At 27.4% G+C, this 57,671-nt stretch carries 62 protein-coding genes and 1 pseudogene (2 of these 63 running past the window's edge); 32 read left to right on the plus strand and 31 right to left on the minus strand.

Annotated features, from left to right (window positions below; translation table 11 throughout):
* The 4 genes from gcvT to ABJG40_RS01995 all read left to right on the plus strand — a co-directional run.
* A protein-coding gene (gene gcvT / locus ABJG40_RS01980) for a glycine cleavage system aminomethyltransferase GcvT (protein ID WP_348022905.1) crosses the window boundary here: on the plus strand, positions 1-579 show its 3' portion. 507 nt of this gene lie to the left of the window's left edge; the window shows 579 of its 1,086 coding nt (coding positions 508-1,086); its start codon lies off the left edge, out of view; its stop codon occupies positions 577-579.
* Between the two features lie 101 nt (positions 580-680).
* Positions 681-1,796, plus strand: a complete 1,116-nt coding sequence (locus ABJG40_RS01985; protein WP_348022906.1) for an SDR family oxidoreductase — start codon at positions 681-683, stop codon at positions 1,794-1,796.
* An 8-nt stretch (positions 1,797-1,804) separates the two neighbouring features.
* Positions 1,805-2,803, plus strand: coding sequence for a metal-dependent hydrolase (locus ABJG40_RS01990; RefSeq protein ID WP_348022907.1), 999 nt, complete (start codon positions 1,805-1,807; stop codon positions 2,801-2,803).
* A gap of 65 nt (positions 2,804-2,868) precedes the next feature.
* A complete protein-coding gene (locus ABJG40_RS01995) occupies positions 2,869-3,654 on the plus strand; it encodes a hypothetical protein (protein WP_348022908.1) in 786 nt (261 codons plus the stop codon).
* A 540-nt stretch (positions 3,655-4,194) separates the two neighbouring features.
* Here ABJG40_RS01995 and ABJG40_RS02000 read toward each other — a convergent pair.
* Together ABJG40_RS02000 and ABJG40_RS02005 are read right to left on the minus strand one after the other, a co-directional pair.
* A complete protein-coding gene (locus tag ABJG40_RS02000; RefSeq protein ID WP_348022909.1) occupies positions 4,195-4,674 on the minus strand; it encodes a winged helix-turn-helix transcriptional regulator in 480 nt (159 codons plus the stop codon).
* Positions 4,675-4,750: 76 nt separating this feature from the next.
* Positions 4,751-5,809: a M14 family zinc carboxypeptidase gene (locus ABJG40_RS02005; RefSeq protein WP_348022910.1), complete on the minus strand. Its 1,059-nt coding sequence runs from the start codon at positions 5,807-5,809 to the stop codon at positions 4,751-4,753.
* Positions 5,810-6,316: 507 nt separating this feature from the next.
* On the opposite strand from ABJG40_RS02005, the gene ABJG40_RS02010 reads away from it, so the two are divergent.
* Both ABJG40_RS02010 and ABJG40_RS02015 read left to right on the plus strand, forming a co-directional pair.
* Positions 6,317-6,667, plus strand: coding sequence for a helix-turn-helix transcriptional regulator (locus ABJG40_RS02010; protein ID WP_348022911.1), 351 nt, complete (start codon positions 6,317-6,319; stop codon positions 6,665-6,667).
* Between the two features lie 99 nt (positions 6,668-6,766).
* A complete protein-coding gene (locus ABJG40_RS02015) occupies positions 6,767-7,282 on the plus strand; it encodes a hypothetical protein (protein ID WP_348022912.1) in 516 nt (171 codons plus the stop codon).
* A 763-nt stretch (positions 7,283-8,045) separates the two neighbouring features.
* On the opposite strand, the gene pheT is transcribed toward ABJG40_RS02015, so the two are convergent.
* From pheT to ABJG40_RS02045, 6 genes are all read right to left on the minus strand, one after another.
* Positions 8,046-10,472 carry a phenylalanine--tRNA ligase subunit beta gene (pheT, locus tag ABJG40_RS02020; protein WP_348022913.1) on the minus strand — a complete coding sequence of 809 codons (2,427 nt, stop codon included), beginning with the start codon at positions 10,470-10,472 and terminating at the stop codon, positions 8,046-8,048.
* Positions 10,473-10,719: 247 nt separating this feature from the next.
* Complete coding sequence (locus tag ABJG40_RS02025) at positions 10,720-11,280, minus strand: phosphatase PAP2 family protein (protein WP_348022914.1); 561 nt, start codon at positions 11,278-11,280, stop codon at positions 10,720-10,722.
* A 1-nt stretch (position 11,281) separates the two neighbouring features.
* Entirely contained in the window at positions 11,282-12,442 is a 1,161-nt protein-coding gene (locus ABJG40_RS02030) for a peptidylprolyl isomerase (protein ID WP_348022915.1), read from the minus strand.
* An 8-nt stretch (positions 12,443-12,450) separates the two neighbouring features.
* Positions 12,451-13,164, minus strand: coding sequence for an FKBP-type peptidyl-prolyl cis-trans isomerase (locus tag ABJG40_RS02035; RefSeq protein ID WP_348022916.1), 714 nt, complete (start codon positions 13,162-13,164; stop codon positions 12,451-12,453).
* 8 nt (positions 13,165-13,172) lie between these two features.
* Positions 13,173-13,703 carry a gliding motility-associated peptidyl-prolyl isomerase GldI gene (gene gldI, locus ABJG40_RS02040; RefSeq protein WP_348022917.1) on the minus strand — a complete coding sequence of 177 codons (531 nt, stop codon included), beginning with the start codon at positions 13,701-13,703 and terminating at the stop codon, positions 13,173-13,175.
* On the minus strand, positions 13,693-14,721 hold the full coding sequence (locus ABJG40_RS02045) for a bifunctional oligoribonuclease/PAP phosphatase NrnA (RefSeq protein WP_348022918.1): 1,029 nt from the start codon (positions 14,719-14,721) through the stop codon (positions 13,693-13,695). The genes gldI and ABJG40_RS02045 overlap by 11 nt, the downstream gene beginning before the upstream one ends.
* A gap of 89 nt (positions 14,722-14,810) precedes the next feature.
* Between ABJG40_RS02045 and ABJG40_RS02050 the strand changes: the two genes are divergently transcribed.
* Together ABJG40_RS02050 and ABJG40_RS02055 are read left to right on the plus strand one after the other, a co-directional pair.
* Entirely contained in the window at positions 14,811-15,698 is an 888-nt protein-coding gene (locus ABJG40_RS02050) for an alkaline phosphatase D family protein (RefSeq protein ID WP_348022919.1), read from the plus strand.
* A gap of 167 nt (positions 15,699-15,865) precedes the next feature.
* Entirely contained in the window at positions 15,866-16,285 is a 420-nt protein-coding gene (locus ABJG40_RS02055) for a nucleoside-diphosphate kinase (protein ID WP_348022920.1), read from the plus strand.
* 172 nt (positions 16,286-16,457) lie between these two features.
* On the opposite strand, the gene ABJG40_RS02060 is transcribed toward ABJG40_RS02055, so the two are convergent.
* Both ABJG40_RS02060 and ABJG40_RS02065 read right to left on the minus strand, forming a co-directional pair.
* Positions 16,458-16,754 (minus strand): DUF721 domain-containing protein, encoded by a 297-nt coding sequence (locus ABJG40_RS02060; RefSeq protein ID WP_348022921.1) that lies wholly within the window; start codon positions 16,752-16,754, stop codon positions 16,458-16,460.
* Positions 16,754-17,833, minus strand: coding sequence for a DNA replication/repair protein RecF (locus ABJG40_RS02065; RefSeq protein WP_348022922.1), 1,080 nt, complete (start codon positions 17,831-17,833; stop codon positions 16,754-16,756). The genes ABJG40_RS02060 and ABJG40_RS02065 overlap by 1 nt, the downstream gene beginning before the upstream one ends.
* Before the next feature lie 114 nt (positions 17,834-17,947).
* Between ABJG40_RS02065 and ABJG40_RS02070 the strand changes: the two genes are divergently transcribed.
* The 8 genes from ABJG40_RS02070 to ABJG40_RS02105 all read left to right on the plus strand — a co-directional run bounded on the left by ABJG40_RS02070 (position 17,948) and on the right by ABJG40_RS02105 (position 25,322).
* A complete protein-coding gene (locus ABJG40_RS02070) occupies positions 17,948-18,712 on the plus strand; it encodes a tetratricopeptide repeat protein (protein ID WP_348022923.1) in 765 nt (254 codons plus the stop codon).
* 82 nt (positions 18,713-18,794) lie between these two features.
* Positions 18,795-19,301: a 6,7-dimethyl-8-ribityllumazine synthase gene (ribH, locus tag ABJG40_RS02075; RefSeq protein WP_348022924.1), complete on the plus strand. Its 507-nt coding sequence runs from the start codon at positions 18,795-18,797 to the stop codon at positions 19,299-19,301.
* A gap of 148 nt (positions 19,302-19,449) precedes the next feature.
* The gene (locus tag ABJG40_RS02080) at positions 19,450-19,725 is read left to right on the plus strand and encodes a riboflavin synthase subunit beta (RefSeq protein WP_348022925.1); all 276 of its coding nucleotides are present in this window, start codon (positions 19,450-19,452) and stop codon (positions 19,723-19,725) included.
* Complete coding sequence (gene mutL, locus ABJG40_RS02085; protein ID WP_348022926.1) at positions 19,725-21,539, plus strand: DNA mismatch repair endonuclease MutL; 1,815 nt, start codon at positions 19,725-19,727, stop codon at positions 21,537-21,539. The genes ABJG40_RS02080 and mutL overlap by 1 nt, the downstream gene beginning before the upstream one ends.
* A 2-nt stretch (positions 21,540-21,541) precedes the next feature.
* Entirely contained in the window at positions 21,542-22,270 is a 729-nt protein-coding gene (locus ABJG40_RS02090) for a rhomboid family intramembrane serine protease (RefSeq protein ID WP_348022927.1), read from the plus strand.
* On the plus strand, positions 22,270-23,124 hold the full coding sequence (locus ABJG40_RS02095) for a rhomboid family intramembrane serine protease (RefSeq protein ID WP_348022928.1): 855 nt from the start codon (positions 22,270-22,272) through the stop codon (positions 23,122-23,124). The genes ABJG40_RS02090 and ABJG40_RS02095 overlap by 1 nt, the downstream gene beginning before the upstream one ends.
* A gap of 2 nt (positions 23,125-23,126) precedes the next feature.
* Complete coding sequence (locus tag ABJG40_RS02100; RefSeq protein ID WP_348022929.1) at positions 23,127-24,137, plus strand: endonuclease/exonuclease/phosphatase family protein; 1,011 nt, start codon at positions 23,127-23,129, stop codon at positions 24,135-24,137.
* Positions 24,138-24,176: 39 nt separating this feature from the next.
* Positions 24,177-25,322, plus strand: coding sequence for a geranylgeranyl reductase family protein (locus ABJG40_RS02105; protein WP_348022930.1), 1,146 nt, complete (start codon positions 24,177-24,179; stop codon positions 25,320-25,322).
* Between the two features lies 1 nt (position 25,323).
* Here the strand turns inward: ABJG40_RS02105 and ABJG40_RS02110 are convergent, their stop codons facing one another.
* Positions 25,324-25,821, minus strand: coding sequence for a GNAT family N-acetyltransferase (locus ABJG40_RS02110; RefSeq protein ID WP_348022931.1), 498 nt, complete (start codon positions 25,819-25,821; stop codon positions 25,324-25,326).
* Positions 25,822-25,860: 39 nt separating this feature from the next.
* Between ABJG40_RS02110 and mtaB the strand changes: the two genes are divergently transcribed.
* Genes mtaB through ABJG40_RS02130 form a run of 4 tightly spaced genes read left to right on the plus strand, consistent with a single transcriptional unit; the run spans position 25,861 to position 29,580 of the window.
* Positions 25,861-27,183: a tRNA (N(6)-L-threonylcarbamoyladenosine(37)-C(2))-methylthiotransferase MtaB gene (mtaB, locus tag ABJG40_RS02115; protein ID WP_348022932.1), complete on the plus strand. Its 1,323-nt coding sequence runs from the start codon at positions 25,861-25,863 to the stop codon at positions 27,181-27,183.
* Between the two features lie 16 nt (positions 27,184-27,199).
* Entirely contained in the window at positions 27,200-27,970 is a 771-nt protein-coding gene (locus tag ABJG40_RS02120) for a DUF6438 domain-containing protein (RefSeq protein ID WP_348022933.1), read from the plus strand.
* 3 nt (positions 27,971-27,973) lie between these two features.
* Entirely contained in the window at positions 27,974-28,630 is a 657-nt protein-coding gene (locus tag ABJG40_RS02125) for an alpha/beta hydrolase (protein WP_348022934.1), read from the plus strand.
* Positions 28,631-28,677: 47 nt separating this feature from the next.
* Complete coding sequence (locus tag ABJG40_RS02130) at positions 28,678-29,580, plus strand: lytic transglycosylase domain-containing protein (RefSeq protein WP_348022935.1); 903 nt, start codon at positions 28,678-28,680, stop codon at positions 29,578-29,580.
* Here the strand turns inward: ABJG40_RS02130 and ABJG40_RS02135 are convergent, their stop codons facing one another.
* The 7 genes from ABJG40_RS02135 to ABJG40_RS02165 form a co-directional block, all read right to left on the minus strand.
* The gene (locus ABJG40_RS02135; protein WP_348022936.1) at positions 29,581-29,778 is read right to left on the minus strand and encodes a YwbE family protein; all 198 of its coding nucleotides are present in this window, start codon (positions 29,776-29,778) and stop codon (positions 29,581-29,583) included.
* Between the two features lie 87 nt (positions 29,779-29,865).
* Positions 29,866-30,057, minus strand: a complete 192-nt coding sequence (locus tag ABJG40_RS02140; RefSeq protein ID WP_015480027.1) for a cold shock domain-containing protein — start codon at positions 30,055-30,057, stop codon at positions 29,866-29,868.
* Between the two features lie 116 nt (positions 30,058-30,173).
* Positions 30,174-31,115 (minus strand): nitronate monooxygenase, encoded by a 942-nt coding sequence (locus tag ABJG40_RS02145; protein WP_348022937.1) that lies wholly within the window; start codon positions 31,113-31,115, stop codon positions 30,174-30,176.
* Positions 31,115-32,797, minus strand: coding sequence for a S8 family serine peptidase (locus tag ABJG40_RS02150; protein ID WP_348022938.1), 1,683 nt, complete (start codon positions 32,795-32,797; stop codon positions 31,115-31,117). The genes ABJG40_RS02145 and ABJG40_RS02150 overlap by 1 nt, the downstream gene beginning before the upstream one ends.
* A gap of 39 nt (positions 32,798-32,836) precedes the next feature.
* Positions 32,837-34,024: a tRNA 2-thiouridine(34) synthase MnmA gene (mnmA, locus tag ABJG40_RS02155; protein ID WP_348022939.1), complete on the minus strand. Its 1,188-nt coding sequence runs from the start codon at positions 34,022-34,024 to the stop codon at positions 32,837-32,839.
* 68 nt (positions 34,025-34,092) lie between these two features.
* On the minus strand, positions 34,093-34,785 hold the full coding sequence (locus ABJG40_RS02160) for a hypothetical protein (protein ID WP_348022940.1): 693 nt from the start codon (positions 34,783-34,785) through the stop codon (positions 34,093-34,095).
* Positions 34,786-34,794: 9 nt separating this feature from the next.
* Positions 34,795-35,511 (minus strand): toxin-antitoxin system YwqK family antitoxin, encoded by a 717-nt coding sequence (locus ABJG40_RS02165; protein ID WP_348022941.1) that lies wholly within the window; start codon positions 35,509-35,511, stop codon positions 34,795-34,797.
* A 34-nt stretch (positions 35,512-35,545) separates the two neighbouring features.
* Between ABJG40_RS02165 and ABJG40_RS02170 the strand changes: the two genes are divergently transcribed.
* From ABJG40_RS02170 to ABJG40_RS02200, 7 genes are all read left to right on the plus strand, one after another.
* Positions 35,546-36,142 carry an adenylosuccinate lyase gene (locus ABJG40_RS02170; protein ID WP_348022942.1) on the plus strand — a complete coding sequence of 199 codons (597 nt, stop codon included), beginning with the start codon at positions 35,546-35,548 and terminating at the stop codon, positions 36,140-36,142.
* Positions 36,143-36,187: 45 nt separating this feature from the next.
* Complete coding sequence (gene purB, locus ABJG40_RS02175) at positions 36,188-37,531, plus strand: adenylosuccinate lyase (protein WP_348022943.1); 1,344 nt, start codon at positions 36,188-36,190, stop codon at positions 37,529-37,531.
* A gap of 62 nt (positions 37,532-37,593) precedes the next feature.
* On the plus strand, positions 37,594-38,052 hold the full coding sequence (locus ABJG40_RS02180; RefSeq protein WP_348022944.1) for a hypothetical protein: 459 nt from the start codon (positions 37,594-37,596) through the stop codon (positions 38,050-38,052).
* A complete protein-coding gene (locus tag ABJG40_RS02185) occupies positions 38,053-38,817 on the plus strand; it encodes a TerC family protein (protein WP_348022945.1) in 765 nt (254 codons plus the stop codon).
* 46 nt (positions 38,818-38,863) lie between these two features.
* On the plus strand, positions 38,864-39,133 hold the full coding sequence (locus tag ABJG40_RS02190) for a hypothetical protein (RefSeq protein WP_348022946.1): 270 nt from the start codon (positions 38,864-38,866) through the stop codon (positions 39,131-39,133).
* Between the two features lie 39 nt (positions 39,134-39,172).
* Positions 39,173-41,563 (plus strand): TonB-dependent receptor, encoded by a 2,391-nt coding sequence (locus ABJG40_RS02195; RefSeq protein ID WP_348022947.1) that lies wholly within the window; start codon positions 39,173-39,175, stop codon positions 41,561-41,563.
* 12 nt (positions 41,564-41,575) lie between these two features.
* A complete protein-coding gene (locus ABJG40_RS02200) occupies positions 41,576-42,127 on the plus strand; it encodes a type 1 periplasmic binding fold superfamily protein (RefSeq protein ID WP_348022948.1) in 552 nt (183 codons plus the stop codon).
* A gap of 55 nt (positions 42,128-42,182) precedes the next feature.
* Here the strand turns inward: ABJG40_RS02200 and ABJG40_RS02205 are convergent, their stop codons facing one another.
* Positions 42,183-43,490, minus strand: a complete 1,308-nt coding sequence (locus ABJG40_RS02205) for an MFS transporter (RefSeq protein WP_348022949.1) — start codon at positions 43,488-43,490, stop codon at positions 42,183-42,185.
* 85 nt (positions 43,491-43,575) lie between these two features.
* Positions 43,576-44,391, minus strand: a complete 816-nt coding sequence (locus ABJG40_RS02210) for a M48 family metallopeptidase (RefSeq protein WP_348022950.1) — start codon at positions 44,389-44,391, stop codon at positions 43,576-43,578.
* A 185-nt stretch (positions 44,392-44,576) separates the two neighbouring features.
* Here ABJG40_RS02210 and msrB point away from each other — a divergent pair, with 185 nt between their 5' ends.
* The 5 genes from msrB (at position 44,577) to ABJG40_RS02235 (ending at position 49,762) form a co-directional block, all read left to right on the plus strand.
* On the plus strand, positions 44,577-45,059 hold the full coding sequence (msrB, locus tag ABJG40_RS02215) for a peptide-methionine (R)-S-oxide reductase MsrB (RefSeq protein ID WP_348022951.1): 483 nt from the start codon (positions 44,577-44,579) through the stop codon (positions 45,057-45,059).
* A 243-nt stretch (positions 45,060-45,302) separates the two neighbouring features.
* Positions 45,303-46,631, plus strand: a complete 1,329-nt coding sequence (gene ffh / locus ABJG40_RS02220; protein WP_348022952.1) for a signal recognition particle protein — start codon at positions 45,303-45,305, stop codon at positions 46,629-46,631.
* A 144-nt stretch (positions 46,632-46,775) separates the two neighbouring features.
* Complete coding sequence (locus tag ABJG40_RS02225) at positions 46,776-48,104, plus strand: hypothetical protein (protein WP_348022953.1); 1,329 nt, start codon at positions 46,776-46,778, stop codon at positions 48,102-48,104.
* Complete coding sequence (gene folD, locus ABJG40_RS02230; RefSeq protein ID WP_348022954.1) at positions 48,101-48,976, plus strand: bifunctional methylenetetrahydrofolate dehydrogenase/methenyltetrahydrofolate cyclohydrolase FolD; 876 nt, start codon at positions 48,101-48,103, stop codon at positions 48,974-48,976. The genes ABJG40_RS02225 and folD overlap by 4 nt, the downstream gene beginning before the upstream one ends.
* 180 nt (positions 48,977-49,156) lie before the next feature.
* Positions 49,157-49,762 (plus strand): TIGR02206 family membrane protein, encoded by a 606-nt coding sequence (locus tag ABJG40_RS02235; protein WP_348022971.1) that lies wholly within the window; start codon positions 49,157-49,159, stop codon positions 49,760-49,762.
* Here ABJG40_RS02235 and ABJG40_RS02240 read toward each other — a convergent pair.
* From ABJG40_RS02240 to hisB, 11 genes and pseudogenes are all read right to left on the minus strand, one after another.
* On the minus strand, positions 49,759-50,127 hold the full coding sequence (locus ABJG40_RS02240; RefSeq protein WP_348022955.1) for a cupin domain-containing protein: 369 nt from the start codon (positions 50,125-50,127) through the stop codon (positions 49,759-49,761). The two genes, ABJG40_RS02235 and ABJG40_RS02240, sit on opposite strands and share 4 nt — an antisense overlap.
* A gap of 181 nt (positions 50,128-50,308) precedes the next feature.
* Positions 50,309-50,875 carry a hypothetical protein gene (locus ABJG40_RS02245; RefSeq protein ID WP_348022956.1) on the minus strand — a complete coding sequence of 189 codons (567 nt, stop codon included), beginning with the start codon at positions 50,873-50,875 and terminating at the stop codon, positions 50,309-50,311.
* A gap of 45 nt (positions 50,876-50,920) precedes the next feature.
* Positions 50,921-52,489, minus strand: coding sequence for a helicase HerA-like domain-containing protein (locus ABJG40_RS02250; RefSeq protein WP_348022957.1), 1,569 nt, complete (start codon positions 52,487-52,489; stop codon positions 50,921-50,923).
* Between the two features lie 151 nt (positions 52,490-52,640).
* Positions 52,641-53,029, minus strand: a pseudogene (locus ABJG40_RS02255) (transposase); the annotation flags it as partial.
* 304 nt (positions 53,030-53,333) lie between these two features.
* Complete coding sequence (locus ABJG40_RS02260; RefSeq protein WP_348022958.1) at positions 53,334-54,098, minus strand: polysaccharide lyase family 7 protein; 765 nt, start codon at positions 54,096-54,098, stop codon at positions 53,334-53,336.
* 153 nt (positions 54,099-54,251) lie between these two features.
* Positions 54,252-54,851 carry a bifunctional phosphoribosyl-AMP cyclohydrolase/phosphoribosyl-ATP diphosphatase HisIE gene (gene hisIE / locus ABJG40_RS02265; protein ID WP_348022959.1) on the minus strand — a complete coding sequence of 200 codons (600 nt, stop codon included), beginning with the start codon at positions 54,849-54,851 and terminating at the stop codon, positions 54,252-54,254.
* A 101-nt stretch (positions 54,852-54,952) separates the two neighbouring features.
* Complete coding sequence (hisF, locus tag ABJG40_RS02270) at positions 54,953-55,708, minus strand: imidazole glycerol phosphate synthase subunit HisF (protein WP_348022960.1); 756 nt, start codon at positions 55,706-55,708, stop codon at positions 54,953-54,955.
* Positions 55,709-55,792: 84 nt separating this feature from the next.
* Entirely contained in the window at positions 55,793-56,530 is a 738-nt protein-coding gene (hisA, locus tag ABJG40_RS02275; RefSeq protein WP_348022972.1) for a 1-(5-phosphoribosyl)-5-[(5-phosphoribosylamino)methylideneamino]imidazole-4-carboxamide isomerase, read from the minus strand.
* A 3-nt stretch (positions 56,531-56,533) separates the two neighbouring features.
* Positions 56,534-56,914, minus strand: coding sequence for a RidA family protein (locus tag ABJG40_RS02280; RefSeq protein ID WP_348022961.1), 381 nt, complete (start codon positions 56,912-56,914; stop codon positions 56,534-56,536).
* A gap of 6 nt (positions 56,915-56,920) precedes the next feature.
* Complete coding sequence (hisH, locus tag ABJG40_RS02285) at positions 56,921-57,502, minus strand: imidazole glycerol phosphate synthase subunit HisH (RefSeq protein ID WP_348022962.1); 582 nt, start codon at positions 57,500-57,502, stop codon at positions 56,921-56,923.
* On the minus strand, positions 57,503-57,671 hold the 3' portion of the coding sequence (gene hisB / locus ABJG40_RS02290; protein WP_348022963.1) for a bifunctional histidinol-phosphatase/imidazoleglycerol-phosphate dehydratase HisB. 971 nt of this gene lie beyond the right edge of the window; 169 of the gene's 1,140 nt are visible here — the last part of the coding sequence; the start codon falls outside the window, past its right edge; it ends in the stop codon at positions 57,503-57,505.

Raw genomic sequence — 57,671 nt, forward strand, 5'->3', positions numbered from 1 at the left:
AAATTTAAAATTGGAGATTTTGCAGGTATTGATAATGTAATTATTTCTGCAACTGGCTATACAGGTTCTGGTGGTTTTGAAATTTATTGTAAAAACACAGAAGTTGAACAAATTTGGGAAAAAGTTTTTGAAGCTGGTACAGATTATGGAATTAAACCAATTGGTTTAGCAGCAAGAGATACCTTGCGTTTAGAAATGGGATATTGTTTGTATGGAAATGATATTGATGATACAACATCGCCAATTGAAGCAGGTTTAAGTTGGATTACCAAGTTTACCAAAGACTTTGTAAATGCAGATGCTTTAGCAAAACAAAAAGAACAAAAACCAGAAAGAAGACTGGTTGCTTTTGAGTTGGATGAAAGAGGCATTCCAAGACATGGTTATGATATAGTTGACGGAAACGGAAAAATAATTGGAAATGTTACTTCTGGTACCATGAGCCCTTGTTTACAAAAAGGTATTGGAATGGGCTATGTACCAAGAATTTTATCTAAATCTGGTACTCAAATTCATATTCAGGTTCGTAAAAAAGCGATTCCTGCAACTATTGTAAAGCTACCTTTTTACAAAGGATAATTATACAATAATATACAAAATTGTTAAAACCTCACAATTATGTGAGGTTTCTTTATTATAAAAAGTAATTTCGCTTACTAAATTTTTATTAAACTAGAATTATGAATTGTTTATTAACGGGTGGTACTGGTATTGTTGGAAGCCATATTATGTTTGAATGGCTATACAAAGCTATTGTTGAAAAAACGGTTAATCACCTTTTTGTAATTATAAGAGATAATAATAAAACTGCACAAGAACGTTTAATAGCTATATTACAAAATGACTCTCGTCCTGAATTTTTAAACAATTTTACTTTAGAAGAATGTTTAGAGAAAATCACCGTAATTTCTAGCGATCTAGCTGCCATTTCTAAAGACATTTTAGCTAAACATAATTTTGACACAATAATACATTGTGCAGGATCTACAAACTTATTAAACACAAACGATTCTAAAGAAAAAGTACACTCTCAAAACTATTTAGTAACCAAGCAACTTTTAAATCAACTACCAGAAACTGTAACTCGTTTTTTATATATAAGTACAGCATATTCATTCGGAATTCAAGATGGTAAAGTAAATGATAGTATAGAAAACTATGAAGTTACCGATTTTAGAAATCCTTATGAGAAATCTAAATATAAGAGCGAACGTTATGTAAAAGAAACCTGTAAATTAAAAAACATTGATTCTCAGATTTTAAGACCAAGTATTATTTGTGGTCGTTTAATTGATATGCCTTTTTATGAAACACCAAAGTTTGATGTTTTTTATTCATGGGCTATATTTTTAGCTAAATATGCTAAAAAAGCAAAAGAAAGTTTTAGAATTTGGGTTGATAAAGAAAGTGGATTAAACATTGTTCCTGTAGATTTTGTTTCAAAAGCAATTTTACACGCTTTTTTAAATCCATCAATAAAAGAATTGAATATTGTAAACCCTAAACAAATTTTACATAAAAGTTATGTAGGTGATGTTTTAGAATCTTTTGATATTAACTCCTACCAATATGTTTCTGAAAAACCAGAAAACCTAAATACTTTTGAACAACTATATTACAAGAGTATTGGTAATCTTTTTGAGAAATATATTTCTATTCCAGATTTACAATTTAAGTCTGAGCAAATTCTTAAATTTATAGATCAGTTACAGTTAGATGTTACTTTGGGTGTTCATGAAAATTTTATGAACTTGATTAATTTTTCGGTAGAAAAAAAGTTTAGAGAAAGTTACTAATATATAAAATGGATTCATTAACTCAAATAATATTAGGAGCAGCAGTTGGAGAAGCTGTTTTAGGAAGAAAAATAGGCAATAAAGCTATGTTATATGGTGCTATTGCAGGTACAATTCCAGATTTAGACGTATTGGCCTCTTTTTTTACAGATACAGTAACAAGTTTAGAAATTCATAGAGGTTTTACGCATTCTGTTTTATTTACCCTACTCTTCTCTCCTATTTTAGCTTTTATCGTTTCTAAATATGAAAGGTATAAGAATGTAAAAAATTGGTTCTGGCTTTTCTTTTGGGCATTTATTACACATCCAATATTAGATGCTCAAACAACTTGGGGTACACAATTATTTTGGCCTTTAGATATTCGCTTGGCTTTTAAAAATGTATTTGTTATAGACCCTTTATACACTGTACCTTTTTTAGTTTTCTTGATACTAACAATGTTTCAAAAAAGAATGACTAAAAAAAGACGTTTGTATAATAATTTAGGATTAATCATAAGTAGTTTTTATCTATTAATTACCTTAATTTTAAAAGGGATTTCTTATCAAAATTTCACAAAAGAGCTTAACTATCAGAATATTAAATATAGATATATTGAAACAAAACCAACTCCTTTAAACACGATTCTTTGGACTGCAAATATTGAAACAAAAGATGCTTTTTTAATTGGTCATTCTTCTTTTTTTGATAAAAATCCAATTCAGTTTTCTAGTTATCCTAAGAATCATCATTTATTAGGCGATTTAGCAAATCATACCAAAACAAAACGAATGATTGCTATTTCTAAAGGTTGGTATACCATAAACAAAGTAAGTGATACGTTATATTTTAATGATTTACGTTTTGGTACTTTAAGCATACAACACAATGCAAAAAACTTTGTTTTTAAATACAAAATTTTAGTTGATAAAAACGGAACCCCATATTTTAAAGAAGAGCTTAAAGACAAACAAGAAGGAAAAAAAATGCTTTCTGAATTGTGGTTGAGAGTAAAAGGGAATTAAATTGAAAAATTTTGTAAGGTTTCTATTAAATTTTCGATTTCTTTAAAAAACCTTAAACATAAAATATGAATAAAACTATTATAACACTTTTTATAAGCCTATTAATTATTACAAGCTGCCAAAAAAAATCACCAGAAACAAAACAAACTGTAAAAGAAACTATAGCAAAAACATTTGCTCAAAAAATAGAAATTGCACATCAAAAAGAAGTTTTTTTAAAAAATGAAGCCATTCAATTTGACGCTGTTGTAGAATTTGGTGGAAACGAAATTTTTAACGCAAATATTACAATTGCCACAACTTCTGATATCGCAAAAATCACCTACAAAAACGGAGATGAAATCTATATAAGTAAAGAGAATGTTTTTGTTTCAGATAATTTAAAAGACAATCCAGGAGTACGTTTTCATGCCTATACATGGAGTTATTTTTTCTTGTATCCTTATAAATTAAGTGACAACGGAACCAAATGGGATGACAATTTTAAAACAAATGAAACAAACAATACTTTTAACACTGCTAAATTAACTTTTGAAGCAAATATAGGTGATGCACCTGATGATTGGTATATTCTTTATACAGAAAAAGAAAGCAATCGTTTAAACCATGTTGCCTATATTGTTACAGCTGGTAAAACAAAAGCAGAAGCAGAATCAGATCCTCATGCAATAAAATATACAAATTATAATACAATAAAAGGTGTTCCTTTTGCTTCTGATTGGGGATTTTATGAATGGACCCTTAACACTGGTTTAACAAACAAAATTGGTAGTGGTAAAATTACAAATATTAAGTTTGTAAATAAGTTTAGAGATAATTTTAAAATTCCAGACAATTATTTTAAAAGATAGTTTTAAAACTGTTTTATTAAAACCTCTATTAATAGTTTTAAAAAATACATTTACAGTTAAATAAGCTATTTAAGAAATAAAAATTAGAACTAAGACCCTTCTTATATATTGTATTTACTAATACACTTAGAATTATAAAAAATTATAAAGTTTATACTCTTCTCTACTTTTTTTAGCTTTTATTTTTTCTAGATGTTTATTATATACCCATATTGGTCTTAAAACTAAATGTATAATTTCTATTTTTAACCACTATTATCCGATAAAATTAAAACCGTTATTTTTATTAATAACTGAAAAAGTAAGCTCATTAGTTTTATGTAAACTCCATTTTTACTTATTGTTCTAATTTCTGCATATTAGCTTCTTTGAGATACTTTTTTAATAAAACTCTTCATATTATCATTAAAGAAAACTATTACTTCTAATTATTTTTATAAAAAAAATGTTTTTAAATCTTAACAAAGATATTTTCTTAGCAAAAAAAATCCTTACCATTTTAGTGATAAGGATGATTATAATAATATTGAAAATGAAATGCTACAATTCTTGAAAAATTGCATGCATCATTCTCTTTTTATCATTAATACTTTCTTCTAAAGCAATCATTGTTTCTGTTCTATTTACCCCAGGAATATCATCTATTCTATAAATAATATCTTTTGCATCATTTGTTCCTTTTGCTCTTACTTTACAGAAAATATTGTATTTACCTGCAGTAACATATGCTACAGTTACATTAGGAATACTTCTTAAATCTGCAATTACACTTTGAGTCATAGATGTTTTTTCTAAATATACACCAACATGCGCAATGAAAGAGTATCCCATTTTTTCATAATTTAATGTAAGAGTAGATCCTTGAATAATACCTTCATCTTCCATTTTTTTAACACGCACATGAATTGTACCTGCAGAAACTAATAATTGTTTTGCAATATCTGTAAATGGAGTTCTAGCATTCTCTATTAAAATATCTAATATTTGGTGATCGATTTCGTCTAAAATAAATTTTTTCATATTTTACGTATTATTCAAATTACAATACAAATTTATGAATTTAATTTAATTAAACAGCAATTAAACTAACAAATACTTAAACAATTTTACCCTCGAAAACGATTTCGGAGTGTCCTATTTTAGATTTTAAACGATTTTCATCTACTTTGTTTAATTTTGAAACAAACTTTCCTTCAATAATTTTATCTTCATATTGGTAGGCAACATCATTTTTAGAGTCTGAATATCTGTGAATTACATCATAGAAAATTTTATCATTGTTAGGAATTGTAAAATAAGCATCGTAATTAACAAATGATTTGGTAGTTGCAATATGATAAATACCCTGTAAAATAGAAAAGAAAGTATATTTTCTTGTTACTTCTCTTTCATAATCATTTGGGTAATGTCCAGACTCTATTAAAATAGTATTATACCCTAATTTTTGAAAGTTATCTCCTGTTGCAGTAGGATAAAACTCATCTGTATACCTACCTACAAAATTAGGAATACTATTTTGAAGCATTTTATTCATACCTACAATAACATCCATAGTTGCAATTCTTCCTTTTGTTAAAGCTCTTGTAATTTCTTCTGAAGGAGCTAAAAAAGAAATGGTTGCCGGATTTTTTGTTCCCTCTACATTAAATATTGTTCTTTGATCGTGAAGATTAAAACAAAACTGAGGGTTAAATTCTTCTAAAATCTTACGTAACAACTTACTTTCTTTAGCAACTCTACCTACAGCATCTCTATTTAAATCTATTTGATTTGCATTAACTCTTGTGTATGCTTGGGAACCATCTGGATTTAACATAGGAATAAAAACCAAAGTACATTCTTCTAAAATATGATTAAAAATCATTTCTGATGAGTTTAAAACACAATTAAAAAGATCGAACAAAGCTTTAGTACCTGTACTTTCATTACCATGCATTTGAGACCATAATAATATTTTCTTAGCTCCAGAACCTACTTTTAGTTGCATTATAGGTCTGTTTTCTTCTGATTTTCCTATTTGAGAAACTTCAAACTTAGATTTATATTTCGAAAATAAACTTTCTAAATCTTTAAATGTAATCCATTTTCCATGCAAAGAACTTTCATGTTGTTCTTCGAAAATAGACTCTAAAAATTCGATTGCTAAAGTATTCATTGTTTTATTTTAAGTAAATTTTTTCAAAAATAAAGAATTTATAAACGACATCAATCATATAAAATTCTGCCACCTGTAATTATAACACATAAATTAAAAGCGAGTTAATTTTCAACAATTTCTAGAAATCAAAAAACATCACCTCAACTTTTTTTTTAATAACTCTCAGCCATTTAAATCAACTCAAATTTATCATTTACAATTGTCACCAAACTATTAAGTTACAATTGTAAAATGTAACCGTGTTACAAATGTAAAACTAAATATTTGACACAAATGTTACGCTTGTAAACTGTAAACTTATGAATTTAAATAAAGAGACACACCTTTTACTACTTCAAGTTAATTGAGCTTTAAAATAACTTTAAAACATTTTAAATCAATTAATAACATATTTTAATTAAAGTATTTATTTAATTAAATAATTTGTGTGTTTTTTATTTACAGAATTATCCTTTGCCACTACTTCTATATTTTTTACATTTGTATAAAGCAAAAAACATTACAATGGTAAACATAGCAGAATTTACATCTCGATTAAAAAAAGTAATGGAATTTCATCAATTATCTGCCTCTATGTTTGCAGATAAAGTAGGCGTTCAACGCTCTAGTATTTCTCATATTCTCTCAGGAAGAAACAAACCAAGTTTAGATTTTATTCTAAAAGTTACCTCGGAATTTAAAGACGTAGATATGTATTGGTTATTAAATGGAACAGGTAATTTTCCTAAAAGCGAAAACAGCATACCTACTTCTACTCCATCTTTTTCTGAATCGAATTCTGAAATAAATAGAAAAAGGATTCAAAGGATTGTTGTTTTTTATGATGATGGAACTTTTGGAGAATACAAAAGGTAAAATTTCATTTTCTTATAACTTCAAAAAAAGTGAATTCTCACATTAAACCTTTAGTTAAAAACTTAGTCAAAAGCTTATCTTAATCATATTAAATTTAAAATGGCAAAAAGAAAAACTCCATTATCATTTCAAGTTAGAGTTATCCATAGATATTTAGGTTATTTCTTATCAGGAATTATGTTTGTATATGCCTTAAGTGGTATTTTAATGGTTTTTAGAAATACTGATTTTTTAAAAAAAGAAGTTATTACAGAAAGACAACTATCTCCAAACTTAACACCTAGAGATTTAGCCCCTATTTTTAAAAAAGGAGCAAAAGTATTACACTCTGAAGGAAATGTCTTATACCTTAAAAATGGAAATTATAATAAAAAAACAGGCATTGCAAATATAAAAAAAATGAAACTCCCTTTTATTTTAGATAAAATGGAAAAACTTCATAAAGCAAATACGAATAGTCCACTTTATTTTTTAAACATCTTTTTTGGCATCTCCTTGTTGTTTTTTGTTTTTTCTGCGTTTTGGATGTATACACCAAAAATGCCCGTTTTTAAAAAAGGAATGTACTTTGCAATTGGAGGTATTGTTTTAACAGTAATTTTACTGTTTATTTAAAACTTAGCAACATTATATTAATAAACGTAGAGTTCTAAGTTTAGAATGAAAACAAATAATATACTTTAACCAAATCATAATAGATTAGCCTCAATAATTTGTAGTCTCGTCTTTTATTAGCATCTGATAAAGTACTTTTATTAGGGGTAACCAAATTTATAATAACTTATTTAATTCCACATTCACATAAGAAACTACAACCAGAGTCAACCCCATAGAGCAAAAGATAATCAAGTGCTAAAAGGTATTAAAGCACTTACAATAATGGTCAGATTTATGAGATTTAGTATGTTGTTTAACTTTCTGATTAGAAATCAAATTTATAAGCTGACTAAAAATAGGCTGTCCGTAAAAAACACTATCCTTACTCATAGTTGGTTATTTGATTAGAGATTTAGTCAACTATAAGAAAAAAGCATCTATTATTAAAGCTTTTTTTTATCGGACACTAGTGTATTAAATATAAAATTAAAGTAGCTTCGCATTTTATAACTATAGGAACAACTAACAAAAAAATATAAAAAGACTTATGCTAAATTTATAGCAAAGACAAAAGGAAATTAAATTAAGAACTTTTATCTATAGCTTTATTAAAAAAACTAACTTAGCTAACCACTTATATAATGAATTAAAACTTGGTCATATATTTAATGACATTGTATGTAAATTAGCAAAATGCATATTCTTAAAACAGATTAACTAAAAATTAAACACTTAATGATTGTCACTTATGAAAAGTCTAAAAGAAAATAAAAAACTTAAATTATCTTAAAACAGCGTTTAAATTCTTTTCAAAAGATTGTTGTAATTTTTGCATTATTTTATCAATCTGTTTATCTGCTAAAGTTTTTGTTTCATCTTGTAATAAGAAACTAACTGCATAAGATTTTTTCCCTTCTGGTAACTTATCACCTTCATAAACATCAAATAAGTCTACCTCTTTTAGTAATTTTCTTTCCGATTGAAAAGCGGAGTTATACACTTCATTAAAAGATACTTTTACGTCTAATAATAAAGCTAAATCTCTTTTTACAGCAGGAAATTTAGGTAATTCACTTACTTTAATATTTTTATTACCAACTAATTTTAAAATAGTATCCCAATTAAAATCTGCAAATAAAACTTCTTGTTTAATTCCGAATTCTTTTAAAACAGAACGATTAACTACACCAAAATCGACTAATTTTATTTTTCCTAATCCAAGAGAAATTCCTTCAGAAAAAACATCTTGTTTTGTTGGAGAGGCTTTTACTTTATCAATTCCTAACCTACTTAATAAAGCAGTTATTATTCCTTTTAAATAAAAGAAATCAGATGTTTTCTTAGCTAAACTCCAAGTTTCTTTAGTTCTATTACCAGTTACAAATAAAGTTAAATGTTTGTCTTCTTGGTACTTTTCATTGTATTTATGGTAGGTTTTACCAAACTCATAAAACTGTAAAGAATTATTTTTTCTATTGATATTATAGGCAACTGATTCTAAACCACTAAATAACAAAGATTGACGTAGAACTTTTAAATCATTACTTAATGGATTTAGCATTTCTACATTAGCATCTTCGTTTATATTTTCTGATAAAGTTGCGTATTCTGGCTTTGTTAAAGAATTTGCCATAGTTTCGTTAAAACCTAAAGCACTTAATTGATTTGCAATAATATTTTCGACTTTTGTTTCTTTGTTAGAATCAAAAGAAATAGAAGTGTTAAGTTTATGAGAAAACTCAATATTATTATATCCATAAACTCTTAAAATCTCTTCAATAATATCAGCTTCACGCTGAACATCTGTTCTGTAAGAAGGTATTGTTAAGCCAAGTCCTCCATTAGTTTCACTATTAATTTTAATTTCTAGTGATGCCAAAATATTCTTAATTGTTTCTTTAGGAATTTCTTGACCTATTAACCTATAAGCGTTTTCGTATGACAAAAACACTTGGAAGTCTTCAATTTTTTCTGGATAAAAATCAGAAATATCAGAAGCCATTTTTCCGCCTGCATACTCTTCAATTAATAATGCTGCTCTTTTTAAAGCATATTTAGTTAAATTGATATCTATACCTCTTTCAAAACGGAAAGAAGCATCTGTATTTAATGCATGACGTTTTGCTGTTTTTCTTACAGAAACAGGGTTAAAATAAGCTGCTTCTAAAAAAATTGATGATGTATTTTCTGTAACTCCAGAATGTAAACCTCCAAAAACACCTGCAATACAAAGTGGGTTAGAATCTGCATCACAAATCATAATGTCTTCTGATGACAATTCTCTTTCAACTTCATCTAAAGTTGTAAACTTTGTACCTTTTTCTAATGTTTTTACAAGAATTTTATTTCCTTTAATTTTTTGAGCATCAAAAGCATGTAAAGGTTGACCTAATTCGTGTAAAACATAATTTGTAATATCTACAATATTATTTTTTGGCGATAAGCCTATGGCTTTTAATCGATTCTGGATCCATTCTGGAGAATCTTTTACTTGTATATCTGTAATTGCAATACCACAATAACGGGGCGTTAACTCTTTATTTTCTACTTCAATATCAAAACGAAGTGTTCTTTCATCTACATGGAAATTACTTACAGAAGGAGATATTAATTCTAATTTTGTTTCTTGTTGAATTAACCCTGCTCGCAAATCTCTAGCTACACCAAAATGACTCATTGCATCAGATCTATTTGGTGTTAAACCGATTTCGAAAACATAATCTGTTTCTATATTAAAAACATCTGCAGCAGGAGTACCAACTTCTAATGCTTCGTCTAAAATAAGAATTCCATCATGACTTTTGCCAAGACCTAATTCGTCTTCAGCACAGATCATTCCATGACTAACTTCTCCTCTAATTTTTCCTTTCTTTATTTTAAAACCTTCTCCTTTATCATCATATAAAGTTGTACCAACTGTTGCTACTGGTACTTTTTGACCAGCATCTACATTAGGAGCTCCACAAACAATTTGTACAGGTTCTCCAGAACCTAAATCTACTGTAGTAACTTTTAATCTATCTGCATTTGGGTGCTGTATACAAGTTAAAACTTTACCAACAACTATTCCTTTTAAACTTCCTTTTATAGATTCTTTGGTTTCAATTCCTTCTACCTCTAATCCTAAATCAGTTAACAATTCTCCTGTCTTAATAGGCGCCCAATCTACCTGTAAAAACTGCTTTAACCAATTGTATGATATTTTCATATTGTAATTTTCGGGTTTGTAAGCTGCAAATTTAATTAAAATCTACTTTTTAACGTCATTTTTCATTTTAAATCGGTTGTTTATTTTTTAATAATTCAAAATAAATATACTAAAAGACTTAAAGGTTATAAAAGTAAAACTAGATTACTACTTTTATTTATAAAAAAAGTATTGAATAATAAAGAAAGTAGCTAATTTATTAAACACTTTCTCTTGTAATAATAAATATACTAGAATTATAAGAAAACTAGGTAAACAGTTTTTTATCTAACTTTTTATATAAGAAAGCATAAATATTTGCAAAAGTAATTCCTATTATTATCCCTACTAGTATATCAATTGGAAAATGTACCCCTAAATACAATCTACTGTATGCAAAAATTAAAGGCCAAAATAAAATAAAGTATATGTATTTGTATTTGGCTCTTAAAAGTAAAACAACAAATACTGAAAAGAAAGTTGATGTTGTTGCATGACCCGACATAAAACTAAAACTTTGTGGTTCTATTAGAGTTCTTAATAAATGTTTAATTTCTGGATCGTTATTTGGGCGTAATCTTTCAAAATAATCTTTAATAAAATTAGTAAATTGATCAGAAAAAGCAACTAATAAAATCATAGAAAGAATCATAACTCCTCCTCGTTTCCACCCAAAAGCTTTTATTGTTAAATAAAAAATAAATATAAACAATGGGCTCCAATACAATTGGTTTGTAATAATTAACCAAATTGGATCCCATTGTTCACTTCCTAAATTATTAAGGAAAATTAGTATATTTTTATCAAATTGAATTAAATCTTCTAACAAATTATTTTCCTTGTTTTAATACTTCTATTTCAAAAACTAAATCAGATTTTGCTGGGAAAGGTCCATATTTAGATTCTCCATAACCTAAATAATAGGGTATAAATAACCTTACCTTTTCTCCTTCATTCATCGTTAAAACTCCTTCTTTAAAACCTGCAATCATAGGTCTTTGTTGGTCATTTAACTGGCAAACAAATGGTTTTCCTTTTGTATCTGTGGTAGATTGAATTTTTTTACCATCTGCAGTATAAAGTGTATAATTAATTGTTAATGGTTTATGATCAACTACTTTTTCTCCTTTCGTTTTTTTCAATTTTAAAATCTGTAATCCAGAAGAGGTTTTTACAGAATTAGCAACATCCATTTTGGCATAAAATTTTTCTTTTTCTACTAAATAGTTAGAATATCTTGCTTTTTCTGCTGCTGCTTCAGCTTTTTTACGGTCTTTTTCAGAATCTGAAAATTTAGCCAAATAAGTATCAAAAACTTTTGCTGCGTTAAAATTTTCTGCTTTTGAACCTAGCTTTACAATATTCATCGAAATAATTGTATCTCCTTGAACTATATTATTAACAACAGCCATTCTAGTAGAATCTACTGCTTTTTTTAATAGCAAAGAATCTTTAAATTTAGAATTTAATTCTTTTAATTGAATTGAATTAATTACAGTTTTACCAAATACAGAATGTTTACCATCTAAGTGTGGTATTGCTCTGTGAGTAATAAAAAACTGACTATTATTAGTTGTTGGCCCACCATTTGCCATAGAAAGAACACCTTTATCATCATGTCTGTACATTAAATCTCCGTCTTTTTTCTTAGGAAATTCATCACCAAAAACATATCCGAGTTTTTTTCTACCTGTTGTTGTAAAACCACCTCCTTGTATAACAAAATTATTAACAACTCTATGAAAAATAATACCTTCATAGAAGTTTTTTCCTTTTAAAGAATCTACTAACTTACTATTTGTACCTTCAATTAAAGAAACAAAGTTTGCAACTGTCATTTTTGCATCTTCTGCATATAACTCTACTAAAATATCACCTTTATTTGTTGTAATTTCAGCATATAAACCGTCTTTTAAACTTTTATATTTTTCTGATGATTTACAAGAAACAAATAGTGTAGTAAAAAACAGTAAGTATAGTAGATTTTTCATTTAAGTAATTATTTTTTAATTTCTAATAATTCTACTTCAAAAACAAGAGCCATATAAGGTTTGATAACTCCTGGTCTTGGATTTGCTCCATAAGCTAATTCTTGAGGTATAAAGAATTTATACTTAGAACCAACATTCATTAATTGTAAACCTTCTGTCCAACCTTTTATAACTTGAGTTACTCCAAATTCTGCAGGAGTTCCTTTATCTACAGAACTATCAAAAACAGTTCCGTCTAATAATGTACCATGGTAATGTACTTTTACTCTAGAAGTTGTTGTAGGTTTTTTTCCTTTTCCTTTGTTTAAAATAATATATTGTAAACCACTTGCTGTAGTAACAACTCCTTCTTTAGCTTTATTAGCTTCTAAAAAAGTAACACCTTCTTTCTTGTAAACTTCAGCTTTTGCTAATTCTGCTTTCTTTTTTTCTTCTTGCTTCTTTTTAAAATAAGTTTGAATAATTTTTTGAGTATCTTTTTCATCAATCAAAAAATTTAACGAATCTATACCATTTTTAAATCCTTGAATAAAAACATCTTTATTGACTTCTTCAAAGCCATTTTGAAATTGTCTATTCATATTAATACCTGTACTTAAACCTGCAGCATAACTAACAGAATCTATTTCTGTTTCTAAAGATTTAACTTCTTTTACTTGGTTTCCACAAGAAACCATTGATGCTACAACTGCAATTGATAAAATACTTTTTATAATTCTCATTTTTCTATTTATTTAATATTTATTAATGTTACTGTACTTATTATTGATTGATTAATTCCTATTTTATTTCCATCTCCAGAAATACCAAAAGCATTGTAAGATGGAATGACAAATGTAATGGTTTCTCCTACCTTCATCAACTTTATTCCAGATTGTAATGCAGAAATAAAGTCTTCTTTATCTACATTATATTTTTTAACTCCTAAAATTTCTTTAGAATAAATTGTTTCTCCTTTTAAATTAGATAAATTATATTCTAAAGTAACTAGGTCTCCTGTTTTTGGAGTTGGTGTGTTTTCATTTATTTTTGTATTGTATGTATACCAATACCCTTTAGGAGAAAGAATGTAATTATGTATTGAATCTTTTTTTATTAAATTACTAATTTTAGTATCTTCTACTTTATTTAATTTAATAGACTCTTTAATTGTTTCTTTTAAAATTGTTGTTGATGGTTTTGCTTCTATAGGTCTTCTAGGATTTATTTTAGTACAACCAAAACATATAAAACTAATAAAAATTATAATTTTAATTTTCATAAGACTTTTCTAATTCTTCTTTATATGTTGGTAATAAGGTAACAAATTTTGTTACTGTTTCTGTCATCGATAAATCAGATTTACCACCAGCAGCATTATCATGACCTCCTCCATTAAAATGATTTCTAGAAAACTGATTCACTGAAAATTTCCCTTTAGATCTAAAAGAAATTTTTATAATTCCTTGCTCAGCATCTTCAATAAAAATTGCTGCAAAAATAATACCTTTTAAAGAAAGTGCATAATTTACAATGCCTTCTGTATCTCCTTTCTGAAAATCGAAACGTTTTTTTTCTTCTGTAGTTATGGTTATATAAGCCGTTTTATAAGTTGGTAATATCTGTAAGTTACTTAATGCCTGACCTAATAACAACAACCTGTTGTATGAATTTGCATCATAAACATTATTATGAATTTGATCATTTTGAGCACCTTTATCAATTAAGTCTGCAATAATTCTATGTGTAGTACTTGTGGTAGATCTAAATCTAAAAGAACCTGTATCTGTCATGATACCTGTATATAAACAAGTAGCAATATCTGCATCAATTAAATCTAAATCATTATTCATTTCAATAAATTGATATACCATTTGGCAAGTAGAACAAATTGTAACATCAGAATACATATATTTTACATCATCTGGTTGTTGATGATGATCTATCATAGCAAAATCGTTGGGATATTTTTCTAAAGTATTTTGCATATCATGCCCTACTCTATGCAAAGCATTAAAATCTAAAAGAAAAATAATATCAGAACTATTTATTGCTCTTTGAGATTGCTTGTTTTGCCAATCAAAACGATATGTTGTTTTAGAACCTGGCAACCAATGTAAAAAATCTGGATATTCATTGGGCACAACAACGGTTGCTGTATGCCCTTTTTTATCTAAATATTGTTTTAAAGCCAATGTAGACCCCATAGCATCACCATCTGGATTTCTATGTCCAATAACTACAATATTTCTTGGTTTATCAAGAAAGCTTTTTAACTCTTTAAATGCTTTTAAAATCATAAGTGGCGAATATACAATTTAATAATATTGTTTAAAATATTTTTTAATTTACATTCGTAGTAAAACAAAAAAAAAAAAAAAAATCGATTATGAAAATAGTACTAAGGCTAAGTTTCTTTATTTTATTTCTACTGATAACTTCTTGCTCTTCATCAAAAAAAATTAACACCGATAAAAATATAGATTTTACAATTGCTTTTGGATCTTGTAATAAACAAAATATTAAGAATAAACTTTGGAAAGAAGTTAAAAAAAATAATCCCAATTTATGGATTTGGGGTGGAGACAATATTTATTCTGATACAGATAATATGGAGGTCTTAAAAAATGATTATAAAACACTAAAAAAACAAAAAGGGTATCTTAATCTAGTAAAAGACATACATGTAATGGCTACTTGGGATGATCATGATTATGGCATTAATGACGGAGGAATAGAATTTCATAAAAAAGATGAAGCTCAACAAATTTTTTTAGATTTTTTTAATGTTGATAAAAACAGCCCTAGACGTAAACAAAAAGGAGTCTATCAATCTAAAGTTTTTAAAACCAATAAAGGCAGTATAAAAGTATTTGTTTTAGATACTAGGTATTTTAAAACCGCCCTTACTAATGATACAGAATCTACTAAAAGATACAAACCTAATCCTTATGGAAAAGGCTCTATTTTAGGAAAAACACAATGGAATTGGTTAACTAATGAATTAAATAACTCTAAAGCAGATTTTAATATTATTGTTAGTAGTATACAAATTTTATCTGGCGAACATGGTTTTGAAACTTGGGCTAATTTTCCTCATGAAATTGATAAATTAAAAAACACAATTATAAATAATAAAGCTAAAGGAACCTTATTACTTTCTGGCGATAGACATATTTCTGAATTTTCTAAAATCAAGTTTAAAAATCTTTCTTACCCTTTAATTGATTTTACTTCTAGTGGATTAACCCACTCATATACAGAATACAGAATGTAGTTTCAGAAATAAGTTTTGGATTGTTAAAATTTGATTTTGAAAAAAAAGAAATCTCAATGCAAATGAGAGGTGAAAATAATTTATTACTTCAAGAATTTACACAAATTTACCCATAACTTGCAATTAACATTAAAAAATGTACTTTTGCAAAAATTTAAAAAAATAACATGTCAACAAATAGAACATTTACAATGCTTAAGCCAGATGCAGTAGAAAACGGACATACTGGTGCTATTCTAGAAAAAATAAATGCTGCAGGTTTTAGAATTGTAGCTTTAAAGAAAACTCAAATGACAGTAGCTGATGCTGAAACTTTTTATGCTGTGCATAATGAGCGTCCGTTTTTTGGTGAATTGGTAGAGTTTATGACAAGAGGTCCAATAGTAGCTGCAATTTTAGAAAAAGACAATGCAGTAGAAGATTTTAGAACTTTAATTGGTGCTACAAATCCTGTTGATGCTGCAGAAGGTACTATTAGAAAAATGTATGCAACTTCTATGGGAGAAAATGCTGTACATGGTTCTGATTCTGATGAAAATGCAGAAATTGAAGGAAACTTTCACTTTTCTGGTAGAGAACAATTTTAAGAATTTTAGAAATTCTTAGTAAAAAAATATGTTTAAAAAACTCACAACGAAAGTTGTGAGTTTTTTGGTTTTGAATTTAGTTTGTTTCTAAAAGAAAAAGAACTTCGCTAACGCCATTTTAAGTCATTAAAACGACCCATAATAGTCTTCAGTTAGCTAATCTTTCTAAAATCTAAACCAACATCAATTTAGAAATTATATTATCTCCAATTTCTTCATTCATCATTTTAATAATCTTGTCTTTTCCGTAACTTAATTCTTCACGCAAAACAGACGAAGACAATTGTATTACTAAAGTCTTATTTTGTAGTTTAACAGAAGTTGTATGATTCGCAACACCTGGTCCCATCATTTTTATCCAAGTTTCTTCAACCTTCATCTTTTGCATTCCTTTACTCAAGTTATTTTCCTTAATAAAAGTTTGCATTAAATCTTGTATTGAAAATGAATCGTTTTCTCTTTTTGCCATTACAACTTAAATATTTGATATTCTTTGTTTCCTTGTTTTAAAATATTTTCTGTTCTTTCAGAATGTGTATCTGTAATAAATATTTGACCAAATTCTTCATGATTCACCAAATCTATAATTTGAGTAACTCTATTTTCATCTAACTTATCAAAAATATCATCTAATAATAAAATTGGAGTAACATTAGATTGCTTTTTTATAAACTCAAATTGAGCCAGTTTTAAAGCAATTAAATAGGATTTCTGTTGCCCTTGTGAACCAAATTTTTTTATAGAATACTCCCCTATTTGAAAACTTAAATCATCTTTATGAATCCCTGAAGTTGTATATTGAATTATTTTATCTTTTTGTAATGAACCTTGTAATAACTCTTGGATAGAAAAATCATGCAACTGACTCTTATAGTTTAAATTAACACGCTCTTTATCTCCAGAAATTACTTGATACTTCTCATTAAATATAGGAATAAATTCTTCTAAAAAAGCTTTTCTAACTTCATAAATTCTACTTCCGTATTCAGATAATTGCTCATCATATACACTTAAGTTTAAAGCATCAAAAGTTCTATTGGCAGCAAAATACTTTAATAACGCATTTCTTTGAGATAATACTTTGTTATAAGAAAGTAAATCTTTTAAATACGTTTTATTTTGTTGAGAAATTACACCATCTATAAACTTTCTTCTAGTATCACTACCCTCTGTAACTAAATCTCTATCTGCAGGTGAAATAATAACTAAGGGTAATTGCCCAATATGTTCAGAAAATTTTTCATAATTTTTACCATTACGTTTTAAAACTTTCTTTTGCCCCTTTTTTAAACTGCAAACAATTTTCTCATTTCTATCATTTAAAAGGTAGTCACCTTCTATCATAAAAAAACCTTCACCATGTCTAATATTTTGTCCTGCAACCGAATTAAAGTAACTTTTTGTAAAAGATAAATAATAAATTGCATCTAAAACATTGGTTTTTCCAATACCATTGTCTCCTACAAAACAATTTATTTTCTGCTGAAAATCAAAAGATTGCGATTCAATATTTTTAAAATTAACTAAAGAAATTTTTTGTAAATACATTATTAGATTTTGTTCTTAAAAAGGTTTTGCAAATTATTGAAAATTTAGCGAATTATCCGCTTTTAAAATCCAATTAAAAAAACTATTTTTGTCGCCACTAATTTTTAAGGAAATATGGCAACATACAAGAAGAAATATAAAGCAGAAGGTAAAAAACAAGAAAATCAAATCGATGAATCAGAATTTGAAACAGCAGGTGTATTAAACACTTTAGACGAAACTGCTTCTAAATCTGAACAATGGATTGAAAAAAATAGTAAGCCTTTATTTATGGCTTTAATAGCTATTGTTGTTATCTTTTTAGCTTATTTAGGTTATAATAAATTTGTGGTTGAGCCAAATGAAACAGAAGCTTCTAACGAATTAGCTTTTCCTAGAAAATATTTTGATGAAGCTGCAACTGCAGGTTCTGGAATCGATTCTTTATTAACTTTAAGTTTAGAAGGTGCAGATGGTAAATACGGTTTTTTAGATATTGCAGATGCATTTAGCGGTACAAATGCTGGAAACCTAGCAAACTATTATGCAGGTGTTTCTTACCTACAAATGAAGAAATATGACAAAGCAATAGAATATTTAAGTAAATTTAATTCTGATGATGAAATGTTAGGTCCTGTTGCACTTGGTGCAATTGGTGATGCTTTTGCAGACATTAACCAACCAGAAGATGCTTTAGATTATTATGAAAAAGCAGCAAACAAAAAGAATAATGATTTTACAACTCCTTTATATTTATTTAAAGCAGGACAAATTGCATTAGAAGTAAAAGATTTTAGTAAAGCAGAATCATTATTTACAAAAATTAAAGAAAACTATTCTACATCTGACCAAGGTAGAGATATCGAAAAATTTATAGCAGCTGCTAAATACGCGAACTAAATAGTTAGCAGCAAAAAACAGTAGCAGTTGGCAGTAAATATCTGACTGAAGACTGAGACCTGTTAACTGAATACTAAAAAAAATGGCAACTACAAATTTATCATATTACGATAAAGCAACAATCCCAAATGCGAAATCTTTTCGATTTGGGATTGTTGTTTCAGAATGGAATCCTGAAATTACTAAAAATTTACATAAAGGTGCATTTAAAACTTTAATAGATTGCGGAGCAACAAAAGAAAACATTGTTTCTTGGGACGTACCTGGAAGTTTTGAATTGGTTTATGGTTGTAAAAAAATGATTGAATCTCAACAAGTGGATGCAATTATAGCCATAGGAAACGTTATACAAGGAGAAACTAAACATTTCGATTTTGTATGTGAAGGTGTTACACAAGGTATTGTAGATTTAAATATTAAATATGATGTTCCTGTAATTTTTTGTGTATTAACAGATAATACAAAACAACAATCTCTAGACAGATCTGGAGGTAATCTTGGTAATAAAGGTATAGAATGTGCTGTTGCTGCTGTAAAAATGGCTGCAATTAAAAATATTGATACCTCTACAGAAAGTATTGGTTTTTAACTTTTTTATTTTTTACTTATAAAATTAAGAACTCTTTTAACATCATTTTTTTAAGAATTCCGTTTAATTCTGTAAATTTGGAATACTTATTCATTTGGTATACTAATTGATTTTAATAAAATCATTACAAACCAATATTTATAAAACTATGGGATTTTTAAAACGTACAAACAAGAAATTTGATTACCAACCTCGTTTTTATAAAGGAGAAGGAAATCCTTATAAAATAGAACACAAACTAGATCAGTTTAGAAAAACTGCAGGTAAAAATAAAAGTTTAAAAGGAAAGTTTAATGATGCTATAGATGATTTAAAAAACTCAGATAAAAGCGTAAACAAAACACTTTTAATTATCATCTCTATTCTTGTACTTCTCTTTTTATTCATCATCGATTTCGATTTATCTATTTTTAAAAGAAATTAATGTCTGATATTATTCAACTTTTACCAGATCATGTTGCAAATCAAATTGCAGCAGGAGAAGTCGTACAAAGACCTGCTTCTGTTGTAAAAGAATTGTTAGAAAACGCAATTGATGCTGGTGCTACTAACATTAAATTGTTACTAAAAGACGCTGGTAAAACCTTAATTCAAGTTATTGATGATGGTAAAGGAATGAGCCCAACAGATGCAAGAATGTCTTTTGAGCGTCATGCAACGTCAAAAATTCAAAAAGCAGAAGATTTATTTAATCTTTGTACAAAAGGATTTAGAGGTGAAGCATTAGCATCTATTGCTGCAATTGCTCATGTTGAGTTAAAAACAAAACAAGAAAACGAAGAACTTGGAACTTCAATAAAAATTGAGGGAAGTAAAATAATTTCTCAAGATTTTGTTTCTACAAGTAAAGGCACAAGTTTGGCTGTAAAAAACTTGTTTTATAATATTCCTGCAAGAAGAAATTTCTTAAAATCAGATACTGTAGAAACACGTCATATTATAGATGAATTTCAGAGAGTTGCCTTAGCGCATCCAACAATATCTTTTCTATTACATCATAACAACAATGAAATTTATCATTTAAAAAGTAGTAATTTAAGAAAACGAATTGTGGCTGTTTTTGGTGCTAAAATGAATGAAAAATTAGTACCAATCGATGAGCAAACAGATATTCTTACAATTGAAGGTTTTGTTGCCAAACCAGAATTTTCTAAAAGAAAAAGAGGAGAGCAATTTTTTTTTGTAAATGATCGTTTTATAAAGAGCTCTTACCTTAATCATGCTGTTGTAAATGCTTTTGACGGTTTGTTAGAACAGGGTTCACATCCCTCCTATTTTTTATACTTAACAGTACCTGCAAATACAATAGATATTAACATTCATCCAACAAAAACAGAAATAAAGTTTGATAATGAAAAGGCTTTATATGCCATGTTAAGAGCTACTGTAAAACATAGTTTAGGGCAGTATAATGTTGCACCTGTTTTAGATTTTAATAGAGATGCTAACTTAGATACTCCTTATCATTATAATTCGAAACCAAAAACCTCATCTACTCCAAAAATTTCTGTTGATCCTGATTTTAATCCTTTTAAAGAAGATATTAAAAACTTAGCAAGCAAAACATATATTCCACAAAAACAAACTGAAAGTTGGGAGTCTTTGTATACATCTGTAGCAGTTACTGATGATGAAAAACAAGAAGAATTATTTAAAAATCAGCAAGAAATAAAAACACAAAAAACGTTTCAAATTCAACGCAAATACTTGTTAAGTTCTATAAAATCTGGTGTAGTTTTAATAAATCAATCTTTAGCTCATCAAAGAATTTTATATGAAGATTTTTTAGAAAGTATTACTGTTAAAGAAGCCAATAGTCAGCAATTATTATTCCCTGTAAAAATTTCTTATTCATCCGCAGAAATAGAAATGATTTATACCATAAAAAGCGAATTAGAAAATGCTGGTTTTTCTTTTGATGAATTTACTAAAGACAGTGTTACAATAAAAGGGATACCAGTTTCTGTTACAGAAAGTAAAATAACTATTATCTTAGAAGAGTTATTAAGTGATATAGATTTAGAAGTACCAGATGCTAGTTTTAGTTATTTTGATGTTATGGCAAAATCATTTGCTAAAACATTATCTATAAAAACAGGCACACAACTGTCTGAAAAAGAACAAGAAAGTTTAGTAAACGATCTATTTTCTTGTAAAGAACCAACAATTTCTCCTTTTGGCAAACCTACTTTTAAAACATTAACTTTAAACGAAATAGATAACTTATTTAATAGTTAAACATGAATAATAAACTTACAGATGCTATAAAGCATTTAATAATAATCAATGTAATTGTATTTGTTGCACCACAACTTTTAAAATTAGATTTTTCTAATATGCTAGCATTGCATTATCCAAAGAATGAACATTTTGGAATATGGCAATACATAACTCACATGTTTATGCATGGTAGTTTTGGTCATATCTTATTTAATATGTATGGTTTGTGGGCTTTTGGTACACCTTTAGAACAAATGTGGGGTAAAAAGAAATTTGTATTTTTCTATTTTTCTGCAGGAATTGGAGCGGGTTTAATTTACACTCTTGCAAATTATTATCAATTTAGTAGTATTTATGACCAATTAATTGGATTTGGACTAACTCCTGAAAATATTCAAAATATATTAAACATTGGTAGCTATAATGACTCTAGAATAGCACTGTCTAATGAAAAAATGATTGAATTTTATAGTTTATATCATACACCTGCAGTTGGAGCTTCTGGTGCTGTATATGGAGTTTTAGTAGCTTTTGGAATGTATTTTAAAGATGCAAAACTAGCTTTAATCTTTTTTCCTGTGCCAATTGCTGCAAAATATTTTATCCCTTTTATTCTATTGGGGGATTTATTCTTTGGAATGACTAAATACTCTGTAGGAAATGTTGCTCATTTTGCTCATATTGGTGGAGCTTTAATAGGTTTCTTAATAGCTTGGTATTGGAAAAAAAATCAATTTAAAATGCATTAATGAGTTTTATCGACAAAATAAAATCACGTTACAAACAAGGTAGCATAATAGAAAAGCTCATCTACATAAATATAGGTGTTTATTTTCTTACACATTTGGTTGTCCTTTTTCAAGGTCCACAACCAAATCAGATGAACTTAATCTTAGAATGGTTTTCTTTAGACAATAGTTTTTCTTCTCTAATTACTAAACCTTGGACAATTTTTAGCTATGGTTTTTTACACGCAGATTTTTTACATATTCTATTAAACTTAATAACTTTATATTTTATAGGTTATTTATTTATTGAATATTTTACTCAAAAACAATTACTTACTTTTTATGTATTAGGAACACTTTCTGGTGGAATTTTATTCATATTAAGTCAGAGTTATTTTCCTTTATTTGAAGGACAAACAACTGTTTTAGTGGGAGCTTCTGCGGGAATTTCTGCAATCTTTATAGGTATAGCAACTTACATACCTAATTATCAATTAAAATTTAGACTTATTGGTTTTGTAAAACTATGGCACTTAGCTGCCGTTTGGATAGGATTAGATATTTTAGCTTTATCAGGAGGAAATGCTGGTGGACATTTTGCACATTTAGGAGGTGCTTTATTTGGTTTTTTATATGTAAGGCAAGCAGCAAATAAAGAAATTAAAATTTGGGATAAAATTTTAACATTATTTTCTTCAAAAAAGAAACCTTTAAAAACGGTATATAAATCGCCTAAAAAAACATCTAAAACAAGTAAAAACATTTCTTTAAACCAACAACAAGTAGACACTATTTTAGATAAAATAAGTAAATCTGGTTATGACACCTTAACCAAAGCAGAAAAAGATTTTTTGTTTAAACAAGGAAGAAAATAATAATGAAGAAACTCTCCCCCATAGATAAATTTTTATACCTAATAAACTCGCTATTAGCAACAGTTTTGTTGTTATCTTATTTATTACCATATGTTTCTCCTAATACAATTCCGGTTTTTGCAATTCTAAGTCTCTTTGTGCCTATTATATTATTAATAAATATTGCTTTTGTAGCTTATTGGTTAATTAAATTAAAAAAACAGGTTTTATTATCTGGTATTGTTTTATTAATTGGTTGGGGTTTAATAACTCCTTTTTATAAATTATATAAAAAAAATACAGCACTAAATTCCGACTTAAAAGTAATAAGTTACAATGTAAGAATGTTTAATCATTGGAACTGGATTGAAGAAGATAATATAGAAAAAAAAATTTCTTCTTTTGTAAAAGATCATGATCCAGATGTTTTAACAATACAAGAAAACATGTCCTTAAACAAGTATGTATTAGATTTTCCTTATAAATTTATTGAAAAAAAATACGCAAAAGGTCGTTTTGGAATGGCCATTTATTCGAAATTTCCAATTATTAATGAAGGTTCATTAAAACTAAAAAACACTTTTAATAATATAATTTTTGCAGATATAGTTAAAGGCAAAGACACTATTAGAGTTTACAATTTACACCTACAATCTTTAAACATTTCTCCTGATAAGGAAAATTTTGGCCAAGAAAATTCTGAAAAATTAATAAAAATATTAAAAGATAGATTTAAACAACAAGCAGTACAAACAGAATTATTTTTAGCACATGAACAACAATGGAAAGGCAAAAAAATAGTTTGTGGAGACTTTAATAACACTGCTTACTCTTGGGTTTACAACCAAATTTCTAAAAACAAAAAAGACGCATTTATTGAAGCAGGCAAAGGTTTTGGAAAAACATTTAAGTATCCTTTTCCTATGAGAATCGATTTTATTTTAACAGACGATAAAGCTCATGTAAATCAATTCAATTCATATTCAGTAAAATATTCTGATCACTTCCCTATTCTTGCCAGAATTAATTGGTAAGTTTCTTTATATTCGCATATAAAAATTATTTCTATACCTATGAAACATTTTGATGTTGCAATTATTGGTAGTGGTCCTTCTGGAGCTTCTACAGCTTTTTATTTAGGAAAACATGGTATTTCTACTGTAATTATAGAAAAAGAAACTTTACCTCGCTATAAAACTTGTGGTGGAGGTTTTGTAAATAGAGGTAGAAAAAACATGCCTTTTGAAATAGAAAAAGTAATTGAACGCGAATTTTTTGGTGTTGATAGTTATTTTAATAATGGAAAAATTCATTATCAATCTAAAAAGAAAAAGCCTATCATAACAATGATTATGAGAGATGCTTTTGATAATTTAATTGTTGAAAAAGCAAAAGAATTTGGGGTTACACTATTAGAAAATCATACATTAAAAAGCATAAATTTTCAAAAAGATAAATCAATTTTAAATACTTCTCAAGGTAATATTTCAACAAATTTTGTAATTGCTGCAGATGGAGTATTAAGTGCCACTGCAAAAATGTCTGGTTGGAAAGAAGATACAAGAAAATTAATTCCTGCTTTAGAATATGAAGTAGAAGTTTCTGAAGATGATTTTAAACGATTATCTACTAATGTCCGTTTTGATATTGATGCTGTTCCTTATGGTTATGCTTGGAGTTTTCCAAAGAAAAACCACTTATCACTAGGTGTTTTAACAACTAAAAAAGGAAAAATTAATCTTAAAGAATATTATAAAAAATACTTGCAAACATTAGGCATAAATAAAGTTATAAAAGAAGATTTTCATGGCTTTCAAATACCCATTGCACCAAGAACAGATGGTTTTGTAAAAAATAATGTTTTTTTAATTGGTGATGCTGCTGGTTTTGCAGAACCTATCACAGCAGAAGGTATTTCTAATGCAATTTTAAGTGGTAAATATGTTGCTGAAGCTTTAATAGAAAGTAACTTAAATTTAAATGAATCTAAAAAATTATATTTAGAAAAATTAAACGTTAAATTATTGCCAGAATTAAATTCTGGAGTAAAGCTTTCTAAATTCTTTTATCATAATAACACTGCTAGAAACTTTATACTAAAAAAATACGGACAACATTTTAGCGATTTAATGGTAGATATTTTATATGGAGACAAACCTTTTCCTACAAATGTTTCTAAAAAATTAAAGGAAAAATTAAAAGAGAGTTTGTTTAAATAAATTACAAATGCAATTCGTACTTAGTTTCTGGTAACTTATTACCTTCACTTATAAACTTATTTACAACTTTAAAACTATTGTTTTTTAGAATTTTAGCAGATGCACTATTTACATCTACTACATAACCAATAATTTTTTTCAATCCAATTTCTTTACAATAAGTAACCAAACCTTTACATATTTCAGAACCATAACCTAGTCCCCAATAAGCTTCTAAAAATCGATAACCAATTTCATCATCTAAATTGTCTTTTACAAGAGCTACTGTACCTACAAATTCATTATCAGACTTTCTTATTATAGCATAAATCCAAAAGTTATTTAGTGGATTATTATATTTTAAAATCAATTGCTTAAGTTCATTTTTGTTTTCTGGTAACGTTTTTACAGTTCCTGTAGCATATAATAATACTTTAGGGTTACTTTCAAGCTTATGAAAACCTTGTAAATCATCAAAAATAAGTCGTCTAACTAATAAGTTTTCTGTTTCAAAAATCATGAATAATATTGTAAATTTGCAATCTATAAATGTACAAGAATGATCACAGAAAAAAAAGTAGCTTTTTATACTTTAGGTTGTAAACTTAATTTTTCAGAAACATCTACGATTGCTCGTAATTTTGTAAATGAAGGTTTTGAACATGTAGATTTTGAAGAACCTGCAGATGTTTATGTAATAAACACTTGTTCTGTAACAGATAATGCAGATAAACGTTTTAAAACAATTGTAAAAAATGCTTTAAAGAAAAATGAAGAAGCTTTTTTAATCGCTGTAGGTTGTTATGCGCAATTAAAACCAGAAGAATTAGCTAATGTAGATGGAGTTGATTTGGTTTTAGGAGCCACAGAAAAATTTAATATAACCAGTTATATTAACGATTTAACCAAAAATAATATTGGAGAAGTTCATTCTTGTGAAATTTCTGATGCCGATTTTTATGTTGGGTCTTATTCTATAGGAGATAGAACTCGTGCTTTTTTAAAAGTACAAGATGGTTGCGATTATAAATGTACTTACTGTACAATACCTTTAGCACGTGGAATTTCTAGAAGTGATACTTTAGAAAACGTTCTTACTAATGCTAAAGAAATTTCATCAAAAGGTATAAAAGAAATTGTTTTAACGGGTGTTAATATTGGTGATTATGGTAAAGGTGAATTTGGTAATAAAAAGCACGAACATACCTTTCTAGAATTAGTAAAAGAATTAGATAAAGTTGATGGAATACATCGTTTAAGAATATCATCTATAGAACCAAATTTATTAAAAGATGAAACCATAGATTTTGTTTCTAAATCTACTTCTTTTGTACCTCATTTTCATATCCCATTACAATCTGGTAGTGATGAGTTATTAAAAATGATGAAACGTAGATATTTAACAAATACTTATACAAACAGGGTTACAAAAATTAAAGAAGTAATGCCAAATGCTTGTATTGGTGTAGATGTAATTGTTGGTTTTCCTGGTGAAACAGATGAATTGTTTTTAGAAACATACAATTACTTAAACGAAATGGACATTTCTTATTTACATGTTTTTACATATTCTGAAAGACCCAATACAGAAGCTATACATTTAGAAGGTGTTATACCTAAAAAAGTAAGAGCAAAAAGAAGTAAAATGTTACGTGGTTTATCTGCTAAAAAAAGACGTTCTTTTTATGAGTCTCAATTAGGAAACACTTTAACAGTTTTATTTGAAAGTGAAAATAAAGAAGGCTATATAAACGGATTTACAGAAAATTACGTAAAAGTTAAAACACCTTGGAATCCTGAATTGGTAAATACTTTACATAAAGTTACATTAACAGAAATTGATGAAGATGGATTGGTAAGATTCAATTTTGTAAAGAATTAACTAAAATATAAATGCTATGAAATATTATTTACTATTATTCTTTATAATTGCTTTAAGTTGTAATCAACATCAAAAAGAAAAAAAAGAAATAAACAAGACTATTAAAACTGAAAAAACTATAAAAGTAGAAGAGGTTGAAATAATTAAAGAAGTGAAAGAAAAAGTAATAATAAAAACACATGAAGATTTAATTATTGTTATAAAAAAACCTAAAAAGGTTGAAGATGCAAAAGCCTTAATAGAAAATAGTAGTTTAACTTGGCAAAAGTTAGTTATTGATAATGAGTATTTAAAAGCTGCATTAATTAAAGTTCCAATTGATAAAAAAGACTTTTGGATAGAACGTTTAAAATCTTCAAATGAATTTTCTTCTGTTCAAATTAATACACCAAAAACAATTACTGCTATTAAAAATATTGCAGAAAATACATATGTAAAAGTTAGCAAAACGCATTGCTCTGGAGATTGTGCTGTATATGATGTAATTCTTTTTAAAGATGGATCATTAATTTTTAATGGGATAGAAAATGTTTTGATAAAAGGAAAACAAGAATTTATTATTTCTGAAGTTAAAATGAAAAAGTTGAAAAAAATGTTTGAAAAAACGTCTTTTGGTACTTATTTTGATAGTTATACTTCTAAATCTGTAATGGATTTTCCAAGTACTTTTATCACACACAATAACAAACAAATAGAAATTAAACTTTGGAAAAATGTGCCTTTAGAATTGGCATTAGCTTATGAAGCTTTTGAAGACATTCTGTTTGAAAAAAAATTGATTGAATAATACATGAATAAAACTCCTATTTATTTTGTACCAGGATTAGCTGCTGGACCAGAAATTTTTGAAAACTTATATTTACCTGAAGACAAATATGAACTTCATTACTTAGAATGGAAAACACCATTAGCTTTAGAAGAAACAATTGCTAACTATGCAATGAGAATGAGTGATGATGTTAAACATAAAAATCCTGTTTTAGTAGGAGTTTCATTTGGCGGAATTATGGTGCAAGAAATGGGTAAATATATTGATGCAAAAAAAGTAATCATTATATCAAGTGTAAAACATCATAATGAGTTACCTAAAAGGTTTCAAATGGTAAAATTCACCAAAGCGTATAAACTTTTTCCAACAAAAGTTGTTTCTAATTTCGAAGATTATGCTCAGTATTTTCTAGGTAAATCATTAAAAAAGAGAGCAGATATCTATAAAAAATATTTATCTGTTAGAAATCAATTATATTTAAATTGGTCTATTAGAAATGTTATTAAATGGAAACAAGACAAAAAAACAGATAATATTGTTCATTTACATGGAATAAAAGACAACGTTTTTCCTATTAAAAACATTAAAAATTGTATTAAAATAGAAAATGCAAATCATGTTATGATTATTACAAAAGCTAAGAAAATTTCAAAAATTATTGATAAAATTTTAACTTAATTATACCAATACTTTTCTTATTTTTAAAGTATTAAAACTGCTATATCATGAATAAATCTATACGTATATTATCTCTATTAAGTATTTTAATTGTTACATTTTTATTTTATAACGCAATTAATAAATCAGAGGCAGATCCTAAAACAAGTACCCATAAAACTTACAAAATTAAATCTTTAGAACTGCCAAATAATTTAAACCTTGCAGGAGAAAGAGTTCCTTTAGAAATTTCTGATGTTAGAGAAAGAATGGATAGAGAACTTTTAGTAAATACCTATTGGCAATCTAATGGGTTGTTATTAATTAAAAGGGCCAATAAATATTTTCCAATTTTAGAGCCTTTACTTAAAAAATATGATTTACCAGACGACTTTAAGTATTTAGCATTAGCAGAAAGTGCATTTATAGATGAAACTTCTTCTGCTGGAGCTGCAGGTATGTGGCATTTTATGAAAACCACAGGAAAAGAATTTGGTTTAGAAATAAATAAAAACGTTGATGAACGTTATAATATTGAAAAATCTACTAAAGTAGCTGCAGAATATTTAAAAAAATCTAAAGAACGATTTAATTCTTGGACACTAGCTGCTGCTGCCTATAATGCAGGTAATTACGGAATTTCTAAAAGATTAAAAACACAAGAAGTAGATAGTTATTATGATGCTCTTTTACCTGATGAAACAGAAAGATATGTATTTAGAATTATTGCATTAAAAGAAGTAATTTCTAATCCAAAAAAATATGGTTTTGTGTATGAAGAGAAAGATTTATATACTCTTGCTAAAACAAGAACTATAAAAGTTGATACAGCAATTTCTAATATTACTAGGTTTGCTAAAAAATTCGGACTTACCTACAAAGAATTCAAAATTCACAATGCTTGGTTAAGAGAAAATAAATTAAATAACAAAAGCAGAAAGTTATACGAAATTAAAATTCCTATTAAATAACTATTCTATAATATTTTTAACTCTACCAACTAAACCAGAGGCTAGTTTAACTTTTATTCCATGAGGATGATTAGGAGATTTTGTTAAAATTTTAGCAATTACTCCTTCTGTTAATTCACCTGTTCTTTGATGTGGTTTCTGTACAATTTCTACAAACAATCCTATAGTTACATTTTTCCTTTGTCTTCCATCAATCATAATAATGTATTTAAAATTGAAAAATAAAAAAAGCCTATCAAATATGATAGGCTTTTTACTAAAAATTTAACTAGTAATAAATATATATTATAATACTCTTACGTTTACTGCGTTTAATCCTTTTCTTCCATCTTGTAAGTCAAATTCAACTTCATCGTTTTCACGAATTTCGTCAACTAATCCTGACACATGTACAAAATGTTCTTTGTTTGTTCCTTCTTCAGTGATAAATCCAAATCCTTTAGATTCATTGAAAAATTTTACGGTACCTTTATTCATTATAAAAAATTATTGTGTTGCTAATTTAATTACTAACAACGTTTTATTGAATTGCAAAGATAGTGCCAATAAATTAAGAAACACATAAAATATTGATTTTCTTTTAATTATCCTTGCTAAAACCTATAAATTAAGGACTTAACCTCTAAAAATTCTTTTATTATTTCATCTAAAATCTCTTTTGCAGGCTTAATTTCGTTTATAATTCCTGCAATTTGACCAATTTCTAGCTCACCATTCTCTAAATCACCTTCTAACATTCCTTTTTTAGCTCTAGCTCTACCTAATAAATTTTTTAAATCTTCTTTTGATGGATTTTGCAGATATAATTCTTGTAATTCATTATAAAATTTATTTTTTATCAATCTTACAGGTGCTAATTCTTTTAAAGTTAAATGAGTATCACCATCTTTTACTTCAATAATTTTATTTTTAAAATTCTGATGAGCAGAAGATTCTTCTGTTGCAGCAAATCTACTTCCTATCTGTACTCCATCTGCACCTAAAACCATTGCAGCTAACATTCCTCTTCCTGTTCCAATTCCTCCAGCTGCAATCACAGGAATTTTAATTGCTGCTTTTACCATAGGAATTAATGTAAAAGTGGTAGTTTCTTCTCTTCCATTATGACCTCCTGCCTCAAAACCTTCACAAACAACAGCATCTACACCTGCTGCTGCTGCTTTTAAAGCAAACTTTACAGAACTTACAACGTGTACAACTGTAATTCCTTTTTCTTTTAAAAAAGAAGTCCAAGTTTTTGGGTTACCCGCAGAAGTAAATACAATTTTCACTCCTTCTTCAATAATAATATCCATCAGTTTTTGAATGTCTGGGTACAACATTGGTACATTCACTCCAAAAGGTTTATCTGTAGCTTCTTTACATTTCTGAATATGTTTTCTTAAAACATCTGGATACATAGAACCTGCACCAATTAGACCTAAACCACCAGCATTAGAAACTGCAGAAGCTAGTTTCCAACCAGAAACCCAAACCATTCCTCCTTGAATAATTGGATATTCAATATTAAAAAGTTTTGTAACTATATTTGTCATTATCTCTTTATCAACTTTAAAGTTTTATATTGATTGTCATTAAATAATTTTAGAATATAAATTCCATTTTCTAAAAATGAAATATCAATAGTTTTAGAATTTAAATTTTCTTTTTCTAATACTTCTTCTCCTAAAATATTAAATATTTTAATACTTAAATTTTCAAAATAAATACTTTTTAAATCAATAGTAAATGAATCTTCAATTGGATTTGGAAATACACTAATTTCAGAAAATAGATTATCGTTTACAGAACCTGTACTAGCAATATAATTATTTAAAGCATTTTCAAAATTTGGAATTCCATAACCATATTGATCTAAAGGATTATTATATTTATCTGCAGATTCGTAAACAGCTTGTTTTAAAAAAGTATTAAAATTAAATTCAGAAGATTTTTCTTTTCCTGAATTTTTTAATAAAAACATGTCATTCTGATTTAAGCAAGCAATTAAACCTGCCATAATTGGCGATGAAAATGAGGTTCCGCTAGAAGAATTGGTTACTTCTCCGGTTTGATAATTAATTAATGCCGGGTTTTGTCCTTGCCCCAATATTTCTGGCTTAATTCTACCATCTGAAGTTGGACCAAAAGAACTAAAGAAAGCAATTTCACCATCAGAATCTACTGCTCCAACTGAAATTACTGATGATGCATCTGCTGGCGCTCCAATATATTTCCAAGAATCATTACCACTATTTCCTGCTGCATTTACTAAAAGTATGCCTCTTGTTGCTCCTATTTCTGCTCCTCTAGAAATAAAAGTTGTTTTTCCATCCATATCGTCATAAGTATGATTATGGTCAGGGTTATCAAAAGTTGTATAACCTAAAGATGTATTTATAACATCAACCCCTAAACTATCTGCTCTTTCTGCTGCTTCTACCCAAAGTGATTCTTCTAAAACAGTTTCTGTTTCTGATATTTCTGATATAAATAAATAAAATTTTGCATCTGGTGCAGTTCCTACAAACTCATCTTCTAAATAACCTGCAATAGCAGATAAAACAAGTGTACCATGATTATTTCTTGTATAAAAATCATCATTTCTATCTGCAAAATTATATCCACCTAAAATTTGATTATTATCTCTTATTCTTTGAAAAGCATCTAAAGTATTTACATTAGGAAAACCTGCATCAATCACTGCTATAACTTGATTTTCTCCTGTAAAACCTTGCTGATGTAGATATTCTCCTTTCAGCATTTTAATTTGATTATCTGCTTCATCATAATTAAATTCTGTTTGTATTTCAGAAAATTTATTTTGATGATTTGCAACAATCTTTTTAGATTTAGAATTTGATTTACCTAAAGTATTTAAAGATTTGTTTGCAAACTCAATACTTTTTATAAAATTAAAATTTGAAGTTAAATTATTAATATCATTAACATTACCTTGAATATGAACTGCATTTAACCACTTCGATTTAGCAAGAACTGTTATAGAAGTTTCATTTTTTAATTGATTGTAATAATCTGAATCTATTGGCACATCTATTGTATCTAACAGAATGTTAAGCCTAGTTCTTCTATGTAATGCTCTTTGAGAAAGCATGGTTAGTGGACTTTCTAAAAAAATAGTTGCATTAGGTTTGTCTTTTAAAAAAATCCAAGCATCTTCTTGAGCAGAAATTTTTATAAAAGTTATTATAAATAAAAAAAGTAGTAATTTCTTCATATTCCGAAATTACTACTTTTTTACGATTTTATAATTTTATTAAGAAATAACTCCAGATCCTAATAATTCTTCATTGGTATACCAGGCAACAAACTGACCTTCTTGAATGGCAGATTGTTTGTTTTCGAACTCTACATACAAACCAGATTCTACTTTATATAAAGTTGCTTTTGCTAAGGGTTGCCTGTATCTTATTCTTGCATCAACTTTCATGGTTTCTCCAACATTTAGAGTTAAATCTTCACGAATCCAGTGAGTTTCTTCATTAGAAACAAACAATACATTTCTGTATAAACCTGTATGATTCTTACCTTCTCCTGTATAAATAACATTTTCTACAACATCTGTTTCTATAACATACAAACCTTCTTTTGTACCACCAACATTTAAACCTTTACGTTGTCCTTTTGTAAAATAATGTGCACCTTGATGTTTACCAACTACTTTTCCATCTTCTTTTTTGTAAGAAAATTTTGTAGCATAATATGATAATTCAGCTTCCTTATTTTCAAATTTAGGAGCTGATTTTGTGTACTGATCAAAGTCAGAAGGAATTGTAACAATCACTCCTTCTTTTGGTTGTAATTTTTGTTGTAAAAATTCTGGTAAACGTACTTTTCCTATAAAGCATAAACCTTGAGAATCTTTCTTTTCTGCAGTAATCAAGTCTGCTTCTTTTGCAATTTCTCTAACTTCTGGCTTTGTCAATTCTCCTATTGGAAATAATGCTTTTACTAACTGTTGTTGAGAAAGTTGACATAAAAAATAAGACTGATCTTTATTATTATCTTTTCCTCCTAATAATTTATAAACAGGTTTACCATCTATAATTTCTTGTCCTTTTCTACAATAATGACCAGTAGCAACATAATCTGCACCTAGTTGTAAAGCAATGTCCATAAAAACATCAAACTTTATTTCTCGATTACAAAGTACATCTGGGTTTGGAGTTCTTCCTTTAGAATATTCATCGAACATATAATCTACAATACGTTCTTTATATTGTTCACTTAAATCTACCACTTGAAAAGGGATTCCTAATTTTTCTGCAACAATCATTGCATCATTAGAGTCTTCTAACCAAGGACATTCATTAGAAATTGTTACAGAATCATCGTGCCAATTTTTCATAAAAAGACCAATAACTTCATAACCTTGTTCTTTTAATAAATGTGCAGTAACACTACTATCTACTCCACCAGAAAGACCAACAACTACTCTTTTCATTTTATAATTTTAGAAGCTGCAAAGTTACAACTTTGTAAACGATTTACTAATTGAAAGAATTGATAGATTTATTGAGGAAATTGATGAATTCTCGAATAAATTAATTTCTCTTTAGTATCGCTTTTAATCAAGGTTAATTCATTATTTGAAATAGAGAAATTATAAAAATTAAATTCTGTATTATCTCCATATGCCACCATTTGAAGTTCTGGTTTATGTCCATGAATTTTATAAATACCATATTCTTTTTTGTCAGTATCATTTTGAAGTATATATCTATTATCCCAACTAATATAAAGTGTTTTAGTTGAGTTAATTTCTTCAGAATGATTGTTTAAATTAACTTTTTTCAACTTCCATAAGCCCATTAACTTATTTCCTTCAGAAGTAGGAATTTTATCAATTCTTTCTAAAAATACATTTACATTTTCACCTTCTTCTTCTCTACTCCAGGTCATTTTTAAGTTTTTCAAAATCACATAAAAAGGTGCAGCATTATCTTCTAAACCATTTGTGTTTTTCACAAAAAGTTGATTGTTTTTATAACTCCATGTTCCAACAGAATGTTGCAACCACCCATTTCCAGAAGATTGAGTAGAATCTGTATTAAATTTCATCCATCTAGAAATCGGTGTTATTTCTTGATTACCAACTTTTACTTTTTTAACAACCCAAAGTCCATCAATATTAGATACTTTTTGTTTTTTATGAGAACAAGAAAAAACTATTACTATTAAAAATAATGCTATTAATAATCTCATGATACTGCTTTAATTTTCCTTCTTTTTATTAAAAGAACTTCTTTTTGCCTTTTTATCTTTTTCAGAAGCTATCTCACCATCTAAATAAAACTCCCATTTACCAAATCTTTTTCCATCTTTATAAACTCCTGTTTCTTTTAAGTTTCCATTCAATTCAAAATATTTAGCAACACCATTTGGTTTTCCTTCTTTATAGGTAATTTCTTCTATTAAAATTCCTTTGCTAGAATACTTGCTAACAACACCATGTTTTAAACCATTTTTATAAATAGCAAATTCTGTTACTTGACCATCTGGATAATAAATTAATTGTTCTCCATCTAACAAACCATTTTTATAATTTTCTTCAGACATTAAAGTTCCATCTGCATAAAAATATTTCCAATTCCCAACACGTTTTCTCCCATTTAAAACCCCTTCCGTTTCAATTTTACCATTTAATGTGTAAAATTGAACAAACAATGAGTCAGAATCTTCAAAAAAAGTTTTTATAATAATAGGATGTTTAGAGGTAGTAATATCATAAAACTTAAAAGTTCCTATTTCTTTTCCGTTTTTAAACTGACCTTCATATCTTATTCTTTTATTAGAATAATATTTTTTCCATAAACCAGTTCTTTTATTATTTTTATTAAATTGATTAATTTTTTGCGCATGAACATTTGTACTAGAAAAAAAACAGGCAAAAAAAGCGAATGCAAAAAACAGTCTTTTTATATTTAACATTTCAATTGAATTTTAAAACAAATATACACTAATAGTGCCAAAATCAAATCTAATTTACTTAACGGAACAACTTAATGACTTAGGTACAGCTAAAAGAGATAACCGCCAAAGAGTTGCTAATATTGTATTAAATAATCATGATTTATTCAAAGATTTGGTTACTATTACTTTTGATGTTGATAATAAAACTTCTATAAAAGCTTCCTGGATTTTAGAATGGATTTGTACACATCATCATTTAAATTGGATTTTACCACATTTAGACACTTTTACAACTAAAATTTATAATCTAAAATTTGATAGTGCAATTAGACCTTGTGCTAAAATTTGTGAACATTTAGCAACTGCCTATTATTCAAAAAAAGAAAATGATGTACAAAAAACACTAACTATTAAACATATAGATAATATAGTTGAAGTAGGTTTTGATTGGTTGATTAAGCCTCAAAAAATTGCTGTTAGAGCTTACACAATGAATACTTTATACTTTTTTGGATTAGAAAAAGATTGGATTCATCCAGAATTAAAACACATAATAGAAACAAAAATTATACACGAAAGTAAAGGCTGTAAAGCTCGTGGAAAACACATTTTAACATTGATAGAAAAACATCGTAAAACAACTTTATAAATCTGTTAAAATGCCTATTTTTGCATTTCACAACATAACTAAAAAATGAACTTAACAAAATTAAATGCCATCTCTCCTATTGATGGACGTTATAGAGGTAAAATAACAAAATTAGCAGACTATTTTTCTGAAGAAGCTTTGATAAAATATAGAGTTCGTGTAGAAATTGAATATTTTATTGCTTTATGTGAAATTCCTTTACCACAATTAGCAGATTTTAACAACGATTTATTTGATGATTTACGTAAAATTTATACAGATTTTACTGCAGAAGATGCTCAGAAAATAAAAGATATAGAAAGTATTACAAACCATGATGTAAAAGCTGTTGAATACTTTATTAAAGAAAAGTTTGATGTATTAGGATTAGAAAAACATAAAGAATTTATCCATTTTGGATTAACATCTCAAGACATAAATAATACTGCTGTTCCTTTATCTATTAAAGAAGCAATGAACGAAGTTTATGTGCCTCATTATTTTGAACTTCTTAACAAGTTAGAAGAATTAGTAATTGAATGGAAAGACATTTCTATGTTAGCCAGAACACATGGCCAACCTGCTTCTCCTACAAGATTAGGTAAAGAAATTGAAGTTTTTGTGGTTCGTTTAAAAGAACAATTTAATTTATTAAATGATATACCAAGTGCTGCTAAATTTGGTGGAGCAACTGGTAATTATAATGCACATAAAGTTGCATATTCAAATATTGATTGGAAAGAATTTGGGAGTTCTTTTGTACAAGAAAAATTAGGTTTATACCATTCTTTTCCAACAACACAAATAGAACATTACGATCATATGGCTGCTTTGTTTGATACTCTTAAACGTATTAATACAATTATCTTAGATTTAGATAGAGATTTTTGGACATATGTTTCTACAGATTATTTTAAGCAAAAAATTAAAGCGGGTGAAGTTGGTTCTTCTGCAATGCCTCATAAAGTAAATCCTATAGATTTTGAAAATTCTGAAGGAAATTTAGGGTTGGCAAATGCAATTTTTGAACATCTTTCTGCTAAATTACCAGTTTCTCGTTTACAACGTGATTTAACTGATAGTACAGTTTTACGTAATATAGGGGTTCCTTTTGGGCATACAATTATTGCTTTTACTTCTACTTTAAAAGGATTAAATAAATTATTGTTAAACAAAGAAAAGTTTGAACAAGATTTAGAAAATAATTGGGCAGTTGTTGCTGAGGCAATTCAAACAATTTTAAGACGTGAAGCATATCCAAACCCTTATGAAGCTTTAAAAGGATTGACTAGAACTAACGAAAAAATCAATCAAAATTTAATTGCTAATTTTATTGACACATTAGAGGTTGCAGATCAAATTAAAGAAGAATTAAAGGCAATAACGCCTTCAAATTATACAGGAATTTAAACAATAAGTTTTAAATTTTATAAAGTAAGAAAGTTTTAAAAGTTAAAAAAAATATTGACATAATGAAAAAAACAACCTCTTTTATTAAACATCAATCAACAACTTTTTTACTTTTTTACTTTTTTACTTTTCTACTTTTTTTTTCATCTTGTCAATCAGAAATTAAAGACAATTCTGATCGTTTTAAAAAAGGAGTATTCGAAATTCCTGCTGGTAATAGTTACAGTAAAACTATCATCACAAGAAAAGATAGTCTTCAAATAGAAGAATATGAAAAAATTGTAAGTATTTCTAATGATAGTATTTCAGAAGAAAAAAGAATTAAACATATTGATACATTATATATCAAATGGAAAAATAATTTCTTTTATACTTTAAAAATGAAATCTCCCAAAAGGAAATTAGATAAAGAACCCATTTTTGTACAAATAACTAAAATAACAGACAGTTCTTATAGTTTTACAGCCAAAATAGGTTTTAGTAAATTTAAAACAGATGGTACTATTTATAAAGTAAAATAAATGGAAATTTTTCTACACATAGATACTTGGATAGCTCTTTTAACACTAACTTTTTTAGAAATTATTTTAGGAATAGATAATATTATTTTTATCTCTATATCTGCAAATAAACTTCCAGAAAATAAAGTTAGAAAAGCAACTCTTTTGGGGTTAGCTTTGGCAATGATAACCAGAATTTTATTGCTTTTTAGTGTTTCTTATTTAATTGCTTTAAAAGATCCTTTTTATGTTGTAGACATTGGTTGGTTTAAAACTGGTTTAACAGGTCAAAGTTTAATTTTATTTTTAGGAGGCCTTTTTTTATTATATAAAAGTACCAAAGAAATACGAGAAAAAGTAGAAAACACCAATGAAGAAGAAGTTATAAAATCTCCTAAAGTTATTTCTTTTTCTAACGTTATCATTCAAATAATATTAATAGATATTGTTTTTTCTTTTGATAGTATTTTAACAGCTGTTGGTATGACAAATGGAATTAATGGAGCATTACTTATTATGGTTATTGCTGTAATTATATCTATTATCATTATGATGATTTTTTCTAAACCTATTAGTAATTTTGTAAACAGAAACCCGACTATACAAATGTTAGCATTGTCGTTTTTAATATTAATCGGTTTTATGTTAATTACAGAAGGTGCTCATTTATCTCACACAGAAATTTTTAACAAAAGTGTAGGAGCAATTCCGAAAGGATATTTGTATTTTGCCATTGCATTTTCATTAGGAGTTGAAATGTTGAATTTAAGGATCAGAAAAAAATAAATATTTGTACAAAAAATTACTTAGCGTTTTTTTACTTGTACTATTGATGATACCTACATCAATAGAAATTCTGCACGTTTTAGAAAATCATGAACATTCTGTTTGTACTTCTATTAACGAGCATCATATACATAAACAACATTTAGATTGTGCAGATTTGCACAAACATCTTACATTTTTTTCTATGGACTTTACATCTAATTTTGATGTAATTCCTACACATTTTTATGCAACAAATTTTATTGATAAAACTCAATTTCTTAAAGAAGTTTATCATTATAAAAAACACTCTAGAGGTCCACCAGTATTCGTTTAATTTTATCTATGTAAATAAAGTTTAAACTAATCTATTTTAATGAAAATAAAATATTGTTTTTTTGCTTTATTAATGTTTTTTAATACTGCTTTTTCCCAGGATTGCAACTATACTTTTAGTGGTAAAGTTGAAGATTTTCATGAAAAATTGGTATTAACAGATGCTACTGTTTATATTAAAAGCATTAATAAATTTAGCTTAACGGATTCTAATGGAAATTTTAAAATTGAAAACCTTTGTAAAGGAAAAATTATTGTAGAAATATCTCACCTTTCTTGTGAAAAGAAAGTTGTAGAAATAAATATTACAGGTAATACTTATAAAGTTTTTGAATTAGAACATCATAATGAAGGCTTAGATGAAATTAAAATTAATACAACTTTAGATAAGAATAAAACTATTCAATCTAATAATTTAAAGGAAAGTATTATTGATAATTTTAGTGCAGCAAGTTTGGGTGATGCTATTAAAGAAATACCTGGTATCTCTTCTATAAATACAGGAAGTAATGTTGTAAAACCAATTGTTAATGGTTTACACAGTAGTAGAGTGCTTGTCTATACAAATGATGTTCAATTACAAGATCATGATTGGGGCATAGAACACGCTCCTAGTATAGATATTAATACTGCTGATAGAATTACTGTTGTAAAAGGTGCAAATGCTCTGGAGTATAGTGGAAATGCTATTGGAGGTATAATTTTAATAGAACCTAATAGAATCATTTCAAAAGATACTTTATTTGGAAAAACAATTCTTAATTATTTAACAAATGCTAAAGCATATTCTGTTGCTACTAACTTAAATAAATATTACCAAAAAGGTTGGTATGCAAAGGGAGATTTTTCATACAAAAAATTTGGAGATTCTAAGACACCAGATTACAATCTTTCTAACACAGGTTTTAATACTAGTTCTTTTGCCTTTAAAGCTGGTTTAAAGAAATTTGAATATGGGTTTGATGTTTATTATTCTTATTTAAAAAATGAAATAGGAATTTTAAGTGCTGCGCATATTGGTAATATTTCTGATTTAGTAAATGCAATTAACTCTAATGTACCTTTAATTATTAATGATTTTAGTTATAATATTGATAATCCTAAACAAGAAGTTAAACATCAATTATTTAAACTTTCTTCTTATAAAAGATTTAAAAGACTTGGAAAATTAAAATTACAATACAGTTACCAAAACAATCATAGACAAGAATTTGATACAAGAAGAGGTGATAGAGATTTAATACCTGCAACAGATTTAACACTTAAAACGCATTCTTTAAAGTTAGATTTTAAATTTGATGCAAATTCTGATGCAACATATAAAATTGGGGTGTCTGCACTTTATCAAAATAATTTTCCTGATCCAGATACTGGAATAAGAAGAATTATTCCTGATTATGATAAATATGAATTAGGTGTTTTTGGAATTGCAAATTATAAATTTAACAACTTTGTTTTAAATACTGCAATTAGGTATGATTACAGTAGATACAATGCTCAAAAATATTATTTAAAAACTAGTTGGAATTCAGAAGGATATAATAATGATTTTAGTAATTGGATTACTCAAGAATTAGATAGTAAATATTTAGTAAACCCAATATTTAATTATCATAATATTGCTTTATCAACAGGAATTAATTATACAATTAATGATAATAGTAACTTGTTAATTAATTATGGATTATCTAATAGACCTCCTAACCCATCAGAATTATTTAGTGATGGATTACATCACTCTGCAGCAAGAATAGAAACAGGTAGTTTGTATTTAAAGACAGAAAACTCTAATAGATTAGGTATTTCTTATTCTTATAATAATTCAAAACTATTATTAAATTTAGAAGGTTACTTTAATGCAATAAATAACTTTATTTACATAGAACCAACAGGAATAGAGCAAACTATACGTGGAGCTTTTCCTGTTTATAATTATCAACAAACAAGTACAAATCTTTTTGGTTTAGACGCTACTATAAAGTATAATATTACAAATCAATGGAGTCTTAAAAATACATCATCATATATTTATGGACAAGATGTAAGTAATAGTTTACCATTAATTGATATGCCTCCTTTACAAATAAGAAACAAATTAGAATATATAAATAAAGATTGGCATCAATTTTACACTAGCTTAGAAAGTGTTTTTGTAGGAAAACAAAACAGATATCCAGATAACAATTTCGAAACTTATATCCCTGAAACAGATTCTTATACTTTAGTAGATATTAGTAGTACTCCAAAAGCTTATCATTTATTAAACTTTAATACAGGATTAAATTTCAATATTGGTAAAAACAAATTAAACTTACAATTTTCTATAGATAATTTATTAAATACATCTTATAGAAACTATTTAAACAGACTAAGGTATTTTGCTGATGATTTAGGCAGAAACTTTAAAATTCAATTAAAAATAAACTATTAAAATATAAATAAAATGAAAATAATTAAAAATTTAACAATCGTATTATTAGCAATTATCACATTATCATCTTGTTCAAATGACACACCTGAAGAAATTCATGAAGAAGAAGTAATTACTACAGTAAACATTACTTTAACTAATGGTAATGATACTATTACTTTACAATCTTTAGATTCTGATGGAGATGGAACAGTTGATGAAACTAATATTTCTGAAAATTTAAAAGCAAATACAACATACATTGGTAGTATTGAATTATTGAATGAAACAGAAGACCCTGCAGAAGATATTACTACAGAAGTTGAAGAAGAAGGTAGTGAACATCAATTTTTCTACGTTGTAACTAATAGTATTGCTAATTTTGATTATACAGATTCTGATGAAAATGGAGATCCAATAGGTATTGATTTTACTTTAACAACTAACGATGCTGGAACAGGTAAATTTACTTTAATATTAAAACATGAACCAATAAAAGATGCAGATGGAGTTAGTTCTGGAGATAGCACAAATGCAGGAGGTTCTACTGATGTTGATGTTAGTTTTAACTTAACTGTAGAGTAATTATTTTTAACCTAAATAATTTTAAAAAAACCGTCTAAAATTTTAGACGGTTTTTTTAATGTACATATTTTGTTTTCTTAATTCTACTAATAGATATAAACGCTGCTAAAAAGAAAACTGCCAATGCTAATACACTAGATTGTATAGATAAAATAGAATTTAAAGCACCAAATGTAATCATACCAACTACCAAAGCTATTTTTTCTGTTACATCAAAGAAACTAAAATAAGAAGCATGATCTTCAGTTTCTGGTAAAAGTTTTGAGTAGGTAGATCTGGCTAAAGACTGTATAGCTCCCATAACCAAACCTATTAAACCTCCTAAAATATAAAAATACATTTCTATATTGGGAGTATCTTTTGTGAGGTTAAAACCAATAAAACAAACTAATCCCCAAATTAAAATGGTAATTTTTAAGGTTTTAATATTTCCAATTTTATTAGATAACCTAGAGAATGTAAAAGCCCCCAAAATACCTACAAACTGAACTAATAAAATTGTCATTATTAAATTTAAAGTTTCTAGCCCTAAAATGGTTCCAAAAATTCCTGCCATTAGAATAATAGTTTGTACACCAATACTTAATAAAAAGAATGAAATTAAAAATATCTTTAATTCTCTATAAGCAAACAATTCTCTAGCTACTTTATTAATTTCTTTTATTCCTTTTAAAAAATAATTATCTTTAGGTAATTCCGTTTTTTCTTCATCAGGCAATCTTGCATACGTTATTTGAGCAAAACCGAGCCACCATAAACCAACTAAAACAAATGATAATTGAGAACCAAATTTTTTGTCAAAAAAACCAAAAACAGAAGTTTCAATTAAAACCAAACATAAAAGTAATAATAAAATAGAACCTGAATAACCTAGTATAAAACCTTTAGCACTTACATTATCTTGTTGTTCTGGATGTGCTACTTCAGGTAAATAAGCATTATAAAAAACGATACTTCCCCAAAAACCTATACTTGCTAAAATGGTAAATACAATAGCAACCCATAACGTTTCTTTACCTGTAAAAAAGAACAAACACATTACAGAAATGGAACCTAATAAACAGAAACCTTTTAAAAACTTCTTCTTATTGCCTGCATAATCAGCAATACCAGATAACATTGGAGAAATTAACGCAACTACAAGAAAAGAAAATGCTAAAGCATAGTTGTATAATGTTGTTGGAGTCCATAAGGTTCCTAAAAAAGTAATTTTTCCTTCAGCATTAGCAAAACCTTCTGAAGCAGTTAAACCTGCATAATAAATAGGAAAAACTGCTGTACTAATTACTAATGAATAAACGGAATTCGCCCAGTCATAAAAGGCCCAAGCATTAATTAATTTTTTATCTCCAATTTTTAACATAGATTATTTTTTATAAAAAAAACCGTTCAAAATTTTTTTTTTTGAACGGTTACAATATAAGGAAAGTATTTCTTATCCTATTTTTTTATTTCTCATTACCAATAGCATTGTATTGATCAGCATATTTTCTTGCAGTTGGTAAATAAGTTCTTAAATCTTGAATTCTAGACTCATTAGAAGGATGTGTGCTTAAAATTTCTGGTTGAGATGAACCATTAGATAATTTACTCATTCTAACCCAAACTTCTGCAGCTTCTACTCCATCATAACCTGCCATCAACATAAAAACTAAACCTAACCTATCTGCTTCTTGTTCATGAACTCTACTAAACTTTAACATTCCTAATCCAGAGCCAATACCAAAAGCAGTGTTCCAAAGTTGTTGTGTTTTAGGATCTTTATTAGAAGTTCCTAAAGCAACTGCTAAACCTCCTAATTGTTGTAGTTGGCCTTGAGACATTCTTTCTTGTCCATGTTTTGCAAAAGCATGTGCAACTTCATGCCCCATAACAGCTGCTACTCCATCTTCGTTATCACAAATTGGCATAATACCAGTATAAAAAACAACTTTACCTCCTGGCATACACCAAGCATTCACTGTTTTATCTTCTATTAAATTAAATTCCCATTTGTAAGAATCTGCTTCAGTTTTCATATTATTAGCTCGCATAAAACGATCTACAGCAGCAGAAATATTTTTACCTACACTTTTAATTTGATTGCTCATTTCTCTATTAGTAGAAACTTTATTTTCTTCTAGAAAGCTTGTATATTGAGCAAAACTTGCTGGTAAAACCTGTGCATCACTTACAAAATTCACACGTTTTCTTCCCGTAATTGGCACTGTGCTGCACTCTATAAAAAGGAAAACTACAAATACTAAAACAACTATTTTTTTCATCTAAATAAATTTTATAATCACTATTACTAAGACACAATATACTACAAAATGTCACTTTTTAAAAAGAAATTACATTATATAAAATTACATATACTATATTAATCAAAAAAAAAAATTAGAATCTACTTCTTGTAATTTATAAGATTGTTATTCGTCAAAATATAAAACATGTAAACTTATTAATCATGAAAAAAATAGTTGTTTTAGTATTTGTTCTTTTATTTCTAAACTGTTCTAGTACAGCTCAAACTTCATCCGAAGAAAAGAAAACTTATAAAATTGAAAAAACGGATGAAGAATGGAAAAAACAATTAACACCATTAGAGTATAATGTTTTGCGAGAAGCAAGTACAGAAAGAGCATTTACAAGTGAATTTAATAAAAATAAAGCAAAAGGTACTTATGTTTGTAAAGCTTGTAATACCCCTCTTTATAAATCTATTCATAAATATAATTCTGGTTCTGGTTGGCCTTCTTTTGATAGAGCTATAAAAAACAATGTAGAATTAGATATTGATTATAAAATTGGATACGCTAGAACAGAGTTAAAATGTAATACTTGTGGTAGTCATTTAGGACACGCTTTTAATGATGGACCAATTAAAACTACAGGAAAACGACATTGTATTAATGGTGTTGCTCTAAAATTTGTTCCTGAAACAAAATAGTTACTACATATTTATTTAGTATTATCTATTTGATTAGTAATAAATATTATCCTTTAGAAAATACTAACTTAGTTTCTTATAGTTAATACTCTTTATAAAAATAGATATTAATCACTTTTCTTTAAAATTGATTAATATCTATCATTTTTTTTTAAAAAAAATGTATACAAAAAAGTATTCGTAATCAGTTTACAAATCGACTCTAATTCATATATTTGTGCTTCCTAAAAAAGAAGACAATTTATGTTTAATAATTTAAGCGAAAAATTAGATAAAGCCTTACACACCTTAAAAGGTCATGGTAAAATTACCGAGGTAAATGTTGCAGAAACTTTAAAAGAAGTAAGAAGAGCGTTATTAGATGCCGATGTTAACTTTAAAATTGCCAAAGAATTTACAAAAAGAGTACAAATTAAAGCCATAGGGCAAGATGTATTAACTACATTAAACCCAGGACAATTAATGGTAAAGTTAGTTAAAGATGAACTAACGGAGCTAATGGGGGGAGAAACTGTAGGTGTAAACTTAGGTGGATCGCCAACTGTTATTTTAATGTCTGGTTTACAAGGTTCTGGTAAAACCACTTTTTCAGGAAAATTAGCCAACTTTTTAAAAAATAAAAAAGCAAAGCAAGTTTTATTAGTTGGTTGTGATGTCTATAGACCTGCCGCTGTTAATCAATTACAAGTTGTTGGAGAACAAATTGGTGTAGAAGTTTATGCAGAAGTTGGGAACAACAATCCTGTAGAAATATCTGAAAATGCTATAAAACACGCAAAAGCAAATGGAAAAAATGTAGTTATTATTGATACAGCTGGTCGTTTGGCAGTTGATGAAGAAATGATGACTGAGATTTCTAACATTCATAAAACAGTAAATCCACAAGAAACTTTATTTGTTGTAGATTCTATGACAGGGCAAGATGCTGTAAATACAGCTAAAGCCTTTAATGATATTTTAAATTTTGATGGTGTTGTACTTACAAAATTAGATGGTGATACTCGTGGTGGAGCTGCATTATCTATTAAATCTGTTGTAGACAAACCAATTAAATTTATTGGTACTGGAGAAAAAATGGATGCCATAGATGTTTTCCATCCAGATAGAATGGCAGATCGTATCTTAGGAATGGGAGATGTTGTTTCTTTAGTAGAAAGAGCACAAGACCAATACGACGAAGAAGAAGCTAGAAAACTACAAAAGAAAATTGCTAAAAATCAATTTGGTTTTGACGACTTTTTAAGTCAGATTCAACAAATCAAAAAGATGGGTAGCATGAAAGACTTAGTAGGTATGATTCCTGGTGCTGGTAAAGCAATGAAAGATGTAGATATTGATGATGATGCTTTTAAAGGTATAGAAGCAATTATACACTCTATGACACCTTTAGAAAGAAGTACACCTACTTCAATAAACGCAAGTAGAAAGAAAAGAATTGCAAAAGGTTCTGGAACGTCTATACAAGAAGTAAATCAGTTAATGAAGCAATTTAACCAAATGAGTAAAATGATGAAGATGATGCAAGGTGGTGGTGGCAGAAAGATGATGCAAATGATGAAAGGAATGAAATAAAAATAATTAGGCTGTTTTAAAAACAGCTTTTTTTTATACAAAATGTTTAATTTAAATACAAAATCATTTAATTTCGAAAAAAAGAAAAACTTTCTTTTTGTTCTCTTGGGCTTTTGTATTTTTTTTATATCAAAAAACAATGGAATGTTTTGGGACAATGTTCTTTTTGCTTCAAAAATGGGTAATCAATTATTTTATAATTCTATTTTTGATTGGACAATTCCAAATGAATTCGACCCTGGTCACCCTCCTTTTTTAGGCTTTCTATTAGCAATTTTATGGAAAATATTTGGTCATAAATTATGGGTAAGTCATTTATTAATGTTACCCTTTACAATTGGGGTTTTTTATCAGTTATTTAAATTTATAACTTATTTTGTAAAGCAACAAAAAAAACAAATTTTTGCTTTTTTACTTTTAATAATAGACCCAACACTATCTACTCAATTTGTTTTAGTAAATCCTGAAGTAATCATTGTTTTCTTCTTTTTTTTAACTATAAACGGAATTTTATTTAAAAATATAAGATTAAAATTTATTGGTTTATTCTTTTTAAGTATTATTTCTTTTAGAAGTATGATGTTATTGGGGGGTATTCTATTTTTTGATATTCTAAATAAATACTTATTCAATAAAAAAAGTCTTAAATCTATTTTAAACTTTAGATTTATTTTAGTTTACATTTTAAGTAGTTTACCTGGTATAATATTTGTTTCTTGGCGTTTACTTACAAAAGGTTGGTTACAAACACACCCAGATTCTCCATGGGCTAGTTTATGGAAAATTGCAACCCCAAAAATTTTTTTAAAAAATTTGGCCACTCTAATTCATCGTTTTGTTGATTTTGGAAGAGTTTTTTTATTATTATTTTTAATTATTAGTTTATTCTTCTACGGAAAAAAAATAATCACTTCTAAAAAAAGTAAACAGTTATTATTACTTTCTTTTTCTACAATAATTTTTATTGTTATTGCTGTTTTAATTTCTACAAATGCTTTTGGCCATAGATATTTTATTGTTTCATTTTGTAGTCTCAACGTATTAGTATTTATAACTATAAATAACTATTATTTTAAAAAAAAATTAATTTATATATTATTATTTTTAGGTTTATTAACAGGAAATTTATGGATTTATCCAAGAGAAATTTCTCAAGGTTGGGATGCTACTTTAGCTCATGTTCCTTATCACAAATTAAGAATCCATGCTATTGAATACCTAAATAATAATAATATAAATATTTCTGAAGTAGCTAGTTTTTTTCCAAATAGTACTATTTTAGATAATATAGACTTAAGTAATAATAAAAAATCTTTTACTAAATTTACAGGTAAAAACAAATACGTTCTTTATGCTACTGTTTATAATTTAAATGATGAAGAGTATCTACTTTTAGATAAAAACTACACAGTATTAAAAAAATTTAATAAAAATAACATAACAATTACCATATATATTTTAAACAAAACATGATTTTATTAGACGGAAAAAAAACATCTGCAGAAATTAAAGAAGAAATTGCTTTAGAGGTAAGAGATTTAAAAGATCGAGGTAACAAAACACCACATTTAGCTGCTGTTATTGTGGGTAATGATGGCGCAAGTATTACTTATGTAAATGCCAAAGTAAAAGCTTGTGAACGCGTTGGTTTTGAATCTACATTACTTAGATTACCAGAAGAAACAACTGAAGAAGATTTGCTAAATGAAATTGCAATTCTTAACATTGATAAAGATATTGATGGATTTATAGTTCAATTACCATTACCAAAACATATAGATGAACAAAAAGTTTTAATGGCTATAGATCCTGATAAAGATGTAGATGGTTTTCACCCAACTAACGTTGGAAAAATGGCCTTAAACTTGCCTACATTTATTTCTGCAACACCTTTCGGAATTTTAGAATTACTAGAAAGGTATAGTGTTGAAACTTCTGGAAAACATGTTGTTGTTTTAGGAAGAAGTCATATAGTTGGTAGCCCTATGAGTATTTTACTATCTCAAAAAAGAAAAGTGGGTAATGCTACTGTTACTATGTGTCATAGTAGAACTAAAAACTTAAAAGAAATTACTTTACAAGCAGATATTATTATTGCAGCTATTGGTATACCAGAGTTTTTAAAGGCAGATATGGTAAAAGATAATGTAACTGTAATAGATGTAGGAATTACTCGTTTACCAGATTCTAGCAAAAAAAATGGGTTTAGATTAGTTGGTGATGTTGCTTTTGATGAAGTTGCAAAAAAATCTGAATTTATTACACCTGTACCTGGTGGAGTTGGTCCAATGACAATTGCAATGTTATTAAAAAATACTTTATTAGCTTGCCAAAGAAATAGCTAATATGTACTCTTTATTATAAAAAAACGAGCTAAATTTATTTGGCTCGTTTTTTATTATATTGCAGAAACAAAAAAAATATTTATTGAAATATTTTTTTCTCTTAGAAAACAGCAACTTTACTCCTTTTACATTACAACATTTAACAGTTGTTTTTTTTGTATATTATTTGGTGTTTTACTTATTCTTTTTTCAAAAAAATTACCAGAAAAGAAACAGTATCAAATTGGTAACTTATTTTCTATTTCATTATCGCTAACTGTAATTTTTACAACTCTTTTACATATTTATAAAGGAAATTTTAATCTTCAAAAAGATTTACCTTTACATCTTTGTAGTTTTTTAGCTTTAGTTATACCTATACTTTCAATTACAAAAAAGCTAATTTATTTTGAAATTTTCTTATTCCTTGTTCTAGCAGGAACTATGCAATCTTTAATAACACCGAGTGAATATAATTTTTTAAATTTTCGTTTTTTTAGGTATTGGTACATACATGCAGGATTAGTAATTTTTATGATGTATGCTACTTTTATTTATAAAATGAGACCAACACTAAAAAGTGTTTTTAAAGCTTTTTTAGGTATGCAAATCTATATGGGCTTTATGTTTGTTTTGAATTTTATTTTAGGGTCTAATTATTTTTATACAAATAGAAAACCAAATGCAGCAACACTTTTAGATGTTTTTGGTGATTGGCCTAACTATATTTTTGTTGTAGAATTAATTGTAATTCCATACTTTTTAATTTTGTATTTACCATTTTATTTAACTAGAAAAAAAAGTTAATCTTCTTCTCTATTTACTAAATCTATAGAAAAAGCCGGTAAACAAATGGCAATATAATTACAAGGTTCTGTAAAAGGATTTGAGTATTGAACTCTTACATTTTTTTCAATTTTTATAGATTGACCTGCTTCTAAAACAACAGTTTCTCCATCTATAATAAATTGTTTTTTTCCTTTTATTATGTAGGTATATTCATCAAATTCTGGAGTTTGAAACGGTTCACTCCAACCAGAAGGTGCAACCATATGTGCTAAACTAATTTGAGTATTTTTATTTGAAGCGTTTCCAAAATGTTCTTCTATTAATTTACCATCTGTTGTTGGTACTATATATGGTGTTTTTTGAATTGTATATTTTTTTTTCATACTAATTGGTTTTGCGTAAACGATTGAAATGGCATCCTTTTTAGGCTAAAAACACTTATTAAATAAATATAACATTAATTATTATTTACTAAATAAGTGTTTTAAATTACTGAATTATCAGCATAAAAAGATATAATGGAAAGCGCGGTTTTGTTTTAAAATAAAACGAACAAAATACGCCCTAATTAAACCATACTATAAATGATTTCATTTTTGCTAAATCTGGAATTTGCTCTTTAGATACTTTTTGAGTATTAAATTCTTTTAAACCCAATTCTTCATTATCTATTGTAATAGTTGTGTTTAAATTATCTAAAAACAACGTTGCAGATTGTAATGTAGATTCTACCCTATTAATGTTGTTATTTGCATTAATTTCTGAATACCTAGAGTTTAGTGTAATACCAGATTCTGTTTTAAAACGCTCGTCTAGAATTTCTATACTTTTTATGGTTGATGTAGAATCTAATTGTTCTTTTGGCATTATTTTTAACAACAACTTACCTCCTTTTTCAAAAATATAATATTCATCATCTTCTTGAAAATAGTTTTCTCCTTGAGCACCTTCGCTTAAATTGACTACAATAGAATCGTTTGCAAAAATTTTATTTAAATCTTGAATGGTAGTTTGAGGTGTTAACTCACCTACTCTACCTTTTTCTATTTTAAATTTACTGTTATTACTGCAACTAACAATTAGTAATGAAAATGCTATAAGCATAATTGGTAATATATTCTTTTTAATCATGTTATTGTTTTTGTTCTTTATTAAAACGTTGTTTTGTTGATTTTGTTATTTCAATACTTTTTTTAATATGCCAAATGCTGCTCTTATAAAAGTAGCACTAGTTAATACTTTTACTATTGGGTTTTGCCTTGTACTTCTTCTTGTATATGTTCTAGAAGCTCTTTGTTCTCTTTGTCTTTCCTTCTCTTTTTCTTTGGCTCTTTTTTCTCTTTCTTTTTTATCTGCTTCTTCCTTAATAGCTTTTTCTTCTGCTTTATTAATTTTATCTATCTTAGAATTTAATAACTCGTACGCACTAGCTCTATCTAAGTTTTCATTGTATTTATAAAAAAGACGTGAGTTATTAATTACATTTTTTAATTCTTTGTCTGTTAAAATATCCATTCTACTCATTGGTGCACGTAACATTGTTCTTGCTAACGGAGTTGGAATTCCTTTTTCGTTTAAAACCGATACAAATGCTTCCCCAATACCTAATTGTGTTAACACTTCTTTGGTATCATAATACTCTGAATCTGGGTAATTTTCTGCCGCCAATTTAATTGCCTTTCTATCTTTTGCCGTAAAAGCTCTTAACGCATGTTGTACTTTTAAACCTAATTGCGCTAAAATATCTTCTGGCACATCTTTAGGGTTTTGAGTTACAAAATACAAACCAATTCCTTTAGACCTAATTAACTTTACAATGCTTTCTATCTGATTTAATAAAGCTTTAGAAGCTTCTTCAAAAACTAAATGTGCTTCGTCTATAAAGATGATTAACTCTGGTTTACCACTATCTCCTTGTTCAGGAAAAGTTTCATAAACCTCTGCTAATAATTGTAACATAAATGTAGAAAACAACTTTGGTTTGTCTTGTATATCTGTTAAACGTAAAACAGAAATAATTCCTTTACCATCTTCATTGGTTCTTACTAAATCTTCTACTTCAAAAGATTTTTCACCAAAAAATAAATCTCCTCCTTGTTGTTCTATTTCTACAATTTTACGCAAGATTGCACCTGTAGAAGATGTTGAAATTCGTCCATATTCGTTTTGTATTTCTTCTTTACCTTCTTGCGTTACATATTGTAATACTTTTTTAAAGTCTTTAATATCTAAAAGAGGTAATTTATTGTCATCACAATATTTAAAAATGATGGCTACAATTCCGCTTTGCGTTTCTGTTAAATCTAAAATTCTTGAAAGTAAAACTGGTCCGAATTCTGATATAGTTGCACGTAATCTTGTTCCATCTTGTTCAGAAATTGTTAGAACTTCTATTGGAAATTTTTTAGCTTCAAAAGGAAAACCAATTTTTGCATGACGTTCATCAATTTTTGCATGACCAGCACTTGCTTTTGCTAAACCAGAAAGGTCTCCTTTAATATCCATTAACAACACAGGTATCCCTTTATCTGAAAGGTTTTCTGCTAAAACTTGTAAAGTCTTGGTTTTACCTGTACCTGTTGCACCAGCAATTAAACCATGTCTATTTAAAGTTTTTAAAGGAACTTTTACAATTGCATCTGTTATGGTTTCTTCCCCCAACATAGCTGCACCCAACTCTAAAAAATCTCCTTTGGTTTTGTATCCGTTATTAATGTATTCAAAAAATTCTTCCTTCTGACTCATCTTCTTAAATTTTGATAAAAATAATCAAAGTTTAATTGTTAGGAAATTATTTGTTGATTTTGTTGGGAAATGTTTTTGAAAAAAATCGCTAATGTGTTTGTGTTAAGGAAAGTTGCATTAAGTTATTGAATGGAGGCTTACAGGGTCATAAAGAGTTTCTAATTTGATGAATTACACAAATTTGAGTAGTTGAATTTGGGAAAATGGTTTTATAGTGGCCGTAAAACCATTTAAATTATAGGTTGCTGTGATTAATATATCCTGAGTTCCTCTGGCTTTTATATCTGTTAAAATGCTCATCCAAAAAGCAGAAGATTCATTTTTACCTAGAGTAGTTTTTAACTTCTTTTTTTGTAACCATTTCGTAAGTTATTTGCTTTACTTTTCTGATATTTATCATAATCTAAATGAGCAATCGAGTTCGCCTTCTAAAATCTTTTCAACTCCTGGTTTGTGAAGTTATTCAATGAAGCTGTTTAGCTCTGAACCATTATTAAATTGTTTTAAAAAATCATCGTTTAAAAAATCTTCTGATCTCATAAGAGTATAAAATATATAGTTAATAAAAAACTTACACACTTTATGAAACAATGCCTTTTTTAAATTATTATTACTTATACCTTTCTTTTAATTCAGCTTCAATATCTTTTAAAGTAAATCCTTTTGCTTGTTTTTTTTTATTACAATAAGTATCTATAGCTTTTATAATAGTATATTCAGCAATTTGATTTAAAAACAGAAAGTAAAAGATATCATTTTAATGCGCTTTTTTTACATTTTAAAAAACCTAAAAAATCACAATAAGATATTTATTTGGTCGCTTTAAATGTAATTTATTGTTAGTTTAGTAATGAGCTGTTTTAACACTATATAATACTACTTCTGATGCTTTCTTATAATCAGAATTCCATTTAAAGTAATTACCGGTTTTAAAATAATTATCAAAATTATAACCATTAGTTACATAGTCATACAAAACGGTATATTCTTTATCAATATTTTTAGCTTCACAAATTAAAGCATATTCTAATTTACCATCTACAACACGAAGTTTAATTGTAAACTTCTCATTATCTACTTTACCAATTAATATTTTTTTATCATACTTACTTGTCCAAATACCATTTACAGGTTTTACATAATACTCTATAACAATATTCCCTTTTTTCCATTGTACTTTTACAGTTGCAGGAGAACCCGATAAAGTTGCACTTTTTTTACCATGAATTTGAGCAACGTATGTTTGTCCTTTTCCTTCACAATAATTTACTTTTAGAGTAGATTCCATTTCATGAGTTCCAGAATTCATATACCAGTTATCATCTGTATTATTTATACCTTTCCAATATTCTCTTAACTCTGTTCTACAATATTTTCCAGCATTTAGTTCTGCTCGACCAGAAGTTGTAAAACCGGTAAATTTGGTATAAAAGGTGTAGCTATTATCAGGATTTTTATAAAAATATTTTTTTTCTTCTGATGAAAGACTATCATTTATAATTTTGTCAGAATAAATTGAGGTTGCTTTTTTTGAACTCCCCCCCCTGTCAATTGGTACAGATAAATACCAGTTTTTCCATACAAAATTAGTATCTTTAGTAACTGTCATTTCTTCCTCAATCCTACCTTTTTTAACACTATTTTTTTTAGCTACACAATTTGTATAACTAAAAATTGATATTAATAAAAAAAAACGAAATGCTATTTTGACTTTGTACATACTTAATTAAAATTACTTGTTAATATTATCAAAAATAAGAAATTACTTATGTCTTCCTTTTAATTCAGCTTCAATATCTTTTAAAGTAAATCCTTTTGCTTGTAACAACATTAAATAATGGAATAATAAATCTGCAGATTCGTACAAAAATAAATCATCATTATTGTCCATAGCTTCAATAACTGTCTCTACAGCTTCCTCTCCTACTTTCTGAGCAACTTTATTAATTCCTTTAGAAAACAAAGAAGCAACATAAGATTTTTTTGTATCTTTATTAGCAACCCTTTCTGTAATCACATCTTCTAACGTAGAAAAGAAACCATAAGATTGTTTGTTTTCTTCAGCCCAACAAGTATCATCTCCTTTATGGCAAGTTGGTCCATTTGGGGTTACTTGTATTAATAAAGTATCATTATCACAGTCTAATTTAATGTCTACTAAATTCAATACATTTCCACTTTCTTCACCTTTTGTCCACAAACGATTTTTAGTTCTGCTGAAAAATGTTACTAATTTTGTTTCCTGTGTTTTAGTAAAAGCTTCTTCATTCATATATCCTAACATCAACACATTTTTTGTTGTTACATCTTGAATGATAGCTGGCACTAATCCGTCTTTATTTTTATTGAAATCTATATTCATAATTTTTTATTTTGTCTGTCATTGAAAAGCAAATGATAATTTGCTGTGGCAATCTGTTTTATTATAATAAGATTACTTCATCATTCTTCCTCTTAATGACATTACAATCGTACTGGAATGTTATTCTTTTTTAATTCTTGTTTTAATTCTAAAATAGGAATTTCTCCAAAGTGAAAAACACTTGCTGCCAAAGCTGCATCTGCTTTTCCTTCTTTAAAAGTATCTGTAAAATGCTGCATAGTTCCTGCACCACCAGAAGCTATAATTGGAATATTTAAAATTTCAGATAAGTAAGCCAAAGCTTCATTTGCAAAACCTGCTTTTGTACCATCATGATTCATAGAAGTAAACAATATTTCTCCTGCTCCACGTTTTTCTACTTCTTTTGCCCATTCAAAAAGCTTGATATCTGTAGGAATGGTTCCTCCTGCTAAATGCACAAACCATTCTCCATCAATTTGTTTTGCATCAATTGCAACAACTACACATTGACTTCCAAATTTCTCTGCCAATTCATTTACCAAATCAGGTCTTTTTACTGCGGATGAATTGATAGAAACCTTATCTGCTCCCCATTTTAATAATTCATTTACATTTTCTACTGATGAAATCCCGCCACCAACTGTAAATGGTATGTTTACTTGTTCTGCTACTTGATGCACCATTTCTATCATGGTTTTTCTACCTTCTAAAGTGGCAGAAATATCTAAAAAAACTAATTCATCTGCACCAAGTTCAGCATATTGTTTTGCTAAAACTACAGGATCTCCTGCATCAATTAAATTAACGAAATTTACTCCTTTTACAGTTCTTCCGTTTTTAATATCTAAACAAGGTATGATTCTTTTTGTTAACATATTTGTAATTTGTCATTGCGAATAAAATGAAGCAATCTTTTTCTAAATAATAGATTACTTTGTCATTCTTCCTCGAACTGACATTTAATTATTAATTATAAATTGTTCTAATTGTTTTAAGCTGATTTTACTTTCATAAATTGCTTTTCCAATAATTACACCTTCGCAACCATTTTCTGCTAGTTTTGGTAATTCATCAAATGTAGAAATTCCTCCAGAAGCAATTAATTTTAATGGGTTTACATTTGATAAAATCTGTTGATATATATCAAAACTTGGTCCTTGTAACATTCCGTCTTTAGAAATATCTGTACAAATTACATACTGAATTCCTTTTTGCTGATAATCAGAAATAAAAGGAATCAACTCTAAACTACTTTCTTCTTGCCAACCATTTGTTGCAATTTTACCTCCTAAATTATCAGGATAAAAATCGGCTCCTAAAATAATTTTATCTGAACCATATGTTGAAATCCAATTTTCAAAAATTTGTGAGTTTTTAACAGCAATACTTCCTCCTGTAATTTGATTTGCTCCAGAATTAAAAGCAATTTCTAAATCCTTATCAGATTTTAAACCACCACCAAAATCAATTTTTAAATTGGTTTTAGAAGCAATTTGTTCTAACACTTTATAATTGATAATCTGACTTGCTTTGGCGCCATCTAAATCTACAACATGCAAATACTCAATACCAGCAGCTTCAAATTCTTTGGCAACTTCTAACGGATTTTCATTGTAAATTTTTTTTGTGTCATATTCTCCTTTTGTTAATCGAACACATTTTCCGTCAATAATATCTATAGCTGGAATTATTCTCATCATTTATTTATTTAAAGCAGTAACTTGAATTTCAATTTTCATTCTTTCATCAGATAAACCTGCAGAAAACATAGTTGCAGCTGGCCTAACATCTCCTAAATATTTTTTTAAAACTGGCCAACATTGTTCAAATTCTGAAGCATCAGGTAAAATATACGTAACACGTACAATTTTACTCATGCTAGAACCTGCTTCCTTTAAAACACCTTCAATATTTTTTAAGCATTGCTCAGTTTGATTAACAACATCATCAGCAATTGTCATATTGTCATAATTAAATCCTGTAGTTCCAGAAACAAAAACCCAATCTCCTTCTACTACAGCTCTTGAATATCCCATTTCTTTTTCGAATGAAGAACCTGAACTTATTAATTTTCTTGCCATACTATTTTATAAATTTAAAAAGTTTTTTAATATTTTTTCTCCTGCAACTCCACTCTTTTCTGGATGAAACTGTGTTCCGTAAAAATTATTTTTTTGTAATGCAGAAGCATATTCAATTTCATAATCTGTAGTAGCAATAGATTCTTTACATTCTTCAGCATAAAAACTATGCACCAAATACATAAATTCTTTTTCTTTAATATCTTTAAATAACTCCGATTCTAAATTATAAATAACATTCCAACCCATTTGTGGAACTTTAACAGCTTTAGAAAACTTTTTAACTTTTACATCAAAAATTCCTAAACCTTTTGTATTTCCTTCTTCAGAAGAATTACACATTAATTGCATTCCTAAACAGATACCTAATACTGGTTGTTTTAAAGTAGGAATTACTTTATCTAAACCACTTTCTTGCAACATTTGCATTGCAGAACTTGCTTCTCCAACACCAGGGAAAATAATTTTATCAGCAGCTCTTATTTCATCAATATTATTTGATAAAACAGCATCAACTCCTAAACGTTTAAAAGCAAACTGTATGCTTTTAATGTTACCAGCGCCATAATCTATAATTACTAATTTCATTTATAAAACTCCTTTTGTTGATGGTAGAAACATTTTTTTTGCATCTCTTTTTACAGCCATTTTCATGGCTTTTGCAAATGCTTTAAAGATTCCTTCTATTTTATGGTGTTCGTTTGCGCCTTTTGCTTTAATGTTTAAGTTACATTTTGCGCCATCTGTAAATGACTTA

Origin of the sequence: Polaribacter sp., from assembly GCF_039939415.1 — a bacterium.
In the GTDB taxonomy this organism is placed as follows: Bacteria; Bacteroidota; Bacteroidia; order Flavobacteriales; family Flavobacteriaceae; genus Polaribacter.

What these genes read in the sequence shown, in the direction of transcription:
- ABJG40_RS01985 (WP_348022906.1), top strand. Translation starts at nt 681, where the DNA reads ATGAATTGTTTATTAACGGGTGGTACTGGTATTGTTGGAAGCCATATT.
- ABJG40_RS01990 (WP_348022907.1), top strand. Translation starts at nt 1,805, where the DNA reads ATGGATTCATTAACTCAAATAATATTAGGAGCAGCAGTTGGAGAAGCT.
- ABJG40_RS01995 (WP_348022908.1), top strand. Translation starts at nt 2,869, where the DNA reads ATGAATAAAACTATTATAACACTTTTTATAAGCCTATTAATTATTACA.
- ABJG40_RS02000 (WP_348022909.1), bottom strand. Translation starts at nt 4,674, where the DNA reads ATGAAAAAATTTATTTTAGACGAAATCGATCACCAAATATTAGATATT.
- ABJG40_RS02005 (WP_348022910.1), bottom strand. Translation starts at nt 5,809, where the DNA reads ATGAATACTTTAGCAATCGAATTTTTAGAGTCTATTTTCGAAGAACAA.
- ABJG40_RS02010 (WP_348022911.1), top strand. Translation starts at nt 6,317, where the DNA reads ATGGTAAACATAGCAGAATTTACATCTCGATTAAAAAAAGTAATGGAA.
- ABJG40_RS02015 (WP_348022912.1), top strand. Translation starts at nt 6,767, where the DNA reads ATGGCAAAAAGAAAAACTCCATTATCATTTCAAGTTAGAGTTATCCAT.
- pheT (WP_348022913.1), bottom strand. Translation starts at nt 10,472, where the DNA reads ATGAAAATATCATACAATTGGTTAAAGCAGTTTTTACAGGTAGATTGG.
- ABJG40_RS02030 (WP_348022915.1), bottom strand. Translation starts at nt 12,442, where the DNA reads ATGAAAAATCTACTATACTTACTGTTTTTTACTACACTATTTGTTTCT.
- ABJG40_RS02035 (WP_348022916.1), bottom strand. Translation starts at nt 13,164, where the DNA reads ATGAGAATTATAAAAAGTATTTTATCAATTGCAGTTGTAGCATCAATG.
- gldI (WP_348022917.1), bottom strand. Translation starts at nt 13,703, where the DNA reads ATGAAAATTAAAATTATAATTTTTATTAGTTTTATATGTTTTGGTTGT.
- ABJG40_RS02045 (WP_348022918.1), bottom strand. Translation starts at nt 14,721, where the DNA reads ATGATTTTAAAAGCATTTAAAGAGTTAAAAAGCTTTCTTGATAAACCA.
- ABJG40_RS02050 (WP_348022919.1), top strand. Translation starts at nt 14,811, where the DNA reads ATGAAAATAGTACTAAGGCTAAGTTTCTTTATTTTATTTCTACTGATA.
- ABJG40_RS02055 (WP_348022920.1), top strand. Translation starts at nt 15,866, where the DNA reads ATGTCAACAAATAGAACATTTACAATGCTTAAGCCAGATGCAGTAGAA.
- ABJG40_RS02060 (WP_348022921.1), bottom strand. Translation starts at nt 16,754, where the DNA reads ATGGCAAAAAGAGAAAACGATTCATTTTCAATACAAGATTTAATGCAA.
- ABJG40_RS02065 (WP_348022922.1), bottom strand. Translation starts at nt 17,833, where the DNA reads ATGTATTTACAAAAAATTTCTTTAGTTAATTTTAAAAATATTGAATCG.
- ABJG40_RS02070 (WP_348022923.1), top strand. Translation starts at nt 17,948, where the DNA reads ATGGCAACATACAAGAAGAAATATAAAGCAGAAGGTAAAAAACAAGAA.
- ribH (WP_348022924.1), top strand. Translation starts at nt 18,795, where the DNA reads ATGGCAACTACAAATTTATCATATTACGATAAAGCAACAATCCCAAAT.
- ABJG40_RS02080 (WP_348022925.1), top strand. Translation starts at nt 19,450, where the DNA reads ATGGGATTTTTAAAACGTACAAACAAGAAATTTGATTACCAACCTCGT.
- mutL (WP_348022926.1), top strand. Translation starts at nt 19,725, where the DNA reads ATGTCTGATATTATTCAACTTTTACCAGATCATGTTGCAAATCAAATT.
- ABJG40_RS02090 (WP_348022927.1), top strand. Translation starts at nt 21,542, where the DNA reads ATGAATAATAAACTTACAGATGCTATAAAGCATTTAATAATAATCAAT.
- ABJG40_RS02095 (WP_348022928.1), top strand. Translation starts at nt 22,270, where the DNA reads ATGAGTTTTATCGACAAAATAAAATCACGTTACAAACAAGGTAGCATA.
- ABJG40_RS02100 (WP_348022929.1), top strand. Translation starts at nt 23,127, where the DNA reads ATGAAGAAACTCTCCCCCATAGATAAATTTTTATACCTAATAAACTCG.
- ABJG40_RS02105 (WP_348022930.1), top strand. Translation starts at nt 24,177, where the DNA reads ATGAAACATTTTGATGTTGCAATTATTGGTAGTGGTCCTTCTGGAGCT.
- ABJG40_RS02110 (WP_348022931.1), bottom strand. Translation starts at nt 25,821, where the DNA reads ATGATTTTTGAAACAGAAAACTTATTAGTTAGACGACTTATTTTTGAT.
- mtaB (WP_348022932.1), top strand. Translation starts at nt 25,861, where the DNA reads ATGATCACAGAAAAAAAAGTAGCTTTTTATACTTTAGGTTGTAAACTT.
- ABJG40_RS02120 (WP_348022933.1), top strand. Translation starts at nt 27,200, where the DNA reads ATGAAATATTATTTACTATTATTCTTTATAATTGCTTTAAGTTGTAAT.
- ABJG40_RS02125 (WP_348022934.1), top strand. Translation starts at nt 27,974, where the DNA reads ATGAATAAAACTCCTATTTATTTTGTACCAGGATTAGCTGCTGGACCA.
- ABJG40_RS02130 (WP_348022935.1), top strand. Translation starts at nt 28,678, where the DNA reads ATGAATAAATCTATACGTATATTATCTCTATTAAGTATTTTAATTGTT.
- ABJG40_RS02135 (WP_348022936.1), bottom strand. Translation starts at nt 29,778, where the DNA reads ATGATTGATGGAAGACAAAGGAAAAATGTAACTATAGGATTGTTTGTA.
- ABJG40_RS02140 (WP_015480027.1), bottom strand. Translation starts at nt 30,057, where the DNA reads ATGAATAAAGGTACCGTAAAATTTTTCAATGAATCTAAAGGATTTGGA.
- ABJG40_RS02145 (WP_348022937.1), bottom strand. Translation starts at nt 31,115, where the DNA reads ATGACAAATATAGTTACAAAACTTTTTAATATTGAATATCCAATTATT.
- ABJG40_RS02150 (WP_348022938.1), bottom strand. Translation starts at nt 32,797, where the DNA reads ATGAAGAAATTACTACTTTTTTTATTTATAATAACTTTTATAAAAATT.
- mnmA (WP_348022939.1), bottom strand. Translation starts at nt 34,024, where the DNA reads ATGAAAAGAGTAGTTGTTGGTCTTTCTGGTGGAGTAGATAGTAGTGTT.
- ABJG40_RS02160 (WP_348022940.1), bottom strand. Translation starts at nt 34,785, where the DNA reads ATGAGATTATTAATAGCATTATTTTTAATAGTAATAGTTTTTTCTTGT.
- ABJG40_RS02165 (WP_348022941.1), bottom strand. Translation starts at nt 35,511, where the DNA reads ATGTTAAATATAAAAAGACTGTTTTTTGCATTCGCTTTTTTTGCCTGT.
- purB (WP_348022943.1), top strand. Translation starts at nt 36,188, where the DNA reads ATGAACTTAACAAAATTAAATGCCATCTCTCCTATTGATGGACGTTAT.
- ABJG40_RS02180 (WP_348022944.1), top strand. Translation starts at nt 37,594, where the DNA reads ATGAAAAAAACAACCTCTTTTATTAAACATCAATCAACAACTTTTTTA.
- ABJG40_RS02185 (WP_348022945.1), top strand. Translation starts at nt 38,053, where the DNA reads ATGGAAATTTTTCTACACATAGATACTTGGATAGCTCTTTTAACACTA.
- ABJG40_RS02190 (WP_348022946.1), top strand. Translation starts at nt 38,864, where the DNA reads ATGATACCTACATCAATAGAAATTCTGCACGTTTTAGAAAATCATGAA.
- ABJG40_RS02195 (WP_348022947.1), top strand. Translation starts at nt 39,173, where the DNA reads ATGAAAATAAAATATTGTTTTTTTGCTTTATTAATGTTTTTTAATACT.
- ABJG40_RS02200 (WP_348022948.1), top strand. Translation starts at nt 41,576, where the DNA reads ATGAAAATAATTAAAAATTTAACAATCGTATTATTAGCAATTATCACA.
- ABJG40_RS02205 (WP_348022949.1), bottom strand. Translation starts at nt 43,490, where the DNA reads ATGTTAAAAATTGGAGATAAAAAATTAATTAATGCTTGGGCCTTTTAT.
- ABJG40_RS02210 (WP_348022950.1), bottom strand. Translation starts at nt 44,391, where the DNA reads ATGAAAAAAATAGTTGTTTTAGTATTTGTAGTTTTCCTTTTTATAGAG.
- msrB (WP_348022951.1), top strand. Translation starts at nt 44,577, where the DNA reads ATGAAAAAAATAGTTGTTTTAGTATTTGTTCTTTTATTTCTAAACTGT.
- ffh (WP_348022952.1), top strand. Translation starts at nt 45,303, where the DNA reads ATGTTTAATAATTTAAGCGAAAAATTAGATAAAGCCTTACACACCTTA.
- ABJG40_RS02225 (WP_348022953.1), top strand. Translation starts at nt 46,776, where the DNA reads ATGTTTTGGGACAATGTTCTTTTTGCTTCAAAAATGGGTAATCAATTA.
- folD (WP_348022954.1), top strand. Translation starts at nt 48,101, where the DNA reads ATGATTTTATTAGACGGAAAAAAAACATCTGCAGAAATTAAAGAAGAA.
- ABJG40_RS02240 (WP_348022955.1), bottom strand. Translation starts at nt 50,127, where the DNA reads ATGAAAAAAAAATATACAATTCAAAAAACACCATATATAGTACCAACA.
- ABJG40_RS02245 (WP_348022956.1), bottom strand. Translation starts at nt 50,875, where the DNA reads ATGATTAAAAAGAATATATTACCAATTATGCTTATAGCATTTTCATTA.
- ABJG40_RS02250 (WP_348022957.1), bottom strand. Translation starts at nt 52,489, where the DNA reads ATGAGTCAGAAGGAAGAATTTTTTGAATACATTAATAACGGATACAAA.
- ABJG40_RS02260 (WP_348022958.1), bottom strand. Translation starts at nt 54,098, where the DNA reads ATGACAGTTACTAAAGATACTAATTTTGTATGGAAAAACTGGTATTTA.
- hisIE (WP_348022959.1), bottom strand. Translation starts at nt 54,851, where the DNA reads ATGAATATAGATTTCAATAAAAATAAAGACGGATTAGTGCCAGCTATC.
- hisF (WP_348022960.1), bottom strand. Translation starts at nt 55,708, where the DNA reads ATGTTAACAAAAAGAATCATACCTTGTTTAGATATTAAAAACGGAAGA.
- hisA (WP_348022972.1), bottom strand. Translation starts at nt 56,530, where the DNA reads ATGAGAATAATTCCAGCTATAGATATTATTGACGGAAAATGTGTTCGA.
- ABJG40_RS02280 (WP_348022961.1), bottom strand. Translation starts at nt 56,914, where the DNA reads ATGGCAAGAAAATTAATAAGTTCAGGTTCTTCATTCGAAAAAGAAATG.
- hisH (WP_348022962.1), bottom strand. Translation starts at nt 57,502, where the DNA reads ATGAAATTAGTAATTATAGATTATGGCGCTGGTAACATTAAAAGCATA.